A 56,371-nucleotide genomic window follows, 5' to 3' on the forward strand; every position below is an offset into this window, starting at 1 on the left:
TGTTCTGGGTATCTCTTACTGGGTTGCGAGGCTGCTCGTCCAGCCCCGCGTCCGCTCTACGGTTCGACCGTGACCTTGATCGCCTCGCCGTTCTTGACGATGGTGAAGGCGTCGAGGACCCGGTCGAGCGGGATGTGCTCGGTGATCAGGTCCTTGACGGGGACCTGTCCGGTGGAGATGTATTCGAGGGCCCGCTTGTTGTGCTCGGGGGCCGAGCCGTTCGCGCCGTGGATGTGCAGCTGGCGGTAGTGCACCAGGTTGCTGTCGCACTTGATGAACGGGTCGGTCTTGGGCAGCCCGCCGAAGAAGGAGATCCGGCCGTTGCGGGCGGCCATCGAGATGGCCTGCTCCTGGGTGATGTTGGCCGCGGTGGCGGTGATGATCACGTCGGCACCGCGCCCGCCGGTGAGCTCCATGACGCGTTCGACGACGTCGACCTCGGCGCCGTTGATGGTCTCGTCGGGGTGTACGGCGTCCGCGGACATCTTGAGCCGCTCGGCGTTGACGTCGACCAGGTAGACCGGGCCGGCCTGGTGGACACCGCGCGCGATGCGGATGTGCATGCAGCCGATCGGGCCGGCGCCGAAGACCACGACGGTGTCGCCGGGCTCGATGCCGAGCAGCTCTTGGGCATTGATGGCGCACGCGAAGGGCTCGGCGGCCGAGGCCTCGTCGTAGCCGACGTTGTCGGGGATCCGGTTGAGCCCGTCGACCTTGAGCACCTGCTTCGGCACGATCATGTACTCGGCGAACCCGCCGTCGTACTGGTAGCCGACCGAGGTCTGGTTCTGGCAGACCGCCATCCAGCCCTTCTTGCACTCGTAGCAGTCACCGCAGGGTACGGCGGCGATCACCTGCGCGCGGTCGCCGACCTGCCAGTCGCCGCCGTAGGTCGCGTTGACGTCCGAGCCCACCTCGACGACCTCGCCCGCGATCTCGTGGCCGATGGTGCGCGGCGGGCTGAGGTTCTGGTGGCCGTTGTAGAAGATCTTGACGTCGGTGCCGCAGGTCGAGCAGTTCTTGACCTTGAGCTTGATCTCGTCGGGTCCGCAGTCGGGTTCGGGGACGTCTTCGACCCGGACGTCTTCGGGGGCGTAGAAGCGGAGTGCCTTCATGGCGCTGACGCTACCGCTCAGCTCACCAGAAAAGCCACACAAACGGGCAGAAATTTATGCCCGAATGCTTGGCAATGTGCCCGAATACGTGCAAGATGAGCCACATCGAGACGTGACAGGCGTCACGCCCGTGGGAAAGAGAGGAACTCCCGATGGCATCAACTGCCACCGCGCCGTCCCGGGGAGGGGCGCGCGTACACGTGCAGAGGTTCGGCACGTTCTTGTCCAACATGGTGCTGCCGAACATCGGCGCCTTCATCGCCTGGGGTCTCATCACCGCACTGTTCATCCAGGCCGGCTGGATCACCCTGATCGGCGAGAAGCTGTTCGACAAGAAGCCTGGCCTCGATCCGGGCCAGTACGACTACGGCTTCGTCTCGCAGCTCGGCGGCTGGGACGGTGTCCACGGCGGAATCGTCGGCCCGATGATCACCTACCTGCTGCCGGTCCTGATCGGCTACACCGGTGGCCGGATGATGTACAACGACAACATCCGCGGTGGCGTCGTCGGCGCCATCGCGACCATGGGCGCGGTCGCGGGCGCGAGCGTGCCGATGTTCCTCGGCGCGATGATCATGGGCCCCCTGGGCGGCTGGTCGATGAAGAAGATCGACGCCATCTGGGACGGCAAGATCAAGCCCGGCTTCGAGATGCTGGTCAACAACTTCTCAGCGGGCATCTGGGGCATGATCCTGGCGATCGTCGGCTTCTTCGTCGCCGGACAGTTCGTGGAGAAGTTCAGCGAGGGGGCCGGCAACGTCGTCGACTTCCTCGTCGACAAGAACCTGCTGCCGCTGGCCTCGGTGTTCGTCGAGCCCGCCAAGGTGCTGTTCCTCAACAACGCCATCAACCACGGCGTCTTCACCCCGCTCGGCACCACCGAGGCGGTGGAGAAGGGCAAGTCGATCCTGTTCCTCATCGAGGCCAACCCCGGCCCCGGTGTCGGCCTGCTGCTGGCCTTCGCGCTGTTCGGCAAGGGTCTGGCCAAGGCGTCGGCTCCCGGCGCGATGCTGATCCAGTTCGTCGGCGGCATCCACGAGATCTACTTCCCCTTCGTGCTGATGAAGCCCGTCACTCTGGTCGCCGTGATCTGCGGCGGCGCCACCGGCGTGGCCACCAACATGGTCTTCGACTCCGGCCTTCGCGCTCCGGCGGCGCCGGGATCGATCATCGCGGTGTGGTTGCAGGCGCCGGCGAGCAGCTTCGTCGGAGTCACTTTGTCGGTGATCCTGTCGGCGACCGTGTCCTTCCTGATCGCCTCGGTGATCCTCAAGGCCGACCGCAGCGAAGCCGTCGACGACCTCGCCCACGCCACGGCCCAGATGGAGGCCAACAAGGGCAAGGCGTCCTCGGTCTCCGGTGCCCTGCTCGGCGGCGGCACCGCGGTCGCCACCAAGGAGATCCGCAACATCGTGTTCGCGTGCGACGCGGGCATGGGTTCCTCCGCGATGGGCGCCTCGGTTCTCCGCAAGAAGATCCAGGACGCGGGCCATGGCGAGGTGACGGTCGTCAACAAAGCCATCTCCAACCTCAGAGACGATGTGGACCTGGTGGTCACCCATCAGGACCTGACCGACCGCGCCAAGCAGAAGGCTCCCTCGGCGATCCACGTGTCGGTGGACAACTTCATGGCGAGTCCGAAGTACGACGAGGTCGTCGAGTTGGTGAACCAGTCGAACTCCGTGGGAGCAAACGCCCCAAAAGCTGAGGCCCCGCTAGGGGCCCTGGTGGATGGGGAGCCTGACGTTCTCTCGCCGAGCTCGATCGTCCTCGGGGGCACCGCGCGAGACCGCGACTCCGCCATCGAGGAGGCCGGACGCCTCTTGGTGGAGGCCGGCTCAGTCGACCCGTCCTACGTGGCTGCGATGCACGAGCGGGAGAAGTCCGTGTCGACCTTCATGGGCAACGGCCTGGCCATCCCTCACGGCACCAACGAGGCCAAGGGCGCCATCCGGCGTACGGGCATCTCGTTCGTGAGGTATGACGAGCCGGTCGACTGGAACGGCAAGCCGGCGGAGTTCGTGCTCGGCATCGCCGGAGCCGGCAACGACCACCTGGCGCTGTTGTCCAAGATCGCGGAGGTCTTCACCGACAAGGACCGCGTCGCCCAGCTCCGGGCGGCCCGGTCGGCAGACGAGGTGCTGGAGGTGCTGGAGGGCGTCAGGGCCTGAAGCCGACTTCCGGCAAACCCCGAACGGGGCCGCGCACCTACCCCCCAGGTGCGCGGCCCCTCTGGTCGTTGAGCCTCAGCCGGCGAGCAGCCGGGTGACCGTCTGCCACGCCGGGCTCGTCGGGTCGATCACCGACGAGTGGTCGCCCGGGACCTCGTGCAGCGAGACCGGTGCGCCGACGGCCTCGGCGGCCGCGACGTAGGCGGTGGTCTGCTCGCGGGGCACGACCTGGTCCTCGCGCGGGTGCACGCAGGCGACCGCGCACTGCGCGGGCACGAGTCGGGTGGGGTCGCCCTGGTCGTAGTGGTCGGGGACTTCTGCTGGCCGGCCACCCATCAAGGCGTCGACGTTGCCGCTGCCCAGGCGCAGCCGCGAGGCCTCGGTGAGGTCGAGGACGCCGGCCAGCGAGACGCACCGCGTGACGGTCACGGCCGAGGGGCCGCCCGGCGTGGTGTCACGACGCGACGCGGCCCATACCGCCAGCTGGCCTCCTGCGGAGTGGCCGACCAGGCGTACGTCGGACGCGTCGATGGTGTCGAAGGTGTTGAGGTGGTCGATCCCAACGGCCACGTCCTCGAAGGTCGCCGGCCAGCCGCCGCCGGCGCCCAGTCGGCGGTACTCGAGGTTCCAGACGGCATAGCCGGCGGCCTGAAGAGCGCGGCACATCGGTCGCATCGCGTCTGCGCCGAACCCGGCAGCCCAGTAGCCGCCGTGGAGGACGACCACGGTGGCGGTCGGGATGCCGGCGGGCAGGAACAGGTCGCCGTACTGGGACGGGTCGGCGCCGTAGGCCGACCTGCCCTCGCTCGCCTCGCGGACCGCCGCCGAGCTGCTGCAGCCGGTGAGGGCCATCGCCGAGCCGACGGCCAGGCCGAGCAGGCCGCGACGGCCCAAGCCCGATGGGTGGCCCGACGGGTCGCCTCGACTCACACACGCTCCAGGAGGAACGCGAAGTCGGTGCGGTGCTCGTCGGCTCCTCCAGGGGTCTCGCAGATCACGGGGGCCTCGGCGTCGCGGACGACCGCGGCGAGCAGGTCGGGGTCGATATGACCCGCGCCGAAGTTGGCGTGACGGTCGGCTCCGGAGTCGAACTCGTCACGGCTGTCGTTGGCGTGCACGAGGTCGATGCGACCGGTCACCTTGCGGACGTCCTCGACCACGGTCTCCAGCGAGTTGCCGCCCGCGTGGGCGTGGCAGGTGTCGAGGCAGAACCCGACCATGTCGCTGCCCTCGACCGCCGAGATCGCGTCGAAGACGCGGTCGATGCGCTCGAGCCAGCGGGTCATCGCGTTGTCGCCGCCGGCGGTGTTCTCGATGAGGAGGGGCAGCTTGATGTCGGTCGCCGCGATCGCCTTGCGCCAGTTGTCGATGCCGGTCTCGACGTCCTCGGCCTTGTCGACGTGTCCGCCGTGGACGATCAGGCCCTTGGCGCACAGCGCCGCCGCGGCGTCGACGTGCTGCTGCAGCAGCTTGCGCGAGGGGATCCGGATCCGGTTGTTGGTCGTGGCGACGTTGACGAGGTAGGGGGCGTGCACGTAGAGGTCGATCCCGGCAGCGGCCGCGTCGTCGCGCAGCCCGTCGAGCCCCCCGGCATAGAGGACCTCGGGCCCCTTGTAGCCCTGCGGGTTGCCGAGGAAGAACTGCACCAGGTCGGTCTCCCGCGCCCTCGCCTCGGCCAGCGGGTCTGTCTGCTCGACGTGGGCTCCGATCCGGATCATGCGCTCACGCTATCCCCGGACACCGACGCTCTGGATAGCGTGCTGCTCGTGGGACTGGACGTGAGGGGAAGGTACGCCGGCGGGCGGGGCTACCTGGCCGTCGCGACCTTCGGGTTGCCGGCGGACCTGACGGTCCAGGCGATGCGGCGGGACCTGGAGCGGTATGCGACGGGGACGACCGACATGCCGGAGTACACCGAGACCGTCGAGCGGGGACGGGGCCACGCTGCCGCCTTGCTGGGCGTGGACGTCTCGCGCGTCGCGATCGGCTCGCAGGCGTCGTACTTCGTGGGGTTGGCGGCCGTCGCGGCGCCGACGGGCGCCGAGATCGTCTGCATCGAGGGCGACTTCGGCTCGGTGGTCCGGCCGTTCCTCGCGCGTGGCGACCTGGTGGTCAGGCACGTCCCCTTGGCCGACCTCGCCGACGCCATCGGACCGGACACCTGGATGGTGGCCTACGCGCTCGTGCAGTCGAGCACGGGTCAGGTCTGCGATGCAGCCGCGATCAGCAGCGCCGCGCGGGCTCACCGAGCCCGGGTCCTCGTCGACGTCACCCAGGCGACGGGCTGGCTGCCGACGACGAGCCTCGATGCCGACCTGATCGTCTGCCACACCTACAAGTGGCTGTGCGCGCCGCGGGGCAGCGCGTTCGCGGCGTTCTCCGAGCAGGCCATGAGCGAGCTGTGGCCGGTGGCCGCGGGGTGGTACTCCGCGCCCGACCCGTGGACGTCGGCCTACGGGCCGGCCCTCGACCTGGCCGAGGATGCCAGCCGCTTCGACACCTCGCCCGGCTGGCACGCCTGGGTCGGCGCCGAGGCCGCGCTGCGGTTCGTCCTGTCCCTGGACCCCGGGGCGGTGCACGACCACGACACCGCGCTGGCCGACTCCTTCCGGGCGCGCCTGGGACTCGAGCCCTCCGGCAGCGCGATCGTGTCGTGGGCCGACCCCGACGGGTCGCACCTGGCCGCGCTCTCCTCGGCCGGCGTCGTGGCCGCCGGCCGGGCCGGCCGCGCACGGGTGTCGTTCCACCTCTGGAACGACGAGGAGGACGTCGACCTGGCGGCGCGCGCGATCGGCCGCTGACGGGTCAGCCCCCAGTCGCCCGAAAGTCGATCGATGTCGGTGGGTGGTGACACGATCGAGGGCGATGTCGGCGAACCCTCCCAAGACGACCCTCAAGACCTTCTGGGCGCAACTGCCCCGGGAGGGGCGTTGGCTGCTCTCGACCGTCGCCATCCAGCTGTTCGGCAGGGGCATGACGCTGCCGTTCACGGTGATCTACCTCCACGAGGTGCGCGGCATCGGCCTCGACGTCGCGGGCTCGCTGATGGCGTGGATCTTCTTCGTCGGCGTGCTGCTGACCGGGCCGGGCGGCGTGGCCGTCGACAAGTACGGCGCGCGCCTGGTGACCCTGGTCGCCTGCCTGGTCCACATGGTCGGCGTGGTGATCCTGGGCTTCGCCGAGTCCGTGCCGGTGGCGTTCGTGGCCACCACATTGATGGGCGTCTCGGGCGTGACCTGGCCCGCGTTCAACTCGCTGGTCGCCGCGATCGTGCAGGGGCCGCTGCGCGTGCAGTACTTCGGCGTCAACTTCGCCCTGGTCAACCTCGGCATCGGGCTGGGCGGCGTGGTCAGTGGGTTCTACGTCGACGTGGGCCGACCCGAGACCTTCACCACCATCTACCTCGTCGACGGGCTCTCGCTGCTGATCCCGGTCGTGCTGTTGCTGGGGCCGCTTCGTCACGTCCACGCGCGGGCCGACAAGCCCGACGACGGGGCCGAGGTCCCCACGTCCTACTGGCAGATCGCCCGCCAGCCGGCGATGGCGTGGCTGCTGCTGCTCACCTTCATCGCGATGTTCGTCGGCTACGGCCAGATGGAGGCCGGGTTCCCGGCGTTCGCCCGCGAGGCCTCCGAGGTCAGCACGCGCGTCATCGGCTGGGCCTTCGCTGCCAACACCGCGGTGATCGTGCTGGCGCAGTTCCTGGTGCTGCGGCGCATCGAGGGCCATCGCCGCACCCGCGTGCTGATGGTGATGACGACCGTGTGGATCGCCGCCTGGACGCTGCTCGGGCTCACGGGTCTGGTGCCGGCCACGGTCACCGCGGCCCTCGGCGTGATCCTGTTCCACGTGCTGTTCGGCTTCGGCGAGACGATGCTGCAGCCGACCGTGCCGGCCATCACCAACGACCTGGCGCCCGACCACCTGCGCGGTCGCTACAACGCGCTGTCCTCCGGGTGCTTCCAAGCCGGCGGCATCGCCGGGCCGATCGTCGCCGGGTTCTTGCTGCGCCACGACCAGACGGCGGCCTTCATCGTGCTGCTCGTGGCGGGATGCGCCTCGATGTTCTGGCTCACCTTGGTGCTCGAGCGCCGCATCCCGGCCCATGCGAACGGGGCCACCGGCGTGGAGTCGCCGGCGACCGAGGCCGAGTCGGTGCTCGAGCGACCACATCCGGCGGTCGACACCGCCTGATGGGGGCGCGATCCTCGGATTGGGTCGCCACGCCCGGCCGCTGATAGCCTCTGCGGGTTGCCCGGGTGGTCGTCTGTCCATTGATCTGACCTCCCGGTCCGACACGCAACAGCCCTCCTGCCACGGAGAGACCGTGGTCGCCTGAGTCCAGAGGAGGTGGGTCGCTTTGCGTGCCTATGAAGTGATGGTCATCCTCGACCCCAGTCTCGAAGAGCGCACCGTCGAGCCGTCGCTCGACAAGTACCTCAACGTCGTCCGCAAGGACGGCGGCTCCGTCGAGTCCGTCGACGTGTGGGGCCGGCGCCGCCTGGCCTACGAGATCAACAAGCAGGCCGAAGGCATCTACGCCGTCGTGTCGCTGACCGCCGAGCCCGCCACCGTCAAGGAGCTCGACCGCCAGCTCGGTCTCAACGAGTCGGTGCTGCGCACCAAGGTGCTCCGTCCCGACATCCGCTGACTCCCTGTGGATGCGCCCTACCGCTTGTCGGTGGGCCGCGCCACGATGGGCCCACGCACACGTCTGAACGCTGAACCTCATCTAGGAGACCTGACATGGCAGGCGAGACCGTCATCACCGTCGTCGGAAACCTCGTCGACGACCCCGAGCTGCGCTTCACCCCGTCAGGGGCGGCCGTGGCCAACTTCCGGATCGCCTCGACGCCGCGCACCCTCGACCGGCAGACCAACGAGTGGAAGGACGGCGACGCGCTGTTCTTGTCCTGCTCGGTCTGGCGCCAGGCTGCCGAGAACGTCGCCGAGTCCCTCCAGAAGGGCATGCGGGTCGTCGTGCAGGGCCGCCTCAAGCAGCGCCAGTACGAAACCCGCGAGGGCGAGAAGCGCACCGTCATCGAGCTCGACGTCGAAGAGGTCGGCCCGAGCCTGAAGTACGCCACGGCCAAGGTCAACCGCACCACCCGACAGGGCGGCGGCGGGGGCTACTCCGGCGGTGGCGGCGGCCAGTCCGACGACCCGTGGGCCACCCCGGCTCCTCAGGGCGGCGGCCAGGGCGGCTACTCCGGCCAAGGCGGCCAGCAGGGCGGCCAGCAAGGCGGCGGCCAGGGCGGCGGCCAGGGCGGCGGCCAGCAGGGCGGCGGCCAGTCCGCTCCGGCCAACGATCCGTGGGCGGCTCCCGGCGTCAGCAACGACGAGCCCCCCTTCTGATCGTCCAGCACCACAACTGAACAGCCCACCAACCAACAGCCAGCATTCCGGCCGACCGTCAGGCGCCGGGCTCTACGAAAGGGAGCACCACAATGCCCAAGGCAGTGATGCGCAAGCCGAAGAAGAAGGTTTGCCAGTTCTGCAAGGAGAAGGCGACCGGCGTCGACTACAAGGACGCCACCTTGCTCCGCAAGTTCATCTCCGACCGCGGCAAGATCCGCGCCCGGCGCGTGACCGGCAACTGCGTCCAGCACCAGCGTGACGTGGCCATCGCCGTCAAGAACGCGCGCGAGGTTGCCCTGCTGCCCTACACGTCCACCGGACGCTGAGAGCACGGAGGACCACAGACATGAAGCTCATTTTGATGCAGGAGGTCGACGGCCTCGGCGCTCCCGGCGACGTGGTCGAGGTCAAGGACGGCTACGGCCGCAACTACCTCGTGCCCCGAGGCCTGGCGACCCGTTGGAGCCGCGGCGGCGAGAAGACCGTCGAGTCGATCAAGAAGGCGCGCGCGTCCCGTGCGGTGCGCGACCAGGACCACGCCGAGCAGATCAAGTCCAAGCTGGAGGCCAACCCGGTCCCCGTCCAGGTGCGCGCAGGCTCGGGCGGTCGCCTCTTCGGTGCGGTGACCACCGCCGAGATCGCCGGCGCGCTCGCCGACGTCTCGGGCGAGCAGGTCGACAAGCGCACCATCGTGGTGACCCAGCCGATCAAGACCCTCGGTGCCCACCAGGTCTCGATCAAGCTGCACGACGACGTCTCGGCCAGCGTGTCGCTCAACGTCATCCCTGCCTGATCTGCGCGATCGAGCACACGAACTCGACCCCGACCGGACGTCGTACCGGTCGGGGTCGAGGCATCTTCGGCCAGGTGCCGGTGATCGGGTTGCCGTAGCGGGGATCGATCGTTGCGGTGACCCTGCGTGTGGAGACCCGGTCCGCGTCGCTCCGTCTTCGGCCGGGGCCTGGGGATGCTCACGCCGCGGCGCGGGTGCCGGTCACGAGCCAGGCCTCCCCCCGTGCCCGGGCGAGCAGCACGACCAGGCGCGCTCCCATCAGCACCGCCGAGAAGACGACCCAGACCAGCACCACACCGCCCCCGGCCGTCGCGACGAGCAGGAGGACCGGGGCGTAGACGACCAGCACCGCGAGCCCCGCCCACGCGAGGTAGGTGCCGTCGCCGGCCCCGATCAGCACGCCGTCGAGCACGAACACCACGCCGGCGACGGGTTGCCCAGCAGCGGCCACGAGCAACACGGGCACCAGGAGCTCGTGGACGCGGTCGTCCCCGCTGAAGAGCGGTCCGAGGAGAGGGCTCGTCGCGGCCAGGAGCAATGCTGAGCCGACCCCTCCCAGCGCACCCCACCGGACCATCCGGTTGGTGACTGCCCGCGTGCCCGCGCGATCGCCCGCCCCGAGGTAGCGGCCGGTGATCGCCTGCGCGGCGATCGCGACCGCATCGAGCGCGAAGGCCAGGAAGCTCCAGATCGTGAACGCGATCTGATGGGTGGCCACCGAGACCGACTGGTCGCCGCCGGACCGACTCGCACCGAGCACCACGGCGTAGGTCGTGAGCAACAGCGCGGCCCGCAACGTCAACGTGCGGATCACCAGGGCGATGCTGGCCTGGGCGGCCCGGGTGATGCCGAGCCGGTCGGGCCGCAGCGAGGCGCCCTCGCGACGAGCGCCGCGGACCACGACCCACATCAGCGCGGCGGCGCTGGCGGCCTGCGCCAGCACCGAGCCCAGCGCCGACCCGGCGATGCCCATCCCACCCAGCCCGCCCACGCCGTAGACGAGCACGAGGTTGAGCACGATGTTGAGCGCATTGCCGGCGACGGCCACCACGAGCGGGGTCCGGGTGTCCTGCAGGCCCCGCAGGATCCCGGTCGCCGCCATCATCACCAGCAGCGGCGTCACCCCGACGAACGCGATGCGCAGGTAGGTCGTGGCCGGCGCTGCGACGTCCGGCTGGGCGCCCAGCAGGTCGACGAGTCGCCCGGTGGCGGCGATCCCGACGAGCGTGACGGGTACGCCGATCAGTACCGCGAGCCAGATCCCGTCGATCCCCTGGGCCAGGGCAGCGCGCAGGTCGCCGGCTCCCAGCAACCGGGCGACGCCGGCGGTGGTGCCGTAGGCCAAGAAGACGCACAGCCCGACCAGGGTCTGCAGCACCGCACCGGCGACCCCGAGCCCGGCCAGCGCCGTCGTGCCGAGGTGTCCGACGATGGCCGCGTCGGCCAGCAGGAACAGCGGTTCGGCGACCAGGGCCAAGAAGGCAGGCAACGCCAGTCGCCAGATCTCCCGGTCGAGTTGCCGGTTCTCCCCCTTGGCCAGCTCGGCGGGGTCCTCGGAGGCCACGACGACGCAGCCTAGGTGCTGGCACCCACAATCGCTGGTGGCAACCCCAGGCCCTGTGCACAAGTGGGTGGTTCTCACCCTCCGAACGGAGGAATGTCGACTTGTCGCGAGGCCAATCCCAGATGGCGAATGGGTGAACGACGGTTCAACCGTGGTTTTTCGCATGCACACCCGTCCGATGACGTTTGTGCAGGTCAGCGCGTTGTGGCCGGATCGGCACGGCGTGTCGTGCACAGCCCCGCCAACAGGTGGTGCACAACGTAGCGGCGGGTCTTCCACGGACCCGCCCCGGTTGTCCCCAGCCTTGGGCCCTGCCTGTGGATAACGTCCTTCCGGGCGGGCCCGGTTGCGGCGTACGGTCCTCCGGACAGCGGGTGTCGCGCAGATCCGGGTCGGGTGGGGCCCATCGTCGACGGGGCTCGCCGACAGGGGTCGCGACGGGGTCGCGACGGGGTGTCGGTGGTCCCTTCTAGCGTCACTCCTGTCACACCCGTCCCCTCGGCTGATCGCCGTCCCCCTTGCTCGGAGGCATCGCTTGAGCATCACCCAGCGCGACGGTCAGCCCGACCAGCGCGGACCCTCCGACTTCGAGGACCACTCGGCCGAGTGGGGAGACGGTCCGGCCGCCTACGAGCCCGGCCACCGCCCGACCCGTCCCGGCGAGCGCACCCCGCCGCAGGACAACGCCGCCGAGCAGAGCGTGCTGGGCGCGATGCTGCTGTCCAAGGACGCCATCGCCGACGTCTCCGAGATCGTGCGCGGCATCGACTTCTACCGCCCCGCCCACGAGGTCATCCACGACGCGATCATCGACCTCTACGGCCGGGGGGAGCCGGCCGACCCCGTGACGGTCGCCGCCGAGCTCCAGCGTCGCGGCGAGCTGCTGCGCATCGGCGGCGCCCCCTACCTGCACACCCTCTCGGCCAACGTGCCGATCGCGGCCAACGCCGGCTACTACGCCGAGATCGTCCACGAGAAGGCCATCTTGCGCCGGCTCGTCGACGCCGGCACCAAGATCGTCCAGCTCGGCTACGCCGGCGAGGGCCAGGTCGACGACGTCGTCGATGCCGCGCAGGCCGAGGTCTACAAGGTCACCGACAAGCGCTCGTCGGAGGACTACGCGCCGCTGTCCGACATCATGGACGGCGTCCTCGACGAGATCGAGGCGATCGGCAACCGCGACGCCGGCCTCTACGGAGTGCCGACCGGGTTCGTCGACCTCGACGACCTCACCAACGGCCTGCACCCGGGCCAGATGATCATCGTCGCGGCCCGCCCGGCCGTCGGGAAGTCGACCCTGGCTCTCGACCTGTGCCGGGCGGCCTCGATCCACAACAACATGACCAGCTGCTTCTTCAGCCTGGAGATGACGCGCTCCGAGATCACCATGCGCCTGCTCTCGGCCGAGGCCCGGGTGCCGCTCAACCACATCCGCAACGGCCAGATGAACGACGACGACTGGTCGCGGCTGGCACGCAAGATGGCCGAGGTCTCCTCGGCGCCGATGTTCATCGACGACTCCCCCAACATGACGATGATGGAGATCCGGGCCAAGGCCCGTCGCCTCAAGCAGCGCCACGACCTGCGCCTGATCATCATCGACTACATGCAGCTGATGACGTCCGGCAAGAAGGTCGAGTCCCGCCAGCTGGAGGTCTCGGAGTTCTCCCGCCAGATCAAGCTGCTGGCCAAGGAGCTCGAGGTCCCGATCGTCGCGTTGTCCCAGCTCAACCGTGGTCCTGAGCAGCGCTCGGACAAGCGGCCGATGATGAGCGACCTTCGCGAATCCGGTTCCCTGGAGCAGGATGCGGACATGGTCGTCCTCCTGCACCGCGAGGACATCTACGAGAAGGAGTCGACCCGCCCGGGCGAGGCCGACCTGATCGTGGCCAAGCACCGCAACGGTCCCACCCGCGACATCACGGTGGCCTTCCAGGGTCACTACTCGCGGTTCGTCGACATGGCCCACTGACCTCCTGTCGTGTCAACCACCTAGGGAGCCACCCACCGCAGATCGGGAACCGCTCCCGATGTTGGGGGGTCATCTCCTCCGTACCGTCGTGCTCACCGGGAAGGACCCGGTGCGTGCAGGCGTCGGACACGAGGGCGGGGGTGAGGTGATGGAGATGGCCGTGCTGGCCGGGTCGATGTCGACCGCGATCTTCGTCGGCAGCGCCCTGCCCATGCTCGCCAAGGCTGCGCGCACTCGCGACCTCGACTCCTACAGCCGGGGCCAGCTGGTGCTGGCCAACCTCGGCAACGCGGTGAACTCCGTCTACGTGTTCAGCCTGCCGGTCGGGCCGATCTGGTTCCTGCACCTGTTCAACCTCGCCTGCACGCTGCTGATGCTGGTGTGGCACCTGCGCTACGCCGGCCGCGCGCGTCCCATGTCCCTCGACGAGGAGCTCGAGGAGCTGACTCGGTCCCTGGTGTGAGACTGGCGTCGTGCAGCTCGTCTCGGTGCCGCGTGCCCTGGCAGTCCTGACACTCGTCGGCCTGGGCTTGGGCGTGGGCCTGACCGGCTGCGGCGACGACGGACCGCCCGCCGGGACCGGGCCCGGGCCCCTGACCTCGCGGGCCGTGGCGGCGGTGATGCTCGACCACCTGCCCGACGACACCAGCAGCAGGTCAGCGACGTACGTCGACGAGTACTCGCCGCCGGGCCTGGTCGGCGCCGACTTGAGGTACGCCGCCGGTGAGGGTGACGACGGTGACCTGGTCCGGCTGACCGTCAGCAGGGAGCAGGGGCCGAAGCCGTGTGCCGCCGACGAGGCGCGTTGTGCGGACCTGGGCGATGGTGCGGTGCTGCGCTGGGACGAGCTGGTCGAGGAGGAGGACCCGGGATACGTCGCCGTGCAGGCGCGGTACGACGGCCAGCTCGTGAGCGCGCTCGTGTCCGGACCCGCCATCTCGGCGGACCCGCGCGAGTTGGACCTCGAGCCCTCGGTCGAGACCCTGGTCGAGCTGGTCGGGGACCCTCGCCTGCGGCTGAGCGCCAGCGCCGGGACCCTCGCTGCGGGCCGGGCACTCGCGGACTGGGACGGCGGCGAGGTCGACCCGGCCTCCCTGGAGGAGGTCGCCAACGACGACGTCACGGTGGTCACGAGCTGGATCTGGGGCTACGGCGACGCGTGGCGCTACGTCGGCCCGTCGCCGCTGACGAGCAAGCTCGGCGAGGGCGCCATCGGCGGTCGCATCGAGGTGACTGGTGACCTCGGTCCGCTGGCCAAGGGCGGGATCGTGGACGCCCTGGCCGCACCCCAGCCGCCGGCCTGGCTCGACGGCGACTGCCTCGAGGGCTACCGGTGCGAGACCCGTCAGGGGCTGACGCTCGTCTGGCGCCCCGCGGCAGGCGACGACCCGGGCGATGCCTTCGTGCTGCGGGTCGGGCAGGACGGGGAGACCGTCGGCTTCCACACCGTCGGCAACCGGCTCGGCGAACGTTGGGGTGAGGCGTTCCCCCAGGCCGGTGGTCCCTTCTGGGGGTCCGACCTCGACCACGAGGAGGCCGACCCCCTCGCCATCTCGATGACCACGACCAGGGCGAGGTACGAGCAGGCGATCAGGGCGGCTCGTCTGCACCGGTGAGCCGAAGCGACCGGCACCCACCTGTGCTGACAGGTTCGTGGCAGGTCGGGTCGGCAACCTCGCCGCATGTCCACCGCCGCAGCGCTCGCCGTACCTTTCCCTCTCGCACATGACGCCCGGATCCGGGCGTTGAAGGACGGCGACACGGCGGCGGTGGACGCGGTCTTCCGGCAGCTGTCGGCGACCTCGGCATACCTCCGGTTCGGCACCGGCCTGACCCGCCTGCCGCCGAGGATGCTGCGCTCGCTCGCCCGGGTCGAGCCCGGGGTGCAGGCGGTGTACGTGGCCGAGGTCGGGGGACGGCCGGTCGGTCTGGGGCGCTGGGTGCGCGATCCTCGGGCCGGCCGGCCAGGAGGTTTCGATGCGGATGCCGCGGAGATCGCGCTCGAGGTCGCCGACGCCTGGCAGGGCCACGGCATCGGCCGCCGGCTGGTGGCGGCCGTGGCCGAGGACGCCCGGGTGTCCGGCCTCGCCTCGCTCCTGGCCTACGTCGACCTGGGTAACGCCCAGATGACCGGATGGCTGCGCCGGCTGGGCGCCGCGAACCCGGCGTCCCTGGGTGAGCCGTTCGTGCTGTCCCTCGCCCAGCTGAGCCCCGACGGCTCGGGGCGAGAAGTCGCGGGTGGACGGTCGGCGCCCTGTGGTTGCATGGCCGGATGCTCGTCCGCGTCCTCGGCCCGGTCAGGGTGGGGGACCGGATCGAGACGGCCGTCGCCCCACGAGGCGAGCGCCCCCGTGACGTGCTGGCCGTCCTCGTCGCGCGGCGCGGACGCCCGGTCCCGGCCGAGGTCATCCTCGACCTGGTCTGGGGTGAGGCCGCCCTCGGCCTGACGCCCGCGACCGTCCACACGGTCGTCTCGCGGTTGCGGCGCCAGCTCGGCGAACAGCTCGTGGTCACGACCGACGCCGGCTACCTCGTGCCGTCCGAAGCCGGGATCGACGCCGACCGCTTCGCGGCATCGGTGCGCGAGACCTCACCGGGCGAGGACCCGGCGTCGCGCGCCGCCCGTCTGCGCGAGGCGCTGGGTGAGTGGTGGGGCGACACGGCCTACTCCGGTGTTCCCGACGAGCTGGTCCTGGCCGAGCGCGTCCGGCTCGAGGAACTGCGACGCCGGGCCCGCACCGAGCTGGCCGAGATCCTGGTCGACTCGACGGATTCCGAGGCGGTTGCCGAGGCCCTGACCACGAGCCTGGAGCTGGTCGCCGAGCACCCTCTCGACGAGAGCGCCGCCGTGCTGGCGATGCGGGCAGCCGACCGGCTGCAGCGGCCGGCCGAAGCACTGGAGATCTACGCCGGTCTCCAACGTCGGCTGCGAGACGAGCTGGGCGTCGACCCTGGACCCGCCGCGGCGGGTGCCCACGCACGCCTGCTCGCACGCGAGCCGACGAGCTCCGTCAGCGCTGCGGGTCGTCGGGTTCCGCTCGGCCTGCGTCTGCCCGCGCCCACGTCCCCGGTCGTGGGGCGCGAGAGCCAGACAGCCGAGGTCGTGTCCCTGCTGACCGACGGACACCGGTTGGTGACCATCACCGGCATCGGCGGTGTCGGCAAGTCCCGGCTCCTCGTCGAGGTGGGGGCGGCGTTGACCGAGGCTACCCATCCCGCCGAGGTGACCTACGTGAGCCTCGCGGGCCGCGACGAGCGCGATGCGCAGTCCCTCGCTGCCGGCATCGCGATGAGCTGGGGCCTCCCTGTGCGGTCGCCGGCGAACCGCCAACTGGCTGGTCATGAGGCCGGTCATGAGTCTGGTCATGAGTCTGGTCATGACGCCGGGGACCAGGTGGCCGGGCTGGTGGGCGCCCTGCGGAGCGCGGACACGACCGTCCTGGTCGACGAAGCCGAGTGGGCACTGGCGCCCGTGGCCGAGCTCGCGGCCGCGGTGCTGGCCGGCTGTCCCGGCATCCGCCTGGTGGTCGCCTCGCGGGCGCCGCTCGGGGTGGTGGGCGAGAGGGTGTTCCCCCTGGCTCCGCTGGCCGTTCCGGCTCCGTCGGCCGCAGTGGAGGCGATGCGGTCGGCGCCCGCGGTGCGACTCCTCGTCGCCCGGCTCGCCGACCGGGGGGCAGCTGCGTCAGACCCGGCTGCCCTCTCGTCCACCGAGCTCACGGCCCTCGCCGAGGTCGCCCGCCGCCTCGATGGGCTGCCCCTGGCTCTCGAGCTGGTCGCCGCCCACGCCACCACCGCGACGCTCCCTGACCTGCCCGACCTCGCCGACCGACCACTCGAGCTCCACTCCCGCGAGGTCGGCCGCGACCCCCGCCAGCAGTCGCTGCGCTCGACCCTGGCCTGGAGCGTCGGCCGACTACGGCCGCAGACTCGTGAGGCGCTCGCGGCGCTCGCGGTCTTCGCCGACCCGTTCACTCCCGTTGCCGCCCGGGCGGTGTGTGGACTCGACGTCGCCTCCACCTCCGCTGCCCTGGCGGAGCTGGCGGCCCACCACGTGGTGGCTCTCGACCGGGCTGGCGACGGGCTGCGCTTCCGACTGCTGCACACGGTCCGCGACTACGCGCTGGAGCTGCTCGTCACGACGGGCAGGCTGGAGCGGGTCCGGCACCGTCACGCCCGCTGGTTCGCCGCCGTCTGGCGCGACTCCCCGCTCACCGACGAGCTGGTGGAGCATGTGGGCCGCACCCACCACGACCACCTCGTGGCGCTGGAGCACCTGCTGGCCCAGCGCGATGCCGACGCGGCAGCCGACGTGTGTCTGGCCCTCGGCCGGCGCTGGCTGTTCGTCGAGGCGCACGGTCCGGGCCTGCGGTGGACGGCCGAGGTCCTGGCCACCCCCGCACTGTGTGCCCAGCAGTGGGCTCGGTTGCGCATCCTGCGTGCGGCTCTCGCTCAGCAGATCGACTGGTCGCCTGACGAGCACACCCTCATCGCGGCCGCCCTCCACGACGACCCCGACTGGACCTGCCAGCTGCGGTTGATGTCGGCCATCGCGTCCTACGACGGCGGCGAGATCGCTGCTGCCCGGACGCATCTGGACGAGGGCCTCGACGTGGCTCGGGCTCGAGCGCCCCACCACGTGGCAGAGCTCGTGGCCACGCGTGCTGTCGTCGACGCAGCCGAGGGGCTGGCCGAGCAAGCCCTGGCCGGGGCGCGCGAGGCGCAGGCACGCACCAGTGTCGACAGCGCTCAACGGGCCTCGGCCGTCGAGCTGCTCACGGTGCTGCCCAAGGTCGGCGTCGCCCTTCTCGACGCGGGTCGTCCCCAGGAGGCCTACGACGTCCTCGACGCGGCAGCGCGTCAAGCAGCCGAGCGGTTCGGGATCGCCGCGACCGCGACCGTTGCGGTCAACGCCGGCTGGGCGGCGCTCGCGACCGGCCGCCCCGATCTGGCCAGCGGCTGGTTCGCGCGAGCGCTGGTCGGACCGCAGGCGTTCGTGGCTCCTGCCGCCATCGGGGAGGCGGCCTCGGGCGCGGGCGCCGCCTTGGCCGGGACCCGGCATCCCGCCGCGGCCGAGCTGCTCGGTATCGGCCAGTGGCTGCTCAACGCCAGCGGCAGCGTGCTCGCACCGTCGCTGGCGCGCCACGTGGCGGCTGCCGTCGAGATCGCCGGATCCACGCCACCACCCCCCTCGTGGAGCGCGGAACTCGCGTTCGCCCGCGTCGTCCAGCTCGTCGGTAAAGACCGATCCGAGGTCCGCCCCCAGACGGCTCGCGCGCAGTAAGGTCACCGCGTGGACTTCAGTGAGGCGAACTTCGACCCGGTGCTGGTCTCGATCGCCTGCGTGTTCGCCGTGTGTGCGATCTACCTGTTGTTCTTGCGCAACTCGGTGATGTGGGGCTTCTTGTGCATCCTGGCCCTCGTGGCGGTCGGCATCATCATGCTCTATCCCGAGTACCGCTTCGTTCCGCAGTAGCCACCGCCCGCGCCGACAGCTCGGCCAACACCGACATGGCGTCGTCGCGTCGCTCCTCCGGCACGAACAGGTGGTCGTGGAAGTACCCCGCCACCACGTTGGCGCTGATGCCGGCCCGGGTGAGTGCGGCCGCCACCGCAGCGGTCAGCCCGACGGCGTCGAGCGCCGAGTGCACCTGCAGCGTGATCCACGAGGCCACGAAGCCATAGGGGAGTCCCAACGACTCCGCCCGCTCGCGCGGCAGCACCAAGGTGCGCCCCTCGGGCTCGGCGACCGTGACGATCGCGTCCTCGGCACCGTCATGGTCACCACTGCGCTCGTCGAGCACGAACACGTAGCTGCCGCCGTTGAGCACCGGCGACATCGACGCCAGGAGCACCCCCAGGTCGGACTCGCCCGTCGCGTCGTGGTCCACGGCGTCAGCGTAGGGAAGTGGCAACGCGTATGGGCGCCTACGCTCGCGCCATGCCCACCGACCCGCGGGGACTGCGCGCGGACGCGCCGCTGCTCGATGCCTGGCTGAGGTTCCAGGAGTCGGCACCCACGCCGTTCACCATCCCGGGTCACAAGCAGCGCCACGACCTGGTCGGCGACGTCGTGGCCGGCGACGTACCCCTCTACGCCGGCCTCGACACCATGAAGCTCGCACACGGAGTGCTGGCCGATGCCGAGTCGCGAGCGGCCCGCTTGTGGGGGGCGGAGTTCTGCCGGTTCTCGACAGGGGGCTCGACCCATGCCAACCAGGCGGTGGCCCTGGCACTCGGCGCTCCGGGCGACGGTGGCCACGTCGTGGTCAGCCGCACCCTGCATCGCTCGATGCTGCTCGGGCTCGTGCTCGCCGGTCTCACCCCGGTGTGGGTGCGCCCCGAGGTCGACGAGGCGACGGGGCTTCCGCTGGGAGTCGCACCGGCCGCTGTCTCGGCTGCGTTGATGAGCCATCCCCAGGCCCGCGGCGTGCTGGTCGGCGAGCCGTCGTACGTCGGCACGGTCGGCGACGTCGCCGGGCTCGCGTGGGCTGCCCACGAGCACGACGTGCCCCTCGTCGTCGACGCGGCGTGGGCGGCGCACTTCGGCTTCCACCCGGACCTGCCCCGGCACGCCCTGCAAGAGGGTGCCGACGTGATGGTCCTCAGCGCCCACAAGACGTTGCCCGCCTGGAGCCAGGCCGCACTCGTCCTCGCCCGCACCGCCCGGGTCGACCTCGCGCGGCTCGATGCCGGCGTCGAGGCCACGGCCACCACCAGCCCGGCCGGCGCGATCCTGGCCAGCATCGACGCGTCGCGGGCACTGCTCCAACGCGACGGTGAGGCACTGCTCGGTGCGGCCCTGACAGCCACTCGTGCCGCCCGCGATCGGCTTGCGGGGGTGGACGGCGTGACCATGCTCGAGGGCGGCGACCCGCTCAAGCTGACGCTGGTCCTGGCCGGCACCGGCGCCGACGGCATCGCCGTGGAGCAGGACCTGCTGGCAGCGGGCATCGCGGTCGAGGCGGCCGAGCGTGACCTGCTCGTCGCCGTGGTGACCCTGTCCGACAGCGAGACCAGTCTGGCAGCGCTCACCGACACCCTCGTCGCCTCGATCGAGCGACACCGGGGTGAGCCACGCAAGGTCGCCGGCAGTGGGGTCTACGGACTCGAGCCAGTGGTGGCGATGTCGCCGCGCGAGGCGTACTTCGCCGGGGCCGAGTCGGTGCCCATCGACCGGGCTGCGGGCCGGATCAGCGCCGAGCTCGTCGCGCCGTACCCTCCCGGCATCCCCGTCCTCGCGCCGGGCGAAGAGGTCACCGGCGCGGCTCTCGACGTACTGGACCAGGCGCGAGCCGCCGGTGTGCGCGTGGCCTACGCCGCGGACCCGACGCTGCGGACGCTGCGCGTCGTCAGGTGACTGGTCAGGTGACTGGTCAGGGGAGCCGGTAGACCGAGACGTGCGAAGGCGAGTCGGCGGTGAACGGCGTGCCGACCCAGTCGGCATCGCGCGACTCCAGCTCGAACCCGGCCAGCTGGGCCATCAGGTCCAGCTCGGCCGGCCAGATGTAGCGGTGCGGCGAGCGTCCGAGGCGCGCCTCGCGGCCACCCGACGCGTCGAACCTGAAGTGGTGGGAGACCACGTGCTGGCGCAGGGTGTCGTAGGTGTCGAGAAGGATGTAGCCCTCCTCCACGATCCCGACGGTGGCCGGCAGACCGGGCGGCAGCCGGCGCAGCTCGGGCACCCACAGCTCGATCACGAACCCCCCGCCGGGGCCGAGGTGACGAGCGGCGTTGCGGAAGCACTCGACCTGCAGCTGTTGGGTGAGCAGGTTGGAGATGGTGTTGAAGACCAGGTAGACGAGCGTGAAGTCGCCGTCGGCTCGCGTGGTGGTCATGTCGCCGAGGTGGACCGGGAGCGTGGCCTCGTCGACCTTCTCGCGAAGACGGGCCACCATGGGTGCGGACAGCTCGATGCCGACGACCGGGACGCCACGCTCGGCCAGTGGGATGGCGACGCGGCCGGTGCCGATCGCCAGTTCCAGCGCACGCCCACCGCCCGCGAGCGTGGCCAGTCGGTCGACGGTCGGGCCCAGCACTTCGGGAGCGAACATGCCCTCGCCGGGGGTGTCGTAGGACGTGGCCGCCTCGACGTCCCAGATCTCCTCCTGTCCGAGGTGGGTCATCCCAGCTCTTGGAACAGCGTGAGGTGCACCTCGCCGGGCGCGTCGAAGCGGGCGTTGAGCGAGTTCCACGGAGTCAGGGTCGGCGGCGCGATCGGTACGGCGCCGCCCTCGGTCGCCTGCCGGCTCACCGTCGCGCAGTCCTCGACCTCCAGCGCGACGCGGAAGTGCCCGGCTACGCGACGGCCGACCTCGACCTCGTCGATCATCTCGACCTGCGCGGTGTTGGCGATCTCGATCGTGGCCCGGCCGGCGTCGAGGATGTTGACCTGGGCGCCGCCGTCGCCGGAGTACGCCTCCTGCTCGGGCATCCCGAGCACGTCGCGGAAGAACCGCAGCGCCCCCTCGTAGTCCTCGGCGTGCACGACCAGTCTCAGCTGCTTGACGGTTCCGCTCATGGCGCTATCCAACCGCGATGAGTTCGGTCCGCGTCAAAGGTCTTTTCGGGGTATGACGGTGCCCATGGACGTGTGGATGGACGAGATCGTGTTCGGTGAGTCGCCGCGCTGGCACGGGGGTCGACTGTGGTTCTCCGACTGGGGGGCCGGGCGGGTCTGGTCGGTCGCCCAGGGCGCCGAGCCCGTTCTCGAGGCGGAGGTCGAGTCGCTGATGTGCATCGACTTCCTGCCGGACGGGCGACTGCTGGTCGTCTCGCCCGGAGCAGGCCTGCTGCGTCGGGAGCCCGACGGCTCCCTGGTCCCTCACGCCGACCTGTCCGCGATCACCGCCACTGGATGGAACGACATCGTCTGCGACGCGCACGGCCGCGCCTACGTCAACAGCATCGGGTTCGACTTCCCCGGCGGTGAGTTCCGTCCTGGGCTGGTGGCCCTGGTGGACGCCGACGGCTCGGTGCGGACCGTCGCCGAGGGGCTGGCCTTTCCCAACGGCATGGCGATCGCACCGGACGGCTCCACGCTCGTCGTGGCCGAGTCCTACGCGGAGAAGCTCACGGCATACCCGATCGCTGACGACGGGTCGCTCGGCTCGCCGTACAGCTGGGCAGCGACGCCCGGCGACCACCCCGACGGCATCTGCTTCGATGCGAGCGGTGCGCTCTGGTACGCCGACGTCGGCAACCAGCACTGCGTCCGCGTCCGCGAGGGCGGCGAGGTCCTCGACGTCGTCGACTCGGACCGCGGGGCGTTCGCGTGCGCGCTGACTCGTGACGGCCAGGGACTCGACCGGCCGCTGCTGCTCGTGGTCGGGCAGGAATGGGGTCCCGACACGTGGGGCGGCGGGAGGCGGACCGGACAGCTCGTCGCCCACGTTGCCCCCGAGCACGGCGACGGGTGGCCCTAGTCGGCAGGGGTTGCCAGCCAGATCTCTGGGTTGTCGTGCCAGGCATTGGCCGGCAACCCACAGATTCACCGGCCGGCCGGGGAATCCATCCGAAGCACCTCCACGCCCAACCACCCCGCGAGGTCCTCGATCTCGGCGTCGACGGCGTGGGTCATCGCGGGGGTGAACGGCTCGTCCTCGTGGACGGCGTCGACGCGGAGCACGCCCTCCTCGCGCTCGGCGGTCGCGTCGAGCTTCCCGACGAGCCGGTCGCCGTAGAGGATCGGCAGCGCGTAGTAGCCCCAGACCCGCTGCTCTCGGGGCTTGTACATCTCCAGCAGGTAGTCGAAGCCGAAGACCGCGTCGAGGCGCTTGCGGTCCATCACCAGCCGGTCGAAGGGTGACAGCACAGCGGTGCGCCCCTCGAACTCCTCGAGGCCCTCCAGCAACGACGGATCGACCCGCCACGTGCCGCGCACGCCCTCGATGACGGCGGGCTCGCCGGCCTCGCGAACGTACGTCGGCTCGGCACGGTCCGCAGGTCCGGTCGGGCGGGCGATACCCAGTGCCCGCAGCCGGCGGCGGTCGCGCTCGGCCAACGCCTCGTCGGGATCGGGCAGCGGCGCGTGGCCGTAGACCCGCTCGGCCAGGTCCCACAGCTTCTCGCGACCGGTGGACGACACGACCGCGACCTCATCGCGCTGCAGCATGAACCAGAGCATCTGCTGGACGTTCTTGTTGTTGGTCCAGCCGCTGGAGCCCCAGGTGCGCTGGCAGGTGTCCGGCAGCCGTGTCGCCGGCAGCGGACCCTCGGCACGCAGCGTGGAGAGGATGTCTTGGCGGCACTCCTCGTTGGCCGCGAACCAGTCGGCGACCTCGTGCACCCAGGGTTTGAGAGTGCCGCGGCCCGGCCAGTACGGCGCCTCCGCGCGGTGCAGCGGAAGGTCCTCGACCGGCCGGTAGAAGCCCAGGTAGTGCACCAGGCGCTGGTCCTCGACGGCCGTCTCCAGCTCGCCGGGGTCGTAGGCCGATCCCAGCCGCGACCAGCACAGTAGGTCGTAGCTGGTGGCGATCGGTGCCGTCGGCTCGGTCGGCAGCAGGGTCAGGTGCCGGACCAGGTCCATCAGGTCCGTCGGACGCTCGGCCGTCAACAGCTGGGCGCGCAGCGCGATGCGGCGCGCGTCCTGCTGGGACAGCTGGTGGGTCACGGGTTGAGGAGGCGCTCCATGCGGGCGGCCTCCTCGTCGAACGCGGACCGCCGAACCCGCTGGCCGCACGAGGCGAGCAGCCTGGCGAAGTCGGCGCCGGCTCGGTCGACCCGGTCGTCGAGGGGCGGCTGGTCCGTGGCGACGCCGAAGTCCTCGGTCGCCGCGTAGACACCTGTCGGCGAGACCACCGCACGTAGGTAGGAGAACAGCGGCCGCAGGGCGTGCTCGAGGACCAGTGAGTGCCGCTCGGTGCCGCCGGTCGCCCCGATCAGCACCGGCATGTCGGTCAGCGACTCCTCGGGAAGCACGTCGAAGAACGACTTGAACAGCCCGCCGTAGCTGGCGTTGAACGCCGGCGTCACCGCGATCAGCCCGTCGGCGGAGGCCACGGTCTCGAAGGCCTCCTCGAGCTGGGTGTTGGCGAAGCCGGTGGTCATCGCGTCTGCGATCGACCGGGCCAACGGGCGCAGCTCGACGACGTGCGTGGTGACCGAGAGCCCTTGTGCGGACAGGTGTTTGGTCGCCGCTGCCGCCAGGCGCTCGGCCAGCAGCCGGGTCGAGGAGGGCTCGCGCAGCCCTCCGCTGACGACGGTCAGGTCAGTCATCGCTGCTCTCCTTCGCGGCCAGGAGCGACTCGTGGGTCGGTGCGTTAGGGACGTCGGCGGGGCGGTCCTTCTCCATCTCCACGCGCAGTGTCGCGACGACCTCGCCGAGCAGGTCCAGCTGCTCGAGGACGGTCTTCAGCGGCAGCCCCGCGTGGTCGACCAGGAACAGCTGGCGCTGGTAGTCGCCGACGTAGTCGCGGAAGGCGAGCGTCTTCTCGACGACCTGCTGCGGCGACCCGACCGTCAGCGGCGTCTGGTCGGTGAACTCCTCCAGCGAAGGCCCGTGGCCATAGACCGGCGCCACGTCGAAGTACGGGCGGAACTCCTTGACCGCGTCCTGGCTGTTGCGACGCATGAACACCTGGCCGCCGAGACCGACGATGGCCTGAGCCGCCGTGCCGTGACCGTAGTGCTCGTAGCGGCGACGGTAGAACTGCACCATCCGCTCGGTGTGGGACGCCGGCCAGAAGATGTGGTTGGCGAAGAAGCCGTCGCCGTGGAACGCCGCCAGCTCGGCGATCTCAGGAGTGCGGATCGAGCCGTGCCAGACGAAGGGGGGTACGCCGTCCAGAGGACGCGGCGCGAGGGTGAAGCCGTGCAGCGGGGTGCGGAACTGACCCTCCCAGTCGACGACCTCCTCGCGCCAGAGTCGTCGCAGGAGGTCGTACTTCTCCACGGTCAGCGGCACCGCCTGGCGGATGTCCTCGCCGAACCACGGGTAGACCGGGCCGGTGTTGCCACGCCCCAGCATCAGGTCCACCCGGCCGCCGGAGAGGTGCTGGAGGACGGAGAAGTCCTCGGCGATCTTGACCGGGTCGTTGGTGGTGATCAGCGTGGTGGAGGTCGAGAAGACCAGCCGGTTGGTGCGCGCGGCGAGATAGCCGAGCAGGGTCGTCGGCGAGGAGCAGACGAACGGCGGGTTGTGGTGCTCGCCGGTCGCGAAGACATCGAGCCCCACCTCCTCGGCCTTCTCGGCCATCGCGACCGTGGCCTGGATGCGCTCGGCCTCGGTCGGCGTACGGCCGTTGACGGGGTCGGGGGTCACATCACCGACGGTGAAGATCCCGAACTGCATCGCGCTCACCGCAACATCCTCTCAGGCAGAACCTGACACCGATTTCGGGCCTGATCCGGATTCTTCTGGCCTTTCGTGACCGGAGGGCCGCATCGTGGTACGCGCGCCGACGACGGGTCGGCATTCTGCTCGATGCGTTCCGTGGGGGGACACATGTTGCTTCTGTCAGGTGCGCGCTTTCGCGCACTCCACCGTGGGTGGGCGGTGGCCGTAGCCGCCGCGCTCGCCGGGGCTGGCGCCGTCGTCGTGGCGCCGGCGACCGCTGCGCCGACCCTGCCGGCCAACTGTTCGCAGGAGACGGTCGGGGGGACGGTCACCTGCACGTTCGGCTACACCGGCGGTGCGCAGACCTTCACCGTGCCGGCGGGGGTCACCGAGGTGACCCTGACCGCCTGGGGCGGGCACGGGTCCACGGGCGGCGACGATGTGACGCCAGGCGGAAGAGGGGCGAAGGTCGACGCCACCTTCTTGGTGGACCCCGGTAGCGACCTGGTGGTGACGGTCGCACAAGACGCGAACTGGGTCGCTCACACGCTTGGTGCCTTCGGCTTCGGCCGTGGTGGCCTCACCAGCGAAGGAAGGACCAGTGGTGGCGGCGCTTCGGCTGTCACCAGCGGCGAGCGCGTCCTCCTCGTAGCTGGCGGTGGCGGTGGGGGTGGTTGGACCCGGAGTTGCGGCGCAGGCGGTGCCGGAGGGGACGCGGGGCATGACGGGCAGCCGGGCCTGTACACCGGCACGTGTGCCGAACAGACGCAGACCAGCCAAGGAGCCGGCGGCGTCGCCGGGGCGCAACCGACTGCCTCGGGCGGCAATGGCCTGCAGACTCTGTCAACCGCGACACCCACCGCCGGAGCCGGCGGTGGCGGGTACCACGGCGGATCCAGTGGTAGCCAGGGAGTCGACTCCAGAGCTGGCAGCGGTGGTGGGGGTGGCGGGAGCAGCCACGCGGACGAAGCTGGATCGGGGGTCTCGCTCTCAGGCCTGAGCGAGCGCCCTGCGGGGGCGAACGGACTGGTGACGATCTCCTACCTCCCGGGCCCCGTCAGCGACATCGCCCTGTCCCCTGCATCGGGCTCCGTGCCGGCAGGAAAGCCGCAGTCCTACACCGTCGCCAGCCTCAGCGCGGACGGCGCGAGCCTCGGCGACGTCACCGCGCAGGCAACCTTCTCGATCGGGCCCGACGGCTCGTGCGCCGGTGCGGTGTGCACGCCAGCCGCCGCCGGTGCCCACACCGTGACCGCGACCTACGGCTCGTTGACGGCGACGGCCTCGCTGGACGTGACCCCGCCGCAGGGCCCGGTCACCGACATCGAGCTGTCGCCCGCCAGTGCCACCGTGGCGATCGGCGCTCCGCAGAGTTACTCGGTGACCGGCTTCAACGCCGACGGTGCGAGCCTGGGCGACGTCACCTCGGCCACCACCTTCACCATCAGCCCCGACGGCTCGTGCCTGGCGGCCGTCTGCACGCCGGCCAGTGCGGGAGCGCACACCGTGACCGCCACGCACGTCGACGGTGTCACCGAGACCGCCTCGTTGACCGTGACCGGGCCGACCTATGCCTACTCCGGCCTGCTCGCCCCGATCGACGCGCGTCCGGTCGTCAACAAGGCCAAGGCGGGCTCGAGCGTGCCGGTGAGGTTCAGCCTGGGCGCCGACTACGGGCTCGACGTGCTGGTGGGTGGCGGCATCACCTCGGTCAAGGTGGACTGTGCGAGCGGCGCGCCGTCCGACGAGATCGAGCAGACCGTGGCGTCGACCAACAAGCAGGGCCTGACCTACGACGCGGGCTCCGGCATCTACTCGTGGATCTGGTCGACCGACAAGAAGTGGTCCGGTACCTGCCGCGACCTGACCATCCACCTGGCCGACGGATCGACCCAGACGGTCAGCTTCTCCTTCAAGTAGGAGCCGCCCAGGTTCCGCCGTCAGTGACGATCCGGTCGTCTCCAGCAGCTGGAGACAGCCATTGCGTCACTGACGGCGGGCCAGGCCAGCCAGACCACGTCACCGCCCTTGCCGCGATCCGGTCCGAGGGGCACCCGGACCTGGCTACGCTGCCGCGGGTGATCCGCACGCCGCCGATGATCCCAGGCCCCACGGGCCGGTTCGCGGTGCGCCAGGACCTGACGGCCATCGACGTGCGCGAGCTCGCGGCGCCCGAGGGCGACGGGCCCGCCTCTCGCGGTCTCTTCGGACGCGGCTCCCGCAAGGCTTCGGCCGCGCCGGGCGAGCGTCGCTACGGGCTCGGCTACCAGGTCTGGGAGACCGACGCGCAGACGGGCGAGCAACGGTTCGTACGCCGGGTGGTCGCCGCCTGGCTGGCCGTCGAGGAGATGCCTGACAGCTTGCAGTTCCACCAGGAGTTCGCGCCGGAGGAGGCGTCGCGCGTGCGGCGCCAGATGTGGGACATGATCGCCGCGGCGATGGCTGTCGGCGGCGGTAACCCCGAAGCCGGCCGGCCCCCGCTGGCCGCGTACCCACCGGGAGTACAGCAGGACGCCACGTTGGTGCGTGGTGTCGCGGAGAACCTCGAGCAGCTGGCTGACCGTTGGTGCGCCTTCGCCGCGTGGCAACCTGACGGTGAGGCGTTCTGGGTGCGCACCAACGGCTTGCACAGCTGCGTCGGTCTCGACGGGTCCGCGTCGCCGCGGCTCTACCTCGAGCGCAAGAGCCGCACCCGCGACTCCTGGCTGCCGGTCGCCGACCACTCCCAGCGTTTCGAGGGCCTCCCGGATCGCAAGGCCAAGGTGACCTTCGACGACGGGACCGCCATCCTCGACGGCGCGCCCCGCCCCGACCTGATGCACCCGTACGCCGTCCCGCTGGGCGAGGACGGTTGGGTGCCGTCGTCTGCACCCGCTGCCGCAGCGATCGCGGCGACGCTGCCGGACCACGTCGTCGTCGTCGGCGTCGATGAGTGGACACCGCACCACGTCGTGGCAGCGATCGAGGACCTGACCCGCGAGCTGACCCCAGGCCTGGTGTCCCGGGCCGTCGACCGCCAGGTCGTCTTGCGGTTCGAGGTCGCCGGCGTCGAGCTGAGCGAGGACGAGTTCTTCGGCCGCGTGGGACGCGAGGTCCCCGAGGCGGCCGACGCGATCCGCAAGCTCGTGGAGCAGGCAGCCGCCGTCCTCGAGGACACGTTCGTGTACTCCGACCCGGAGGAGGGCATCGGCCTGCTGTCGCAGGCGGTCTGGGCGCTCGGCGTCCTGGACCCGGCACCCTGGGCGACCCTGACGGCGTACGGCCGGGTGGTCGACGCCGAGCACGAGTCCACGTTCGCGGGCCAGACCGTGCCGGCGGTGCTGGCCGCCCGTGGCTGGGACGACGAGGCGATCGACTTCGTGTTCTGGGTGATGGTGCGCAACTACTTCAACACCCTGACCGACCTCAAGGTCGTCTGGAACGGCTGGGGACTGCGCGGCGCCGTCGTGGACCGCGACCCGGTCGAGCTGGCCCGGCGCGTCGTGGGCCGGCATCGTGACGACATCGCCTCCCGTCGCTACGAGCTGGCCCGGCGGCCCGGCGGCCTGGAGCAGCTGGCCGGGGATCTGCCCTACCCCTACGAACCGTGGGTCGAGGCGTTCTTGCGCGAGGTCAGCGACCAGCTCGCCGGCTCCTGAGGCGACGCCTCTACTGTGAGCGCGTGAACGACGGCCTGCAGCTCGCGCTGTCGGTGCTGTCGGTCGCGGTTGCCCTGGTCGCACTTGCCTACGTCGTCCTCGACCGCCGCGCCGACCGGGTCCTGCTGGGTGTCGTCGCGTTGCTGTGGCTCGGCACGATCGTCCAGCTCGTCTACGGCCTCGCGCGGCTGCCGAGCGCCGACGACGACGTGCACGGCGTGGTGTTCGTGCTGTACCTGCTGGGCCTGGCCGCCGTACCTCCCGCAGCTGCGTGGTGGGCCCGCGGCGAGCCGAGCCGGGCCGGGGCCGGCGTGGTCGTGGTCGCCGGCCTGCTCGTCCCCTTCCTCCTGCTGCGCCTGAGCACGCTGTGGAGCGGCGGTGCCTGAGTCCGCGCCGCGCCGCTCCTCGTGGGGACGGGTGCTGATCTTCGTCTACGCCATCTTCGCGATCGCGGCCACCGGAAGGTCGAGCTACCAGCTGGCGACACAGGCGAGCGATGCGCCCTTCCCCTACGCCCTCTCGGCCGTGGCCGCGATCGTCTACATCGGCGCCACCCTGGGCCTGGCCCGCGAGGGTGAGGGCTGGCGCCGGGTCGCGTGGGCGGCGTGCGGGACCGAGCTGGTCGGCGTGCTCGTCGTCGGCACCTTGAGCGTCGCGGACCAGGAGCTGTTCCCCGACGACACCGTCTGGTCGGCGTACGGCGCGGGGTACGGCTACCTGCCGCTGCTGCTGCCCTTCGCCGGGCTGGCCTGGTTGTGGCGCACGCGCATCACGCGTGCATGACCACCTGCCAGGGCCGCACCTCGACGGTGAAGAAGCCCGTGGCGACGCTGAGGTCGTCCTGCCTGGCCAGCCTGGTGGCCTCCTCGAGCCGGTCTGCTCCGGGCAGCCGCAGGATCGTCATGCCCTCGCCCGGACGGTCGGTCATGGGGCCCGCGGCGACGAGGTAGCCCGCGTCGGTCATCCGGCGCAGGAACGCCAGGTGGTCGCCGAAGCGCTCGTCGCCGAGCACGGACCCACCGGCCGCGGGATCGGCTGGTCGGTGCAGCAAGGCGACCCAGGTCTCGCCCGCGCCCTCGCTCACGCGGCCGCGACCCGCTCGGCGTAGGCACCGAGGACCAGGGGCCAGCCGTGGCCGTAGTCGTCGCGCGCCTGCGCAGCCAGCTCGCCGAAGACCTCCCAGCCGGAGTGCTCCAGGGTCACCAGCGTCTTGCCGTCCTCGTCGGCGAAGCTCACCGCGACCTGGCTCACCCGCTCGCCGGTGTCGCCCGGATGCCACGTGAAGGCCAGCGACCGGCCGGGCTCCCAGGTGGTGACCGTGCCCCAGACCGCGTCCTCGGCGCCGGCCTTGGACTCCACGATGCGGCCACCCACCTCGAGCCGGTCGAACCCGACACTCGACTCGGCGCCGTACACGCTGTGCTCGCCCAGCGGCCACCATCGGCCGATCTGCTCGGTGAACACCGCGAAGGCGAGCGCGGGGTCGGCGTCGACGAGGATCTCGCGGCGCAGGGAAGGCACGGCAGTGTCTGTCATCGGTTCTCTCCTCTTCTCTTGACCTCGTCGACCACGGCGTCGGCGAAGCCGGTCAGGGCGGTGTCCCACATGCCGACCAGCCACTGCTGGGCCACGACCAGGCCCTCGGGCGCCAACGCGTAGAGGTTGCGGGTGCCGCGCGACTCGTGGTGCACCAGGCCCGCCCCCTCCAGCACCCGCAGGTGCTTGCTGACGGCCGGCCGCCCGACCGTCAGCTGCTCGGCCAGCTTGCCGACCGGGGTGGGACCGGTGCGGAGGCGGGCGATGATCTGGCGGCGTACGGGCTCGCCCAGGGCGTCGAAGACGTCGTCGGGTGTCGCGGTACGCCGGGCTGCTGAATGGTTGCTCATGGGTAACGGTTACTCTAGAGCAACCATTGGGCGATCGGCAAGGGCCTGCTGAACAGCCTGCCGCCCACCGCTTTCTTTACTGTTTCAGGTGACTTTCTCGTAACCTCAGGGTCACTGCCCCGACATCCGCAGCGGGCAGGCTGGCAGCACCAACCAGCAGACGACACGATCACGGGGGTGGCGAGATGAAGGAGAAGGAGTCCTTCGACCTGAGGCTGCAGGAGGTCAAGGACGCGCGGCTGCGCCAGGAGGCACGCCACGCCAGCGCCCTGCTCGAGCTGCTCGGCAAGCGTCCCGAGCTGCGTGAGGTCATCCCGCTGGCCGACCTCGTGGGCGAGCGCACCCTGTGGTGTGCCTGAGCCCGTCGTCCTGCCCGTCGTAGCCTGACCCGATGACGCGATCCCTTCTCGGGGCCCTGTGCGCTGCCCTGCTCGGCGCCCTGCTCTCGACGGTGGCCACGCCCGCTCCTGCCCAGGCCGGACCCGCCTACGAGTACGCCCGGCAGGCCGTCAAGGCGACCAATGCCGCACGCGAGGCCAACGGCCGCAAGCCGCTGAGGGTCAGCGACTGCCTGCGCGACTTCGCGCGCAAGCAGGCCGTGGCGATGGCGCGGGAGAGCCGGATGTACCACCAGGACCTCGGGCCGGTCATGGAGAAGTGCCACCTGGTCCTCGTCGGCGAGAACGTCGCCTACGGCTACCCGACCGGCCGCTCGGTGGTCAACCAGGGCTGGCTGAAGTCCGAGGGTCACCGCGCCAACATCTTGAACCGCGGCTTCCGGCTGGTCGCCGTCGCCGCCCGGCGTGACAGCCACGGCACGTGGTACGCCGCCCAGGTCTTCGGCCGCCGCTAGCACCCTGCTCGGTCGAGCCCGGCGAGACCGCTCGCTGCGAGCGCACGGCTCCTCGCCTAGGGTCCACGCCATGAGGTACGTCGTCTACGGCGCCGGCGCTGTGGGCGGCGTGATCGCCGCCCGGCTGGCTCTCGGCGGCCACGACGTGCAGGTCGTGGCCCGTGGCGCCCACCTCGAGGCGATCCAGCGCCGCGGCCTGCGGCTGGTCACCGCGCACGACGAGGCCGTCGTCGAGCTCCGTGCCGCCGACACCGTGGCCGACCTCGACGTCGGCTCCGACACCGCCGTGCTGGTCTCGGTCAAGAGCCACCAGACCGCGGCGATCATGCACGACGTACTCCGAGGCACGCCCCCGGACGTGACGCTGGTCAGCGCCCAGAACGGCGTGGCCAACGAGGCCACCATGCTGCGTGGCCGCCACCACGTGCTCGGGATGGTCGTGATGCTGCCCTCGAGCCACCTCGAGCCCGGCGTGGTGATCCAGGGCAGCAGCGCCAAGCCTGGACTGCTCGACCTGGGGTGCTTCCCGTCGGGTACCGACGATCGCGCCGAAGCGGTCGCGGACGGGCTGCGGGCAGGCGGGTTCGAGTCGGTCGTGCGGCCCGACATCATGGCGTGGAAGTACCGCAAGCTGATGCTGAACCTGGGCAACGCAGCGCAGGCCGCCTGCGCTCCGGGAGCCGACAAGGACGAGCTCGACGAGCTGGTGCGGAGCGAAGGCGAGGCCGTGCTGGCCGCAGCCGACATCGCGATGGTCTCGGAGGCCACCGACGCACGACGCCGCGCCGACCACCTCGACACCTCGCTGATGCGGGCGCGCGGTGGCGGCTCGACCTGGCAGAGTCTGCGACGCGGCACGGGGGACGTCGAGGTCGACTACCTCAACGGCGAGATCTCTCTGCTCGGTCGGCTGCACGGCGTCCCCACGCCGGCCAACGACCTCCTCCGCGACACCGTGTGGCGGCTCGCGGCCGAGCGCGCCGAGCCTGGCAGCGTCGCCGCGGCCGACCTACTGAAGGAGCTGCAGACATGAGCGACATCTCGCCCGTCATCTCGCCCGTCGATCCCGACCGGCTCGACGCCGTACTCGACCTGATCGCCGGTGAGCAGGCGGAGCTGAGTCGCGGCACGACCATGCTCGGTGACGAGCGAGACGGGATCTCCGCGGAGCTGGCCGACCTCCACCCTGACTGGCGCGCGACGGTACGGGCCGCCTGGGAGGGCGGCCGGCCGGTCGGTGCCTGCCTCGTGGAGTGGGACGAGGAGAGTGCACGAGCCTGGGTCTTCGGGCCCTGGGTCGCCGGTGGCGACGACGCGTGGGCGCGCTGGGCCCGGCCGCTGCTGGAGGCCGCCTCGGCCCAGCTGCCCGCGGACATCGACCGCGTGGAGCTGGGCGGCGACGTCTCCAACGTACGGATGGCCTCGCTGGCCGGTGAGCTCGGCTGGACCACGAGCGAGGTGAGCCACGTGTTCGCCGCCGACTCCGCTGCGGCTGGCGCCTGGCCCGAGGCCGCGGTCGCGATCCGCGAGGCGACGGCGGCCGATCGTGAGGCGATCCGTCCGCTGCACGACCGGGAGTTCCCCGCGACGTACGCCTCCGTCGACCGCCTGCTGCCCGACCAGCCCGACGGGAAGTTCCGCGTGCTGGTGGCCGAGGACGGCGCGAGGTTCCTCGGGTACGCCGCCGGAAGGGTCCAGCCCGACGGCGAGGGGTACCTCGACTACCTGGCCGTCTCCGACGCCGCCCGTGGCCACGGCGCCGGCCGCGACCTCCTGGTCACCATCGGCCGCTGGCTGGTCGATACCTCCCCGAAGCACGACGTCAACCTCACCGTTCAAGACCACCGCACCCCCGCCCGCCGCCTCTACGAGTCCCTCGGCTTCACCCGCCAGCTCTCGATGGTGGGGTACTCCAGACCGCCGAAGACGGGGTAGTCCCGTGCAGTTGACGGGTGAATCGAGTGTTCTGACCCGTCAACTGCACGGGAGTACGGCCAGGGCGGAGAACGAGTTCAGGCGGCGTAAGTCTCGGCGTCCTCGGCCGGTACGGCGTGGGGGTCGGCGCCGCCCATCGGCTGGGGGCGGAGGAAGACGCCACCGACGACGGCGGCCAGGGCGGCCATCACGGCACCCGCGGCGAAGGCCAGCTGGTAGCCGCCGGTCAGCGCCTCGGGCACCGAGGAACCGGACTCGACCAGTGACCCGGTGCGCGAGGAGGACAGCGCGACCAGCACGGCCAGTCCGAGCGCGCCGCCCATCATGAACGACGTGTTGACCACGCCCGAGGCCAGGCCGGCCTCGTGGGGCTCGACGTCGCCCATGGCCGCCAGCAGCACCGGGTTGAAGGCGATGCCGGCGCCGATGCCGAGCAGAACCATGCCGGGCAGGACGTTGACGACGTAGGTGCCGTCGACCGGCGCGAAGGCGAAGGTGGCCAGCGCGGCCGCGGCCAGGCCGAGACCGACGACCAGTGGCGGGCGGATGCCGTACGTCATGACCAGCTTGTCGGAGACGCGCAGCGACATCACAGCCATCACCACGCACGACGGCAGGTAGGCCAGGCCGACCTCGAGGGCGTCGTAGCCGAGGACGCCTTGCATGTAGAGGGCGGTCAGGAAGAAGCAGGCGAACATCGCGGCTGCCCACAGCGCCCCCACGCCCTGCGAGATGCTCATGTTGCGGAGCTTGAACAGGCGCAGCGGGACCAGCGGGTTCGCGCAACGGGCCTCGCGGATCACGAAGGCGGCCAGCAGCACGACCGCGGCGGCCAGGATCGCGAGGGTCTTGGTAGAGGTCCAGCCGGCGTCGTTGCCGCCGACCACGCCGTACACCGCCAGCATCAGCGCGATGGTCACCAACGTGGCGCCGGGTACGTCGAGCTGGCCGCCGGTCGTCTCGGGGCGCTGGTCTGCCACGACGCGCGTGACCAGGACCCACACCGCGATGCCGATGGGCACGTTGACCAGGAAGATCCAGTGCCAGGTCAGCAACCCGGTCAACACCCCGCCCAGCAGCACGCCCACAGCGCCGCCGCCGGACATCACGAAGCCGAACACGCCCATCGCCTTGGCGCGCTCACCGGGGTCGGAGAACAGCCCCATGATCAGCGCCAGCGCCACCGCCGAGACGGCCGCGCCGCCGAGCCCCTGCACCGCTCGCCCGACCACGAGGAACGTCGCGGTCGGGGCGAAGGCGCACGCGACCGAAGCCACGGTGAAGGACGCCACGCCACCGAGGAGGACGCGACGGTTGCCGTAGAGGTCGCCCAACCGCCCGCTCAGCAGCAAGAACCCGCCGAAGGTCAGCATGTAGGCGTTCACCACCCACGCCAGCGCCTCGGCGGAGAAGCCCAGATCGCTTTGGATGGAGGGCAGGGCGACGTTCACGATGTTGGTGTCGAGCACGATCATCAGGTCGCCCAGGCACAACGCGTAGAGCGCCAGCCAGCGGGTCTGCTTGTCGTTCATCTTCGGACTCCTGGGTCGGACTGGAAGGTGTGCTTGCCTTCACCACGAACGGGACGAGGGGATTGCGACACCGGGGTCGGAGATTTCCTCGTACGTCGCGTCAGACCGGCCCGAGACCGCTTACTCATCGGCGGATTCAGGTCTCGGCTACTGGGCGGCCGAGATGTTGACCGTCCAGTCGATGCCGAACTTGTGCCTCGAGCTGGGCGTGCATGACGCCGTCGGCCGCTGCCCCGGTGAGACGTAGCAAGATGACCGGATGGACACCACTGCGGCGAGCGCCTCGACGCCCGTCCTCCGCATCGGCGGCGACGAGCTGACGCCCTCCGACCCGACCCCCGGCATGGCCCGCAGCCTGGCCATGCACGACGCCGGCATGTGGACCGGCGTCGTCGACACCGAACCCGGCGCCGTCTCCGGCTGGCATCACCACGGCGACCACGAGACGACCCTGTACGTCGTCAGCGGTCGCATGCGCATCGAGTCCGGCCCCGGCGGGGAGCTGGTCGTCGAGGGTGGACCCGGCGACTTCCTGCGCGTCCCCGCCGGCGCCGTACATCGCGAGTCCAACCCCGGCGGCGCCGCGTCCCGAGCCGTGGTCGTGCGGTGCGGTACGGGCGATCCCACGGTCAACGTCGACGGCCCGGCGAGCTGAGGCGGGCGGCAGGGAGGGATACCCGGACATCCGGGTATCCCTCCAGTTGTGACCCCAGCGGCAGGGATGCCTGCCAGAGAATCCGGCCGCTGGGGTCACAAGTCCGCGGTCTGCTCGATCGGGGCCGCCTCGACGCGGGCGGCACTCCCGATGAACACCAGCACCATCGAGCCGGCCGCGACGTACCCGCCGCCCTGCAGCGCGAGGACCTGGATGATCCCGAGTGATTCGCCGAGGAAGCCTGCGGTCACGGCTCCCACCGTCAGCGACAGCGCTGTGACCCCGAAGATCAGCGCGAAGATGCGGCCGCGCTGCTCGTCGGTGCTGTGGTCTTGGAGCAGCGTGGTGCGGGCGGCGATGCACACCGCGCCCGGGAAGCCGACCAGCGCCATGCCCAACACGGCCGGCCACGCGGCGACGTACACCACCGGGTAGACGAAGATCGCCAGGTCGATCAGGCCGAAGACCACCGCACCCCAGCCGAACAGCGCCCGTGCCGACCAGCGTCGGCCGGCCGCGGCCGCCACGAACCCGCCGAGGATGCCGCCCACCGCCTGGGCGGAGTTGATGGTGCCGAGCGTGGCCGCGTTGCCCTCGAGGATGTCCTTGACGTACGGCGTGAACAAGGTGCCCATGATCCCCTCGCCGACCGCGGTGATCAGGCTGAAGGCCAGCAGCACCTTGAGTACTCGCGAACGGCGCACGGTGGCTGCGCCTTCGGCCCACTCGAGGACGACCCGGCGTACGGCCCCCACCGGGCCGGCCTCCTCCGACCCGGCCTCCTCCGACCCGGCCTCCTCCGACCCGGCCCGGTCGACCGGCTCGCGGGCCAGCTCGCGGGCCGGCCTGGTCGGGGTACGGATCAGCTGGACCAGCAAGGCGGCCAGCAGGAAGGTCGCGACGTCGGCGACCACGACCGCACCCAGTCCGCCGGCGGCAGCTACGACGCCGCCCGTCGCGCCGCCGACCAGGCGAGCTACCTGGCCGACCTGTCCGTTGAGGGCGTTGGCGGTCAACCGGCCCTCGCCGGTGACGATGAGCGGCAGCATGGCCGAGTCGGCAGTGGCCACGAACACGTCGAGCACGGCGTTGGCCGCGAGTACGGCGTACACGATCCAGACGTCGTCCGCGCCGTGGACGAGCAGCAGCGGCGTGATACCGGCGGCCATCAGCAGGTTCCCGACCACCATGGTCCGCGCCCGCGACCAGCGGTCGACGAAGACGCCCGCGACCAGCCCGGTGAGCACCTGGGGCACGAACGCCGCCACCAGCGCCCCCGCGGAAGCGACCGTCGAGCCGGTGACGTCGTAGACCGTGTAGACCAGCCCGACCGAGAGCATCCAGTCGCCGGTCATGGTGACCAGTCCTGCCGCCAGCAGCAGCCGCAGGTCCCTGTTGGAGCTCAGCAGCCCCCGCACGGTCGGCTCTCCAACTCCCACGTCTCGTGAAGTCACGGGCGACACCATAATGACATCACCACGACATCGCAATGCCGTCGTGTACGACGTCAACGTGACGCGTGGATAGTCCCCGACGATCGGAACCCTCGAACCTGGGTTTCGGGGTTCCGATCGCCGGGGACTATCCCAGGCCGCGCGTCACACAGGCGCCGGACCCGGGGGTAGGTTGCCCCACCCCCGCTGGGCTAGGTTGGCCCCATGTCTGGGAGGGAGGGCGGGCCAATCCGGGTGGCCCTGATGAACGACTACGAGATCGTCGTGGTCGGACTGCAGACGATGCTTGCTCCCTACGCCGACCGCGTGCGCGTGGTCGAGCTCGACAGCCTGCTTCCGGTGCACAGCAACGTCGACGTGCTGCTGTTCGACGCCTTCGGCCGGGAGCGGGTGACCGGCCCGGTCGAGCAGACGATCAACGAGACCGACGCCAAGGTCGTCATCTACACCTGGCACCTCGAGCCCGAGCTGGTCAAGCACGCGCTGGCCAAGGGGGCGGTCGGCTGCGTGTCCAAGACGCTCGACCCCCTCGACCTGGTGGGCGCGATCGAGAAGGTGAGCGCCGGCTCCATCGTGGTCAGCGACACCGACCCGGCCGAGGCGATGGCCGCCGAGATCGAGCACGGCGGCTGGCCAGGACGCGAGCACGGGCTGAGCGCCCGCGAGTCCGAGGTGCTGGCCCTCATCGCGCAGGGCCTGTCCAACCAGGAGATCGCCGACCGCGCGTTCTTGTCCATCAACTCCGTGAAGACCTACATCCGGTCGGCCTACCGCAAGATCGGCGTCGAGCGCCGCACCCAGGCAGTCCTGTGGGCAACCCGCAACGGCTTCGTGCCGTCGAGGTCCCGGGTGATCCTCGGCGACCCGTGACGCTGGTGAGCCAGATGGCGCCAGCGACTGGCGTCACCGGGAGGTCGAGCTCTGGGCCGGCGCGTCACGCCGTGGCAGGTTGCGCACCGACCGCGAGGACAAGGTGAGCAGGCAGATCGCGAAGTACGCGATGCCCGAGCTCACCAGCACGTCCCGGTGCCCGAATGCCGACGCCAACGGACCGAACGCGAGCTGCCCGACGGGGATCGCCACGAACGAGCCGAGGGCGTCGTAGGAGTAGGCGCGCGAGAGCATCTGCTCGTCGATGTTCTCCTGCATGGCCAGGTTCCAGCCGATCGAGAACACCTCGGTGCCCGCCCCGGCCACGAACATGGCGATGATCATCAACACCAGCTCCGGACGCACGCCGAGCATCAGGATCGGCAGACCGAGCGTGGCGATGCCGAGCATGCCGAGCAGCAGGGGTCGCTGCAGCGGGACGCGCAGCATCACGATCGTCATCGCGATCAGGCCGGCCGACTCCGCCGACAGCACCAGTCCCCAGCCCTGCTCGCCGAACGTGTCGAGCGCGATGGTCGGACCCAGGATGAAGATCGCTCCCGAGTGGATGGCATTGAGGAAGCAGAAGGCGACCACGACGACCCACAACCACGTGGTCTGCCAGAAGTAGCCCCAGCCCTCGCGGAGCTCGGCGATCGCGCTCGGGCTGTCCTCGGTGCGCGGTGGGCGCGGCGGGATCCTCACCGGCAGCAGGAGGAGCGCTGCGACGAACCACGTCAGCGCATCGGCCATCAGTGCCCAGCCGGCTCCGACGGTGACGACCAGGAGGGCGCCGATCGAGGGGCCCAGGACGTTGAGGCTGCCTCGCAGCAGCGAGTTGAGGGCGTTGGCCTGCTGGAGCTGCTCGCGCGGAACCAGCTGGGGGAAGATGCTCGCCATCGCCGGGAAGGAGACCGCCGAGGCCACGCCCTGGAACGCGGTGAGCACGATGAGGACCCAGATCTCGGCGGCCCGGGTGATCACAAGCAGCGCGATCACTGCCTGCAGCGATCCGGAGACGACGTTGGAGATCTGGAGCACAGCGGTGCGTGGGAAGCGATCGGCGATGACGCCGCCGCCCAGCAGGAAGATCACCACGGGGATGGTGTGAGCGGCCAGCACCTGGCCGAGCGCCGCAGGAGAGTCGCTGATCTCGAGGACGGCGAACGCGAGCGCGATGTTGGCCATCACGCCGCCGAACATGTTCACGAACCGGGATGCGAAGAACCAGCGGAAGTTGGTCTCGCGCAGTGGGGCGACCGAGTCCGTCCACTTCACGCTGGTCACCCGACCATGCGCGCACGACGATGGTCAATGGTGGTCAATGGTGGTCGAGAGGGTCTAGGCCTCGGTCGCGAGTCCGTGCTCGTAGGCCCAGGCCGTGGCAGCGGCCCTGCCGCGCACGCCGAGCTTGCGGTAGATCGCGACCGAGTGGTGCATGACGGTCTTGGCCGACATGCCGAGCTGGTCGGCGATCTCCCTGTTGGTCCGGCCGGTGGCCAGCGCCGCCAGGACCTCACCCTCCCGCGGGGTCAGGCCGGCGCTTGCCTCGGTCGGCCTGCTGGGCTGGAGCGGCCCGGGCGGCCGATGCCCGGCCAGGCGTCGGGCCACCTCCTGCGCCCAGCGGTTGACCCGGTCCATCCCCATCGTGGCCATCTCCGCTGCCAGCTGCTGCCGTAGCTCGTCGGGCACCGAGGAGTCGAGGTATGCCACGTCGCGCTCGTAGCGAGGCACCGCGGGCTGGGTGATCGAGTAGGGCACGAACAACTCCAGCTGCCGCGTGTACTCGCGCATCCTGGCGGCGTCCTCCTCCTCGCCGAGGGCCAGAGCGGCCGAGAGCAGGAGGGCGACGGCCGCCAGCGTCACCATCGGCTCGGTGCGCTGACGGTTGGCGCCGACCATGAGCAGCTTCCACAGCCAGCGGGCCGCCGCCCGCGCATCGCCACCGGCCAGGCTCTCGTGAGCCAGCGAGGCCAGCACGGTCATGCCGGTGAAGGGCTGGTCGAGGTGCTGGCACTGCGCGAGCAGCTCCTCGAGTGTGGGCAGCGGCGGGTCGAGTGCCGGGCGCAGCTCTTCGGGCAGGGTCAGCAGCAGGTGAGCGCCGGCTACCTGTGCGAAGGCGTCGTCGTGCTCGCGACCCCGGGTGACCGACGACGTCGCCAGCCGGGCGGCGGTCTCGGGATCGCCGGCGCTCCAGGCAGCCATGCTGACGAAGCACTCGAAGCGCGCCAGGGCGGGCTGGTCGTCGAGCCGTCGCGCCAGCTCCAGTCCCTCGTGGGCGGCCGACACCGCGGCAGCGAGGTCCAAGGTGATGCGCAGCAGCATGATCGTGCGTTCCAGGGCTTCCAGGAGCGCCGGCCCGTCGCCGGACTGGCGGGCCAGGGTCGTCGCCTCGGCGAGCCGCTGCGCGGTCCAGAGCCCGAGCTTCTGCATGTCGTCGGCCGAGCCGCCCGGGTAGCGGCTGGTGGACCACAACAGGGCCCGGGCGCGCAGGCTGTCGGGCACGTGGGCGTCCTTCTCGAGCAGCTCGTCGATGCGCTGCTCCAGCGAGGCCACCGCACCGGGCACCTCCTGCACCTCCGGTGCCAGGGCCACGGCGGCGGCAAGGGCGTCGTCCAGACGCCGCCCGGTGCTCATCTCGTGGTCCAGCGCGGCCACGATGTCGGGCCACTCGAGACGGACGACCTCGAGGCCCGCCCTGGCCCGGTCGGTGAAGTACCGCGTGTGCCGGTCCCGCGCGGCGGCCCGGGCATCGGGGTCGATCCGGCTCTGGGAGAAGCCGCGAACGAGCTGGGGGATGACGAACCTGGGCTCGCCGGTGCCGGCAGGGTCCAGCTCGACCAGGTGGGCGTCGACGAGCTCGAGCAGGACGTCGGCCGGGTCGGTGGACGGTGAGCCCAGGTCGACGACCGCACCCACGGCGTCCAGTAGGAACGCCCCTTCGAAGACCGACAGCTGGAGCAGCGCCGTGCGCGCCGGCTTGGACAGCAGGTCGAAGGTCCAGTCCAGGGCCGGGTTCAGGGCCCAGTCCGTGCCCGTTTCCGCGCCGAGCCCGCGCGCCATGGCCTGGAGTGGTACGGCGGCCAGTCGCGCGGCAGCCAGCTCCATCACTCCCGGCAGCCCACCGGCGTGCCGGCAGAGCATGGCGGCGCTCTTCCGCTGGACCGGGTCGACCAGCTGCAGGACGACACCGCGGTCCTGCGCCATCCGGGCGAGCAGGGCCAAGGTGAGGTGCTCTGGCGGGGCGTCGTCGTCGGGCAGGGGGAGTGGCGCGAGCCGGAAGACGCGCTCGCCGGCCAGTCCCGTGGGGCGGGCGGCGGTGCAGAGCACGACCGCGTCGGGGTAGCCGTCCAGCAGTTCCTGAACGACCCCCGAGAGACCCTCCACCCGGTCGACGTCCTCCAGCACCAGGAGCACCTGCGCGCCGTCGAACGCCTCCCACATCGCCTCCGGCAGCGAGGTGCTCAGGCCCTCACCAGGCAGCTGGGCCAGGATCGCGTCGGCGGCCGACAACGGCTCGTCGGCACCGGCGAGCGAAGCCGTGAGGACCGGCGTACCTGCCCTCGCCAGACGGCTTGCGGCGGCGGCGGCCAGTGCGGAGCGGCCCACACCCGGGAGCCCGGTCACCGTGACGAGGGCGCACGACCCCAACGCCTCATGCAGCGTGTCGAGCTCGGCCTCCCGGCCGACCAGCCCGACCCCGCCGATGGCCGACCCCACCTCCGGCATGCCGCTCCTCCCCCTCCTGGGGGACATGGTGGCAAACCGCCGCCGCCCGCGCGAGGTGGTCCGGACCGGGCCCGGACCGGGCCCGGTCGAGCCGGCTCATGCGCCTAATGGACCGAGATCGCACCTCCTGGCCGGACGGGCAGCGCTGCGAACGACAGGGACGGGAGGCTGGGCGCTCCGGCCGGTGCCGTCACCCGTAGGGCGAAGGTGTCACCATTCGCCCCGCCGTCGGCGACGTTGACGACGTAGGCGTAGTTGCCGATCCCGTTCACGACCGCCTTGCCGGTCAGCGCCGCGGGCAGCGGCGAGCCGGTGCCGACGACCAACGTCTGGAAGGCCGTCCCCTTGACCTGCGTGACCACGTCACCGGACGGGCTCCGCTCGAGGAAGGCCACCTTCCCCTTGGCCGTCTTGCCGCTCGCGGCCGCGGAGAAGGCGAACTCGCCGGAGTTGCCGTTGGCCAGGAGGACGGACCCCGCGCCGTTCGCGCCACGCGCCCTGGGGTCGTAGACGCTGAGCAGCGAGGCATCAGACCCGGTGAAGTGGCCCGAGACCGCCAAGGTGACGTCGTAGACGTCGATCTTGGTGCCCGTAGGGACCGTGCAGCTGATGTCGACGAACCCCGGGGCCGTGGGCGTGGCCGCCACGCGCTTGGTGATGGACGGCGTGCATGTCACCGTGCCGCCACCGCCGACGGGGGTGAGCCTGAGGCTGACGCTGGCCGCGACGATCCGGCCGATGTCGCCGAAGGACCCGTCGTTGCTGTCCGTGACGCGCCCGGTGAACGTGATGGCCGGCGCCGTGCCCTTGTCCGTGGCGACGGCGTGGGGGTTGTTGGGAGTCAGCCGCACGACCGCCGTCTCAGGCTGGACGTCGATGACGAAGGCGGTGCCCGCGCACGCCTCGTCGGGGTCGCAGACCCGGACCTGGACGGAGTACGACGCGGGCGTCGCGGTCGGCCTGCCCGAGATCTTGCCGGTGCCGTCGATCGTCAGTCCTTCCGGTAGTCCCTCGGCGCTGAAGACGAGTCGGTCGGGGGTCTCCGCGTCGGACGCGGTGAGGACGACGGGCGTGATGGGGTCGGAGTACGTCGCCGTCACCCGGTCGACCGGCTCGACGGTGGGCGCGTCGTTGACCCCCGTGACCGTGATCGACGCCGTGGCCACTGCCGAGGTGAGCTGGCCGTCGGAGGCCCGGTAGGTGAAGGAGTCCGGGCCGGAGTGGTCGGCTGCCGGGACGTAGCGCAGGGCGCCCGAGGCCGTGACCTCGGCGGTGCCGTGCGAGGGCTGGTCGACGATGACCAGCGTCAGGTCGTCCCCGTCGACGTCGTCGGTCTCCGGCGTGAAGACCAGGGGCGTGTCCTCGGCGGTCTCCTCCGACGCATCCTGCGCCGTTGGCCGGTCGTTGACGGGCAGCACCGTGATGAGCGCTGTCCTGACCACGAGCTGCCCGCCGCTCTTGACGGCGTAGTCGAACTCGTCGGAGCCGTGGTAGTCGGCGTCGGGCACGTAGGTCCACGGAGCCTCGGTGCCCTGCAGCGTCCCGTGTGCGGGAGCGGTGAGCAGCTCGAACGTCACCGGGTCACCCTCGGGATCCGTCGCCGAGGGGTCGACGACCACCGACTCGTCCTCGTCCGTCTCCACCTCGGTGTCCGCCGCGTCGGCGGGGTCGTCCACCGGGTCGACGGTGACGGACACCGTGGCCGGCTCGGAGGAGAGCTCCGCGTCGTGCGCGGTGTAGGTGAACGAGTCGTTCCCGAAGAAGTCGGCGCCGGGCGTGTAGACCAGGCCCTCGTCGGTGACCTCGACCGAGCCGTGCCCTGGCTGGGTGACGGTGAAGGTGAGGTCGTCGCCGTTGGCGTCGTGCCCGAGCGGCGTGACGGTGACCGGGGTGTCCTCGTCGGTGGTCGCCGACCTGTCGGCTGCGGTGGGTGCCACGTTGCCGGCCGGCTCGACGTCGAGCGTCCGGACGATCTGGCCGGTGCCGCCGTCGTCGTCGGTCACCTTCACCGTGACCTCGAAGCGACCCGGACCGTCGTAGGTGTGCTCGCCGTCGATCCACGGCCACAGGCAGTCCAGCGCCAGGCAGTCGGTCGGTGCCGAGCCGTCTCCCCAGTCGATCGACGAGACGAAGGTGTCGTCGCCGGGGTCGTAGAGCGCCGCCTGCAACGCGTAGGGCTCGCCCGCCCGCGCGGTACCGGTCGCTGCGCCACCATCGGTGAACCTCACCGTCGGCGCGACGTTGGCGACGTCGGCGGAGGTCCTCGCCGTCACCACCCGACCGTCGTCGTCGGTCACCGTGACGGTGATCTGCGGGCGTGACGGTCCGTCTGCGTAGAAGTGGTCGAAGTGGAAGAAGCCACCGGTGCACGGGCAGATCAGGAGGGGAAGCCCGTCGGGCTTGTTGCCGTCGAGAACCAGGCACTGGCCCGGCTCGTCCGGGTCGCACCTCGCGAACGAGGAGTAGGTGTCGCCCCACTCCACGCGGATGAAGAACGGACCTGGTATGGACACCCAGCCGTTGAGCTCGACGGGCTTGTCGTCGTCCTGCCCCTCGACCGAGTCCCGGCGGTCACCGGAAGTCGGCAGCACCACGCCGCCCCCTGGATCCTCCTCGTTGGCCAGCCAGAGCCGGATGGTGCCAGGTGTCACACCGACCGGCGTGGTCGCCGACGCCGTGTCGGCGCCGTCGCTTGCGGTGACCTTCGGGTGGAAGACGTTGTCGACCCCCTGGGGGTCGTCGACGTAGCGGTGCGTGAGCTCGAACGACCTGGTGCCCAAGGGCAAGGAGTCCCACTCGTTCGGGTCCAGGCAGCTGCAGGTGGAGATCTGCTCGGTCGTGGTGGTGCCGTCACCCCAGTCGACCGTCAGGGTGATGTCGTCGTGGCCGACGTCGCTGACGGTGCCGGTGAGGGTCGTGGTGTCGCCGGCGGTGATGGTGGCCGGGCTGGCCGGGTCGAGCGTGACCGAGGGGGCGGCGTTCCCCACCTTGAACGCGATCGTCTCGGTGGTGCTCAGCCCCGTCGCGTCGGTGACCGTCACCCTGGCGTGCTGCACTCCGTCGTTCGGGTAGGTGAGCGTCACCTCCGGGGTGGTGGCCGTCCGCCTGGGCGTGGAGCACTGCTCCTCCTCGCCGAGGAAGTCCACGCACACGTTGAAGGAGCCGACCGGGTCGTCGAAGACCCACAGGTAGCTGAGCGGTCCGCCGTCCTCGTCGGTGGCGTTTGCCTGGAACGTCACGGGAGAGCCCTCGACAGGGTTCACGGTCACCGTCGGGACGACCTTCGGCGCATGGGGCCCCCGCCAGCAAGCCTTCACCTTCTCGCCCAGGGCCATCAGCTCGAAGCACTCCACGACGTTGGTGGTGTCCTTGCCGAACGCGGTCCTGGTGACGAACCCCCGGCCGTGGATGGACACGACCCTCTGGGTGCCGCTCCAGTCGATGTACGTCGTCTGGAGGGTGTACCTGCCCGGGTTGAAGAAGTCCTCGAGAACGAACCAGTTGTCCGACATCGACAGCGCGTCCGAGCCCTGGGGGTTGATGGTGTGGAAGTCGCCGAGCGAGTTCCCCGCCTGGTCGAACAGCTCGAAGTAGGGGTCGGAGGCCTTCAGGACCGGTGGCGTCTGGGCGGCAGCCGCCGCCCGCTCGGCGGCGTAGTCGGGCAGCGTCTGCGACAGCAGCGCGCTGTAGAGCTCGAGCGTCCCGCAGCCGTCGGGGCCGTCCCCGCAGTCGTTCTCCAAGATCCCCGCGAGGCTGATCCCCTGGTTCTGCGCGTCGTACACCGCCTTGCTGAGCTTCTTGGGCAGCGAGAGCGCCTCCGAGATCTGCCAGCTGCGGATCGCGATGACGATGATGCCGACGATGGCCACCGCGACGGTGCCGGCGAAGGCGCTGGCAGCCAGGACCGACGTGCCCAGGGTGGCCGCCGCGCCGCCCATGGAGCTCGCCGTCGTCATGGTCGCCGTCAGGGCGATGCCACTTCCGATCGCGGCGCCGACGGCTGCGGCCACGGCGGGAACGGTGCCGGCGATGACGGCAGCGACGGCTGCGAGGACTCCCGCCGCAGCCGCCCCTGCGAAGAAGGTGATCGCTGCCGTCGTGTCGGCCACCGCCGCGGCGGCGTCGACCGTACCGAAGTCGGCGTTGTTGGCCAGCGCCGCTCCGTAGGCCTGGAACTGCGCGAACGTCGGCGGGCTGTCCCACGAGGTCCCGGCGATCGTCGTGAGCTGTCCGCCACCGCCGAGCGCGCACTGCGGCGTCACGGGCGGGGTGGTGTAGCTGAAGGGCGGAGAGAACGTGCAGGGGTTGGCGTCCCACCGGTGGTACTCGTCGAGTGCCTTGGTCGCCACGTCGATCCGGCGCTGCTTGACCACCGCCTGCAGCGTCGTCAGCCACTGCTGCTCCTGGGTGGTCCGCTGCTCTGACGGCTTGTCGATCGCGTTGAGCAGGAGGGAGAACATCATGGCGCGGATCTCGCCGCGGGCCGAGAGCTTGAGGCGGCGGTCGTTGGGCACGCCGTGCAGCGCGGCCACCAGCGCGGTCGCCTGCGCCTCCAGCGAGTACCACGCGACGGCAGCAGGCTTCTGGACGATGCGGTTCCACGGGTCCAGGCCCGTCACCGTGAGGGGCGCGATGTCACCGCTGACCGATCCGTCCCCGTTGCATACGAACCCGTAGCCGCAGGCCACCGTGCCGGTCGGCTCCTCGGCGACCGCCGGTGGAGCTGTGCTCACCCACGCCAAGAGCGTGGCGACCATGGCCAGGAGGGTCAGCCCGACGAGGTGCCGCGCCGCCCGATGACCGTGTGTCACTACTACGCCGATGTGGATCCCTGGACGACCAGCCATGTGTTGCCCCACTTCCAGTGCGCAGATGGAAGCGGACGCTAGGCGGCGAAGGGGTCATCTCACATCGGGCATCTGCCCGGGGTGGGGGAGGATCGCGGGGTGAATCCTCGGAAGCTGGCCCGGTGGGCGGTCCGTGCCGTGCCGGGGGTCTACGGCGCGGCCCGGTCGGCAGGGCTTGGTCGCCGCGACGCGGCCCGGGTGCTGCAGGCCTCCGCGCTGGCCCTGCTGATCGCGCGCAAGCGCTACCCGCGCCAGTGGCGGGCCGAGAACGCCGTACGGCACTTCACCTGGCAGGCCTGGCTCACCGCGGCCTATGGGCGGGAGGTAGCCGACGCAGTCGGCCGTGCGCACGAACGCCTGTCGACCGACGCGGCTGACACGGCCGTCGACCAGCACAACAACCGCATCGGTCAGGAGTACGGCGCTGCGCGCGCCGAGGACATCAACGCGCACCCGATGCGGCCCGCCGTGTCGGCGTTGGCCGACGAGGCGGGCCGCCTCTGGGAGTCTGGTCAGCTGGGCGTCAGCCGGCCGACCGGGGATCCCACGCCCTGACGGCCTCGGGCGCAGGCACGAAGCTCGGCAGCGCTCGCCCGGACCTGGTGGTGTTGCGCAGGCAACCGGTCATCAGGCCCACGTGGCGCAGCCCGGTCAGGTCGCCCGCCTGATAGACCCCGGCTCCGAGGTTCTCGGCGGAGGGGTACATCTGCTGCTGGGCCTCGTCGGTGTGCCCGAGGCCCACGACGTGGCCGAGCTCATGGACGATGATCGACCCACGAGCGTTGGGCCCCACGAAGCCGGGCGGTGCGGCGAAGGTGTTGTCGAGCACCAGTCCCGAACGGGTGATCGCGTAGGCCCGCTTGCCGTTGCCGGTGCGCGCGTAGTGGGTCTGGATCTGGCCGCCGCGGCCGATGACGTCGCCGGACAGGTCCCAGCCGGTCTGGTCGGGAGAGGCCCAGGCGACGACCAGGTTGGTGTTCTTGGGCCACCTGCGGTTGGAGCCCGGGATCGCTGAGGTCGTGCCGACGTACTTGAACCGGATCCCGGTCGTCTTCTTCAGCTGGTCCATGGCGGTGCGGACCTCGGCCTCGACGCCGGCGGGTGCGTACTGGGTGTTGATCCGCCAGCGCACGGGCGCGCACGGGTTGAACTGCACCCGGTAGCCGGGTGCGATCCGGGCCCACTTGCCGGCCGTGCCGGCCGGCGCGTACTCGGGGTTGACCACGAAGCCGTGGCCCTTGCCGGTCTTGCCGGCGGCGCGCCGGGTGGGCTGGACGACGACCCGGAGCTGGAGCAGCTTGTGGTACCAGTTCGTCTTGGCGACCAGGTGGTAGCGGCCCCTGTTGTTCGTCTTGTCGCGGTCGACCTGCTTCCACCCCGAGGGCAGCTTCATCTGCAGGACCACGACGCGCTGGGCGCGCTGCCTGCTCTTGATCTTGCCGTTGACGTAGGCCTGGGTGCCGTACGTCGCCGGGGACGCCGGCCAGCTGGTGGCGCCGAACTTCGTCGAGACGCGGCCGGCGGCCTCGGCCGTCGGCACGCTCGCCGTGCCGGCCACGAGGGCCAAGAAGGTGATCGCCGCGGCTGCCGCGGCTGGTCGCTGGTGGGTCGAGGGCACGCTTGCTCTTCTCTCTTCGGGTGTGTGGTCACCTTCGCTGGGTTCAGGGGTGTCCCCGCTCGGGGCCCTTACCCTGCACCACGGATCACCAAACGTTGGGTAGAAAAGTCGTCACGGCGCTGTCGGATCGCCCGGGCGTCGTTCGTGGCAGGGGTGAGCGCACGCTCTGGTGCGCACCGTCGAGTCGGAGGAATCAGAGATGACCCAGTACATGCTGTCGGTGCACCACGTCGAGGGCGAGCCCCTGCCCGAGGGCGAGGACATGCAGCGGATGTTCCGCCAGGTCGACGCGTTCAACCAGAAGGCCATGGACGCCGGCATCTGGGTCTTCGGCGGCGGTCTGGAGGACATGTCCGCCACGACGACGGTGGACGGCACCGGCGCCGAGCCGATCATCACCGACGGCCCGTTCGCGGAGTCGAAGGAGTGGATGGGCGGGTTCTGGGTCCTCGAGGCGCCCGACCTCGACGCCGCTCTCAAGCTCGCCGTCGAGGCCTCCGCAGCGTGCGAGGGCCGGGTACAGGTCCGGCCGTTCCAGGCCGTGTAGGGACTCCGCGCCCTTGTCCGAGCCGTCCGAGATCGAGCGGATCTTCCGCGAGGAGTACGGCCGCGTGGTCGCCTCGCTGATCCGCCGGTTCGGCGACATCGATCTCGCCGAGGACGCCGCATCCGAAGCCCTGCTCGCCGCCGTCGAGCGGTGGCCGGTCGACGGCGTACCTCCCAACCCCGGTGGCTGGCTGACCACGACGGCCGCCCGCCGGGGCATCGACAAGCTGCGCCGCGAGTCGCATCGCGACGCCAAGCAGCAGCAGGCCGCCATGATCGTTGACCCCACACCGCACGAGCCCACCGGCCTGGTCGAGGACGACCGCCTCCGGTTGATCTTCGTCTGTTGCCACCCGGCGCTGGCGCCCGAGGCTCGCGTCGCGTTGACCCTCCGGTTGCTCGGCGGCCTCACGGTGCCCGAGATCGCGGCCGCCTTCTTCGTCTCCGAGGCCACCATGGGCCAGCGGATCACCCGAGCGAAGAAGAAGATCGCGGCCGCCAAGATCCCCTACCGCGTGCCGTCGGCACAGGACCTGCCCTCGCGACTGGCCGGTGTGCTGGCGGTGCTCTACCTGGTCTTCAACGAGGGCTACCTGGCGACGTCCGGGCCCACCCCGGTGCGCGTCGACCTGACGTCGGAGGCGATCCGGCTCTGCCGGGTGCTGCGCTCCCTGTTGCCGACCGAGCCCGAGGTGGCCGGCCTGCTGGCGCTGATGCTGCTCACCGACGCTCGACGCACCGCGAGGTTCGCCGACGGCGTGCTCGTGCCGCTCATGGACCAGGACCGCGCCGCCTGGGACGGATCGGAGATCGCCGAGGGCCTCTCGCTGGTGCGTGAGTGCCTGGCCGTCAACCGCCCGGGGGTCTACCAGATCCAGGCCGCCGTCAACGCCGTGCACTCGACCGCGCGCACCGGGGCCGACACCGACTGGTCGCAGATCGCTGCGCTGTACGCCCAGCTGTTCTCGATCTCGCCGACACCCGTGGTCGCCCTCAACCGGGCCGTGGCCGTCTCCGAGCTCGACGGTCCCGCCGTCGGCCTCGCCGAGGTCGACCGCCTCCACCTCCCGACGTACCACGCCTGGCACGCCACCCGGGCCGAGCTCCTCCGTCGCCTCGGCAGGTACGACGAGTCCCGCTCCGCCTACGACTCCGCCCTCGCCCTCATCGACAACGACGCCGAACGCGCGTACCTCACCCGCCGCCGCGACGAGCTGTGAGGGATTACCCGGCGGGCCGGTGAATCTCTGGGTTGCCCGCCAATGCATACCGTGCCAACCCAAGGATTACCCGGTCAGCCGGGGAATTTCTGAGGTCTTGCTTGAATGTCACCGACAGTCACTCGTACGATCGCGATATATCGTGAACGGTCGGCGAGTGGTCGTCGTACGGCGACCCCGAGATCGAGGACTGAAGGAGCAGGAAGCATGGGACACGGAGACTTCGGCAGGCAGCGGAGCCGGCACGGCGAGGAGCGCTGGGGGCAGCACCGCAGCGGGTGGGCCGGCCAGTGGAGCGGCGGGCCGTGGGGTGGCTGGGGCGGCCCGTTCGACGGGGGTGGGCGGCGCGGCCGCCAGGGACCTCCGCCGTGGGTGGCGGAGCTGTTCGGGCTCGCCCAGGGCCAGCAGCAGCGGGGCCCGAAGGTGCGCCGCGGCGACGTGCGCGCGGCGATCCTCGACATGCTGCGCGAGGAGCCGATGAACGGCTACCAGCTGATCAGCCAGATCGCCGAGCGCAGCGGCGGCGCCTGGAAGCCGAGCCCCGGCTCGGTCTACCCGACCATCCAGCAGCTCGAGGACGAGGGCCTGGTCGAGGCCGATGACGAGCGCGGTCGCCGTACCCTCCGGCTCACCGACGAGGGACGGGCCTACGTCGAGTCCCACCCCGACGAGCTCGCCGGCGTCTGGGAGCCGTTCGGCCGGCAGGCGCGGCGCTTCGAGAGCGGCGACGACGGACCGGGCAACGAGTACGCCGCCTTGAAGCCGGAGATCGGCCAGGTGATGGCCGCGGTGTGGCAGATCGTGACCACCGGCACCGACAGCCAGCGGCGCGAGGCGATCAACATGCTCGTCGAGACCCGGCGCAAGCTCTACGGGATCCTTGCCCAGGACGAGGACTCGCGGGTGGGCCACGACGAGATCGACGACGAGTACCCGGGGGCCGACGGGAGCGAGCGATGAGCCAGTCAGGCGGACGCGAGCTGCGCATCGGTGACGCCGAGCGCACGGCCGCAGCCGACGAGCTCGCGGAGCACTACGCACAAGGGCGCCTCTCGACCGAGGAGCACCATGAGCGGCTCGACCGGATCTGGGCCGCACGCACGCCCTCCGACCTGTCGTCGGTCTTCAGCGACCTCCCGGGCAGCGCCTACCGGTTGCCGCCGGCGTACGCCGCCGCCGAGCGTCCCGGGGTCGGATCCGACCGTCCTCGCATCCAGCGACCGTTCCCGGCTCCGCCCTTCGGACGTCCTCCGCTCGGTCGACCGCCGTTCTCCGGCCGCGGACGTGGCCTCGCGCGGCGTCTCGGCGTCCTGCCGGTCGCGCTACGGATCGCCCTCCTCGTCCTGCTCGCCATCGTGGTCGTCGCCCACCTGCCGCTGATCCTGCTGGCGCTGGTGATGTGGTGGGTGGTCAGCCACAGGTTCCGGCACGGGTACGGCTACCGCGGGCGCTGGTAGGCACCATCGCCATCGCGGTGCTCAGAGCTCGATGCCCCGGTTGACCCAGGTGTCGACGACGACCATGCCGACCTTCTCGTAGAGGCTGAGCGCGCCGGTGCGGGAGTCGGTGGAGAGGCCGGATCGGGGCGCGCCGTGCTGGCGGGCCTGCTCGAAGGCGTCGACGAGCAGCGCCTGGGCGAGGCCCTGGCCGCGCTGGTCCTTGCGGACGGCGAGCCGCTCGACGTACCCCTCCATCACCTGACCGCTCTCGTCGTCGGCCATCACCACGATCGCGGTGCCGACGATCTCGCCCGAGGGATCGGTGACGACCCGCAGCATCCACGGCTCGTGCCCCGGCCGCCGGACGGTGACGGCGAGGAAGTCGTCGAGGGGTTCGCGCTCACGCACCGACCACTCGAGGAACGCGTCCTCGACGACGTCGTGCACAGCCTGGTAGTCGTCGGGTGTGGCTTCGCGCAGGGCGTAGCCGGTGGGCAGGTCGCGGTGAGGTACGGCGGTGCCCTCGGGCACCTGCAGCACCCAGCTGGTCCAGCGCTGCTCGTAGCCGAGCTTCTCCAGCAGCCGCTCGCCGTCGGAGCCCTGCGGCTGCGGGCCGCCGATCGAGGTGTAGCCCTGCCGACGAGCGGCGTCCTCGGCCCAGTGGGCCAGGGCGGTGCCGATGCCCCGACGGCGGTACTCCGGCAGCACCGACGCTTCGGCCCGCCCGTCGTGGATGAGCTCGGCGAACGCGACCATCCGGTCCCCGTCATACACGCCCATGGTCATGGTGTCGAAGGCGAACGACGACCGCCCCCAGTCGGCCTCGAAGTCGGCCCGCTCCACGTCGACCCGGCCGATGTCGTGCTGTTGCTGGGCGGCCGCGACGGCGAACACGGCGTCGAGGTCGGCTGCGGAGTACGGGCGCGCGGTCAGGCCCTCGGGAAGATCCATGCGCGCATTGAAGCCGCCCACGGGTCCGGGCTGCACCTGAAATAGCGAGAGCCCGCCCGGAGCTACCGGGCGGGCTGTCGCGTCAGGCGGCGATGATCAGCGGATCGGGGATCAGGCCTCGACAGGTGCGCTCTGGATGGCGGAGATGTCGAAGTCGAGCTTGATCCGCTCGGAGACGAGCACGCCGCCGGTCTCGAGGGCGGCGTTCCAGGTCAGGCCCCAGTCCTTGCGGTTGATGGTGGCCGCGCCCTCGAAGCCGACGCGCAGGTTGCCGAAGGGGTCACGCGCCGAGCCGGTCGACTCGAACGGGATCGTGACGGACCTGGTGACGTCCTTGATGGTCAGGTCGCCGGTGATCTCCCAGACACCGTCGACCAGCTCGACCTGGGTCGAGGCGAAGGTGATCTCGGGGTAGGTCTCGGCGTCGAAGAAGTCGGCCGAACGCAGGTGGCCGTCGCGGTCGGGGGTGCCGGTGCTGATGCTCTCGGTCTTGATGGTCACCTTGACCGAGGAGGCCGAGGGGTTCTGCGAGTCGACGTGGGCGGTGCCCGCGAACTCGGTGAACGCGCCGCGGACCGTCGTCACCATCGCGTGGCGGGCGCTGAAGCCCAGGCGGGTGTGGGTCACGTCGAGCGTGTAGTCGCCGGTGAGGTCCTCGACGACAGTGGTGGGGGCCTCGAACTCGGTCTCGGTGCTCTTGCGGCTGAAAATGCTCATCTGGTTGCTCATCTCCTGTGGGGTTGTCCAACTTTCAACTACTATAAGCGGACCGAGGTCCACTTTCTTCCCGATGGTGGCGACATCTCGCTGTGGCCTGGGTCACAGGTCGACGGGTGGTCACTGCTCGTTCCGGGCCTGGGGGTCGCTCCTGATAGACAGGTGGCCATGCGAGTACGGCGGCTCCTTGCCCTGGTCTGCGCCGTCGCGGTCGCGCTCACCGGAGCCGCGTGCACGGGCGACTCGAGCGAGCCGCCCCCGAGTGGCGACACGACATCAGCCGACGCAGCGGCCCAGACGCTGGCTGATGCGCTGGTCTCGGGCGACTTCGCCCAGGTCGGTTTCAGCGACCAGGACCAGGCGGCGATCACCGAGCAGTACGCCGCGACCGTCAAGGGCATGGAGGGGCTGGCACCGAGCGTGACGGTCGCCGAGGTGGGCGACCCCCAGGGCGACCCGGCGAGCGCGACGGCGACCTACGACTGGACCTGGCCCATCGGGCCCGACGGCTGGCAATACTCCACCCAGGCCGACTTCGTCGAGTCCGACGGCGAGTGGCTCCTCGACTGGGATCCGGCCACGGTCGAGCCGTCCCTGGGCGAGTCCGTCACCCTCGACCTGGTCTCGTTGCGGCCCAAGCGCGGCGACATCCTGGGCGCCGGCGGACTCGCGCTGGTCACCAACCGGCCGGTGGTGCGCATCGGGATCGACCGCTCGAAGGTCGGTCCTGCCAAGGCCGTCGCGTCGGCCCGCGACCTCGCCCGGCTCGTCGGCGTCGACGCGGGGGCCTACGCCAAGCGCGTCGAGGCCTCCGGTCCGCTCGCGTTCGTGGAGGCGATCGTCTACCGCCAAGACGAGGTGCCGCGTGGGGTGCTCTCGGGCGTGCGGCGGATCAAGGGCGGGGCGGTCATCGCTGGCGAGCTGCCGCTGGCGCCGACCAAGGGCTTCGCGGGGGCGATCCTCGGCTCGGTCGGCGAGGTGACCGCCGAGATGATCGAGGACAACCCCGCCTTCAAGGTGGGCGACATCGCCGGGCTCTCGGGTCTGCAAGCCCGCTACGACGAGCAGCTGCGCGGCACCCCGGGCCAGGAGGTCAACGCGGTGGGCTCGGACGGCAAGACCCGTGAGCTGTTCCGCGTCGACGCGATCGACGGCAAGCCGCTGAGGCTGACCATGGACGAGCGCCTCCAGGTCGCCGCCGAGCAGGCCCTGGCCTCCGTCGGTCCGGCCTCGGCCCTCGTCGCGATCAAGCCGTCGACGGGGGCGATCCTGGCTGCGGCCAACGGGCCGGGCAGCGGCGGCCTCAACATCGCGACCTACGGCCAGTACGCACCCGGGTCGACCTTCAAGTCCGTGTCGTCGCTCGCGCTGCTGCGCGCCGGGGTCTCACCCAACACCGTCGTCCCGTGCACGACCTCGGTCGTGGTCAACGGCAAGCGCTTCGAGAACTACGACGACTACCCCTCATCGGGGCTGGGCAACATCGCGTTGCGCACGGCGCTTGCCAACTCCTGCAACACCGCCTTCATCTCCCAGCGCGGCAGGCTCTCGCAGGACGGACTGGTCGACGCCGCCGCCTCGCTCGGCATGGGCGTGGACCACGACCTCGGCTTCCCGGCGTACTTCGGCAACGTCGTGCCGCCAGCCGGCGAGACCGAGAAGGCCGCCGACATGATCGGCCAGGGCAAGATCCTCGCCTCGCCGATGGTGATGGCAACCGTGATCGCCTCGATCCAGGCCGGCCGCCTCGTGGTTCCCTCGCTGGTCACCTCGGTCACCTCGCCCGCTCCCGAGGGGGTCTCCGGCCCCGGTCCGGCCGAGGCCGAGGCGCTGCGCTCGATGTTGCGCGGAGTCGTCACCGGCGGCAGTGGGTCGATCCTGGCCGACGTACCCGGACCGCCCGTCATCGCCAAGACCGGCACCGCCGAATACGTCAAGGGCGGTCGCCTCCGCACCCACGCCTGGATGATCGCCGCCCAGGGCGACCTCGCCGTCGCCGTGTTCGTCGAGGACGGCACGTCGGGCTCCGGCACGGCCGGGCCGGTGCTCGAGCAGTTCCTGCGCGCGGCAATGTGACAGGTGCCCGCCCGCGCGCGCCCTCAGTGGTGGTCGCGGGGCTCGATCTGGCGGGCGACCTCCTCGGGCATCGGCTCGTAGTGGGCGAACGTGCGCGTGAACGAGCCGGCACCGTGGGTCGCGGACCGCAGGTCGACGGCGTACCTGACCAGCTCGGTCTGGGGGACCTCGGCCTTGATGACGGTGCGGTCCTCGCCGACCTTGTCGGTGCCGAGGAGCCGGCCGCGACGCGATGAAAGGTCGCTCATGATCGTGCCGACCAGGTCGTCGGGCACGATCACCGAGACCGTGTCGAGCGGCTCGAGCATCGTCACCGTCGTCGCGGCGCCGGCCTCGCGCAGCGCGAGCCCTCCGGCCATCTGGAAGGCCATGTCGGAGGAGTCGACCGAGTGCGCCTTGCCGTCGGTGAGCGTGACGCGGAGGTCGACGACCGGGTAGCCGTTGCGCACCCCGCGCTCCATCTGGGCGCGGACGCCCTTCTCGACCGAGGGGATGAAGTTGCGGGGTACGGCGCCCCCGACGACCTTGTCGACGAACTCGAACCCGCCGCCCTCGGGGAGCGGCTCGACGGTGATGTCGCACACGGCGTACTGGCCGTGGCCGCCGGACTGCTTGACGTGACGGCCGTGTCCCTTGCCCGGGCCCGAGAAGGTCTCGCGCAGCGACACCACGAACGGCACCTGCTCGACGTTGACCGAGTACCGCTCGGCGAGACGCTCGATCATCACCTCGGCGTGGGCCTCGCCCATCGACCAGATCACCAGCTGATGGGTCTCGGCGTTGTTCTCGATGCGGACGCTGGGGTCCTCGGCAGCCAGCCTGCCGAGCGCCTGCGAGAGCTTGTCCTCGTCGGCCTTGCTGGCGGCCTGGATCGCGACCGGCAGCAGCGGCTCGGGCATCGACCAGGGCCGCAGCACGCGCGGGTCGTCGGTCGACGAGAGGGTGTCGCCGGTCTCGGCCCTCGACAGCCGACCGATCGCGCAGAGGTCGCCGGCGACGACGGCCTCGGCCGGCACCAAGGTGCGGCCGAAGACGTAGGACAGCGCCCCGATCTTCTCGTCCTCGTCGTGGTCCTCGTGTCCCTGCTCGGCGCCGAAGAACGAGCTGAAGTGACCCGAGACGTGCACGGCCTGGTCGGAGGTCAGCGTGCCGGAGAAC

At 70.9% G+C, this 56,371-nt stretch carries 53 protein-coding genes (1 of these 53 running past the window's edge); 31 read left to right on the plus strand and 22 right to left on the minus strand.

Annotated features, from left to right (window positions below):
• Positions 1-56 precede the first annotated feature (56 nt).
• The gene (locus tag ISU10_RS07640) at positions 57-1,115 is read right to left on the minus strand and encodes a zinc-dependent dehydrogenase (RefSeq protein ID WP_194695784.1); all 1,059 of its coding nucleotides are present in this window, start codon (positions 1,113-1,115) and stop codon (positions 57-59) included.
• A 152-nt stretch (positions 1,116-1,267) separates the two neighbouring features.
• Between ISU10_RS07640 and ISU10_RS07645 the strand changes: the two genes are divergently transcribed.
• Entirely contained in the window at positions 1,268-3,286 is a 2,019-nt protein-coding gene (locus tag ISU10_RS07645) for a PTS mannitol transporter subunit IICBA (RefSeq protein ID WP_194695785.1), read from the plus strand.
• A 75-nt stretch (positions 3,287-3,361) separates the two neighbouring features.
• Here ISU10_RS07645 and ISU10_RS07650 read toward each other — a convergent pair whose 3' ends face one another.
• Positions 3,362-4,180, minus strand: a complete 819-nt coding sequence (locus ISU10_RS07650; protein ID WP_228500065.1) for an alpha/beta hydrolase family protein — start codon at positions 4,178-4,180, stop codon at positions 3,362-3,364.
• Between the two features lie 32 nt (positions 4,181-4,212).
• Positions 4,213-5,004 carry a deoxyribonuclease IV gene (locus ISU10_RS07655; RefSeq protein ID WP_194695786.1) on the minus strand — a complete coding sequence of 264 codons (792 nt, stop codon included), beginning with the start codon at positions 5,002-5,004 and terminating at the stop codon, positions 4,213-4,215.
• 48 nt (positions 5,005-5,052) lie between these two features.
• Between ISU10_RS07655 and ISU10_RS07660 the strand changes: the two genes are divergently transcribed.
• The 6 genes from ISU10_RS07660 (at position 5,053) to rplI (ending at position 9,437) form a co-directional block, all read left to right on the plus strand.
• Positions 5,053-6,087, plus strand: coding sequence for an aminotransferase class V-fold PLP-dependent enzyme (locus tag ISU10_RS07660; protein WP_370864943.1), 1,035 nt, complete (start codon positions 5,053-5,055; stop codon positions 6,085-6,087).
• Between the two features lie 64 nt (positions 6,088-6,151).
• Positions 6,152-7,480, plus strand: a complete 1,329-nt coding sequence (locus tag ISU10_RS07665; protein WP_194695787.1) for an MFS transporter — start codon at positions 6,152-6,154, stop codon at positions 7,478-7,480.
• 166 nt (positions 7,481-7,646) lie between these two features.
• On the plus strand, positions 7,647-7,937 hold the full coding sequence (rpsF, locus tag ISU10_RS07670) for a 30S ribosomal protein S6 (protein WP_194695788.1): 291 nt from the start codon (positions 7,647-7,649) through the stop codon (positions 7,935-7,937).
• 95 nt (positions 7,938-8,032) lie between these two features.
• On the plus strand, positions 8,033-8,641 hold the full coding sequence (locus tag ISU10_RS07675; protein WP_194695789.1) for a single-stranded DNA-binding protein: 609 nt from the start codon (positions 8,033-8,035) through the stop codon (positions 8,639-8,641).
• A 92-nt stretch (positions 8,642-8,733) separates the two neighbouring features.
• Positions 8,734-8,970 (plus strand): 30S ribosomal protein S18, encoded by a 237-nt coding sequence (gene rpsR, locus ISU10_RS07680; RefSeq protein WP_194695790.1) that lies wholly within the window; start codon positions 8,734-8,736, stop codon positions 8,968-8,970.
• Between the two features lie 20 nt (positions 8,971-8,990).
• Complete coding sequence (gene rplI, locus ISU10_RS07685; protein ID WP_194695791.1) at positions 8,991-9,437, plus strand: 50S ribosomal protein L9; 447 nt, start codon at positions 8,991-8,993, stop codon at positions 9,435-9,437.
• A 178-nt stretch (positions 9,438-9,615) separates the two neighbouring features.
• Here rplI and ISU10_RS07690 read toward each other — a convergent pair whose 3' ends face one another.
• The gene (locus ISU10_RS07690; protein WP_370864944.1) at positions 9,616-11,001 is read right to left on the minus strand and encodes an MATE family efflux transporter; all 1,386 of its coding nucleotides are present in this window, start codon (positions 10,999-11,001) and stop codon (positions 9,616-9,618) included.
• A 535-nt stretch (positions 11,002-11,536) separates the two neighbouring features.
• Here ISU10_RS07690 and dnaB point away from each other — a divergent pair.
• From dnaB to ISU10_RS07715, 6 genes are all read left to right on the plus strand, one after another.
• Positions 11,537-12,973 (plus strand): replicative DNA helicase, encoded by a 1,437-nt coding sequence (gene dnaB, locus ISU10_RS07695; protein ID WP_194695793.1) that lies wholly within the window; start codon positions 11,537-11,539, stop codon positions 12,971-12,973.
• A gap of 109 nt (positions 12,974-13,082) precedes the next feature.
• A complete protein-coding gene (locus tag ISU10_RS07700) occupies positions 13,083-13,436 on the plus strand; it encodes a hypothetical protein (protein ID WP_370864946.1) in 354 nt (117 codons plus the stop codon).
• Positions 13,437-13,446: 10 nt separating this feature from the next.
• Positions 13,447-14,589: a hypothetical protein gene (locus ISU10_RS07705; protein WP_194695794.1), complete on the plus strand. Its 1,143-nt coding sequence runs from the start codon at positions 13,447-13,449 to the stop codon at positions 14,587-14,589.
• 66 nt (positions 14,590-14,655) lie between these two features.
• Positions 14,656-15,420, plus strand: a complete 765-nt coding sequence (locus tag ISU10_RS22960; RefSeq protein WP_228500068.1) for a GNAT family N-acetyltransferase — start codon at positions 14,656-14,658, stop codon at positions 15,418-15,420.
• Positions 15,330-18,254: an AfsR/SARP family transcriptional regulator gene (locus ISU10_RS07710; protein ID WP_370864975.1), complete on the plus strand. Its 2,925-nt coding sequence runs from the start codon at positions 15,330-15,332 to the stop codon at positions 18,252-18,254. Before ISU10_RS22960 ends, ISU10_RS07710 begins: the two co-directional genes overlap by 91 nt.
• 9 nt (positions 18,255-18,263) lie before the next feature.
• The gene (locus ISU10_RS07715) at positions 18,264-18,446 is read left to right on the plus strand and encodes a hypothetical protein (protein WP_194695796.1); all 183 of its coding nucleotides are present in this window, start codon (positions 18,264-18,266) and stop codon (positions 18,444-18,446) included.
• Here ISU10_RS07715 and ISU10_RS07720 read toward each other — a convergent pair.
• Entirely contained in the window at positions 18,409-18,861 is a 453-nt protein-coding gene (locus ISU10_RS07720) for an ACT domain-containing protein (RefSeq protein ID WP_370864949.1), read from the minus strand. The genes ISU10_RS07715 and ISU10_RS07720 overlap by 38 nt on opposite strands.
• 50 nt (positions 18,862-18,911) lie before the next feature.
• On the opposite strand from ISU10_RS07720, the gene ISU10_RS07725 reads away from it, so the two are divergent.
• Positions 18,912-20,330 carry an aminotransferase class I/II-fold pyridoxal phosphate-dependent enzyme gene (locus tag ISU10_RS07725; RefSeq protein ID WP_194695797.1) on the plus strand — a complete coding sequence of 473 codons (1,419 nt, stop codon included), beginning with the start codon at positions 18,912-18,914 and terminating at the stop codon, positions 20,328-20,330.
• Between the two features lie 16 nt (positions 20,331-20,346).
• On the opposite strand, the gene ISU10_RS07730 is transcribed toward ISU10_RS07725, so the two are convergent.
• Complete coding sequence (locus tag ISU10_RS07730) at positions 20,347-21,096, minus strand: class I SAM-dependent DNA methyltransferase (RefSeq protein WP_194695798.1); 750 nt, start codon at positions 21,094-21,096, stop codon at positions 20,347-20,349.
• Positions 21,093-21,491, minus strand: a complete 399-nt coding sequence (locus ISU10_RS07735) for a VOC family protein (RefSeq protein WP_194695799.1) — start codon at positions 21,489-21,491, stop codon at positions 21,093-21,095. Before ISU10_RS07735 ends, ISU10_RS07730 begins: the two co-directional genes overlap by 4 nt.
• Before the next feature lie 52 nt (positions 21,492-21,543).
• On the opposite strand from ISU10_RS07735, the gene ISU10_RS07740 reads away from it, so the two are divergent.
• The gene (locus ISU10_RS07740) at positions 21,544-22,395 is read left to right on the plus strand and encodes an SMP-30/gluconolactonase/LRE family protein (protein ID WP_228500074.1); all 852 of its coding nucleotides are present in this window, start codon (positions 21,544-21,546) and stop codon (positions 22,393-22,395) included.
• A 65-nt stretch (positions 22,396-22,460) separates the two neighbouring features.
• Here the strand turns inward: ISU10_RS07740 and ISU10_RS07745 are convergent, their stop codons facing one another.
• From ISU10_RS07745 to ISU10_RS07755, 3 genes are read right to left on the minus strand one after another with little or no spacing between them, the layout of a single operon-like run.
• On the minus strand, positions 22,461-23,582 hold the full coding sequence (locus ISU10_RS07745; protein WP_370864952.1) for a DNA glycosylase AlkZ-like family protein: 1,122 nt from the start codon (positions 23,580-23,582) through the stop codon (positions 22,461-22,463).
• Entirely contained in the window at positions 23,579-24,187 is a 609-nt protein-coding gene (locus ISU10_RS07750) for a CE1759 family FMN reductase (RefSeq protein WP_194695801.1), read from the minus strand. Before ISU10_RS07750 ends, ISU10_RS07745 begins: the two co-directional genes overlap by 4 nt.
• Positions 24,180-25,262, minus strand: coding sequence for an LLM class flavin-dependent oxidoreductase (locus ISU10_RS07755; RefSeq protein ID WP_194695885.1), 1,083 nt, complete (start codon positions 25,260-25,262; stop codon positions 24,180-24,182). The genes ISU10_RS07750 and ISU10_RS07755 overlap by 8 nt, the downstream gene beginning before the upstream one ends.
• Before the next feature lie 153 nt (positions 25,263-25,415).
• On the opposite strand from ISU10_RS07755, the gene ISU10_RS07760 reads away from it, so the two are divergent.
• The 4 genes from ISU10_RS07760 (at position 25,416) to ISU10_RS07775 (ending at position 29,668) form a co-directional block, all read left to right on the plus strand.
• Positions 25,416-27,167 carry a PxKF domain-containing protein gene (locus ISU10_RS07760; protein WP_194695802.1) on the plus strand — a complete coding sequence of 584 codons (1,752 nt, stop codon included), beginning with the start codon at positions 25,416-25,418 and terminating at the stop codon, positions 27,165-27,167.
• Positions 27,168-27,325: 158 nt separating this feature from the next.
• Positions 27,326-28,885: a hypothetical protein gene (locus ISU10_RS07765; RefSeq protein WP_194695803.1), complete on the plus strand. Its 1,560-nt coding sequence runs from the start codon at positions 27,326-27,328 to the stop codon at positions 28,883-28,885.
• A gap of 23 nt (positions 28,886-28,908) precedes the next feature.
• Positions 28,909-29,271, plus strand: a complete 363-nt coding sequence (locus ISU10_RS07770; protein WP_194695804.1) for a hypothetical protein — start codon at positions 28,909-28,911, stop codon at positions 29,269-29,271.
• A complete protein-coding gene (locus tag ISU10_RS07775; RefSeq protein ID WP_194695805.1) occupies positions 29,264-29,668 on the plus strand; it encodes a hypothetical protein in 405 nt (134 codons plus the stop codon). The genes ISU10_RS07770 and ISU10_RS07775 overlap by 8 nt, the downstream gene beginning before the upstream one ends.
• On the opposite strand, the gene ISU10_RS07780 is transcribed toward ISU10_RS07775, so the two are convergent.
• From ISU10_RS07780 to ISU10_RS07790, 3 genes are read right to left on the minus strand one after another with little or no spacing between them, the layout of a single operon-like run.
• On the minus strand, positions 29,655-29,969 hold the full coding sequence (locus ISU10_RS07780) for a YciI family protein (RefSeq protein ID WP_194695806.1): 315 nt from the start codon (positions 29,967-29,969) through the stop codon (positions 29,655-29,657). The genes ISU10_RS07775 and ISU10_RS07780 overlap by 14 nt on opposite strands.
• The gene (locus ISU10_RS07785; protein ID WP_194695807.1) at positions 29,966-30,421 is read right to left on the minus strand and encodes an SRPBCC domain-containing protein; all 456 of its coding nucleotides are present in this window, start codon (positions 30,419-30,421) and stop codon (positions 29,966-29,968) included. The genes ISU10_RS07780 and ISU10_RS07785 overlap by 4 nt, the downstream gene beginning before the upstream one ends.
• Positions 30,418-30,771, minus strand: a complete 354-nt coding sequence (locus ISU10_RS07790; RefSeq protein WP_194695808.1) for an ArsR/SmtB family transcription factor — start codon at positions 30,769-30,771, stop codon at positions 30,418-30,420. The genes ISU10_RS07785 and ISU10_RS07790 overlap by 4 nt, the downstream gene beginning before the upstream one ends.
• A gap of 185 nt (positions 30,772-30,956) precedes the next feature.
• On the opposite strand from ISU10_RS07790, the gene ISU10_RS07795 reads away from it, so the two are divergent.
• The 4 genes from ISU10_RS07795 (at position 30,957) to ISU10_RS07810 (ending at position 33,559) form a co-directional block, all read left to right on the plus strand.
• Positions 30,957-31,130, plus strand: a complete 174-nt coding sequence (locus ISU10_RS07795) for a hypothetical protein (RefSeq protein WP_194695809.1) — start codon at positions 30,957-30,959, stop codon at positions 31,128-31,130.
• 32 nt (positions 31,131-31,162) lie between these two features.
• On the plus strand, positions 31,163-31,624 hold the full coding sequence (locus ISU10_RS07800) for a CAP domain-containing protein (RefSeq protein WP_194695810.1): 462 nt from the start codon (positions 31,163-31,165) through the stop codon (positions 31,622-31,624).
• 70 nt (positions 31,625-31,694) lie between these two features.
• Positions 31,695-32,657 (plus strand): ketopantoate reductase family protein, encoded by a 963-nt coding sequence (locus ISU10_RS07805; RefSeq protein WP_194695811.1) that lies wholly within the window; start codon positions 31,695-31,697, stop codon positions 32,655-32,657.
• Positions 32,654-33,559, plus strand: coding sequence for a GNAT family N-acetyltransferase (locus ISU10_RS07810; protein ID WP_194695812.1), 906 nt, complete (start codon positions 32,654-32,656; stop codon positions 33,557-33,559). The genes ISU10_RS07805 and ISU10_RS07810 overlap by 4 nt, the downstream gene beginning before the upstream one ends.
• Positions 33,560-33,636: 77 nt before the next feature.
• Here ISU10_RS07810 and ISU10_RS07815 read toward each other — a convergent pair whose 3' ends face one another.
• Entirely contained in the window at positions 33,637-35,091 is a 1,455-nt protein-coding gene (locus ISU10_RS07815) for an MFS transporter (protein WP_194695813.1), read from the minus strand.
• A 259-nt stretch (positions 35,092-35,350) separates the two neighbouring features.
• Between ISU10_RS07815 and ISU10_RS07820 the strand changes: the two genes are divergently transcribed.
• Positions 35,351-35,746 (plus strand): cupin domain-containing protein, encoded by a 396-nt coding sequence (locus ISU10_RS07820; protein ID WP_194695814.1) that lies wholly within the window; start codon positions 35,351-35,353, stop codon positions 35,744-35,746.
• A 95-nt stretch (positions 35,747-35,841) separates the two neighbouring features.
• Here ISU10_RS07820 and ISU10_RS07825 read toward each other — a convergent pair whose 3' ends face one another.
• On the minus strand, positions 35,842-37,200 hold the full coding sequence (locus ISU10_RS07825) for an MFS transporter (protein ID WP_194695815.1): 1,359 nt from the start codon (positions 37,198-37,200) through the stop codon (positions 35,842-35,844).
• A gap of 204 nt (positions 37,201-37,404) precedes the next feature.
• Here ISU10_RS07825 and ISU10_RS07830 point away from each other — a divergent pair, with 204 nt between their 5' ends.
• Positions 37,405-38,070 (plus strand): response regulator transcription factor, encoded by a 666-nt coding sequence (locus tag ISU10_RS07830; protein ID WP_228500079.1) that lies wholly within the window; start codon positions 37,405-37,407, stop codon positions 38,068-38,070.
• Positions 38,071-38,103: 33 nt separating this feature from the next.
• Here ISU10_RS07830 and ISU10_RS07835 read toward each other — a convergent pair whose 3' ends face one another.
• The 3 genes from ISU10_RS07835 to ISU10_RS07845 all read right to left on the minus strand — a co-directional run bounded on the left by ISU10_RS07835 (position 38,104) and on the right by ISU10_RS07845 (position 46,556).
• On the minus strand, positions 38,104-39,348 hold the full coding sequence (locus ISU10_RS07835) for an MFS transporter (RefSeq protein ID WP_194695816.1): 1,245 nt from the start codon (positions 39,346-39,348) through the stop codon (positions 38,104-38,106).
• A 63-nt stretch (positions 39,349-39,411) separates the two neighbouring features.
• The gene (locus tag ISU10_RS07840) at positions 39,412-41,799 is read right to left on the minus strand and encodes a LuxR C-terminal-related transcriptional regulator (protein ID WP_194695817.1); all 2,388 of its coding nucleotides are present in this window, start codon (positions 41,797-41,799) and stop codon (positions 39,412-39,414) included.
• 104 nt (positions 41,800-41,903) lie between these two features.
• Positions 41,904-46,556 carry an Ig-like domain-containing protein gene (locus ISU10_RS07845; protein WP_194695818.1) on the minus strand — a complete coding sequence of 1,551 codons (4,653 nt, stop codon included), beginning with the start codon at positions 46,554-46,556 and terminating at the stop codon, positions 41,904-41,906.
• A 189-nt stretch (positions 46,557-46,745) separates the two neighbouring features.
• On the opposite strand from ISU10_RS07845, the gene ISU10_RS07850 reads away from it, so the two are divergent.
• Positions 46,746-47,201, plus strand: a complete 456-nt coding sequence (locus tag ISU10_RS07850) for a DUF6973 domain-containing protein (protein WP_194695819.1) — start codon at positions 46,746-46,748, stop codon at positions 47,199-47,201.
• Here ISU10_RS07850 and ISU10_RS07855 read toward each other — a convergent pair.
• A complete protein-coding gene (locus tag ISU10_RS07855) occupies positions 47,170-48,264 on the minus strand; it encodes a zinc metalloprotease (protein WP_194695820.1) in 1,095 nt (364 codons plus the stop codon). The genes ISU10_RS07850 and ISU10_RS07855 overlap by 32 nt on opposite strands.
• A gap of 199 nt (positions 48,265-48,463) precedes the next feature.
• Between ISU10_RS07855 and ISU10_RS07860 the strand changes: the two genes are divergently transcribed.
• The 4 genes from ISU10_RS07860 to ISU10_RS07875 all read left to right on the plus strand — a co-directional run bounded on the left by ISU10_RS07860 (position 48,464) and on the right by ISU10_RS07875 (position 51,487).
• A complete protein-coding gene (locus ISU10_RS07860) occupies positions 48,464-48,811 on the plus strand; it encodes a YciI family protein (RefSeq protein WP_194695821.1) in 348 nt (115 codons plus the stop codon).
• A 13-nt stretch (positions 48,812-48,824) separates the two neighbouring features.
• A complete protein-coding gene (locus ISU10_RS07865; protein ID WP_194695822.1) occupies positions 48,825-50,030 on the plus strand; it encodes an RNA polymerase sigma factor in 1,206 nt (401 codons plus the stop codon).
• A gap of 207 nt (positions 50,031-50,237) precedes the next feature.
• Complete coding sequence (locus ISU10_RS07870; protein WP_194695823.1) at positions 50,238-50,990, plus strand: PadR family transcriptional regulator; 753 nt, start codon at positions 50,238-50,240, stop codon at positions 50,988-50,990.
• Positions 50,987-51,487 (plus strand): DUF1707 SHOCT-like domain-containing protein, encoded by a 501-nt coding sequence (locus ISU10_RS07875; RefSeq protein ID WP_194695824.1) that lies wholly within the window; start codon positions 50,987-50,989, stop codon positions 51,485-51,487. The genes ISU10_RS07870 and ISU10_RS07875 overlap by 4 nt, the downstream gene beginning before the upstream one ends.
• 21 nt (positions 51,488-51,508) lie before the next feature.
• On the opposite strand, the gene ISU10_RS07880 is transcribed toward ISU10_RS07875, so the two are convergent.
• Both ISU10_RS07880 and ISU10_RS07885 read right to left on the minus strand, forming a co-directional pair.
• Positions 51,509-52,420, minus strand: a complete 912-nt coding sequence (locus ISU10_RS07880) for a GNAT family N-acetyltransferase (RefSeq protein ID WP_194695825.1) — start codon at positions 52,418-52,420, stop codon at positions 51,509-51,511.
• Between the two features lie 111 nt (positions 52,421-52,531).
• On the minus strand, positions 52,532-53,137 hold the full coding sequence (locus tag ISU10_RS07885) for a YceI family protein (protein WP_194695826.1): 606 nt from the start codon (positions 53,135-53,137) through the stop codon (positions 52,532-52,534).
• A 168-nt stretch (positions 53,138-53,305) separates the two neighbouring features.
• On the opposite strand from ISU10_RS07885, the gene ISU10_RS07890 reads away from it, so the two are divergent.
• The gene (locus ISU10_RS07890) at positions 53,306-55,213 is read left to right on the plus strand and encodes a penicillin-binding transpeptidase domain-containing protein (RefSeq protein WP_194695827.1); all 1,908 of its coding nucleotides are present in this window, start codon (positions 53,306-53,308) and stop codon (positions 55,211-55,213) included.
• A 23-nt stretch (positions 55,214-55,236) separates the two neighbouring features.
• On the opposite strand, the gene ISU10_RS07895 is transcribed toward ISU10_RS07890, so the two are convergent.
• Positions 55,237-56,371, minus strand: partial view of an elongation factor G-like protein EF-G2 gene (locus ISU10_RS07895; RefSeq protein ID WP_194695828.1) — the 3' portion only. It continues 971 nt past the right edge of the window; only the last 1,135 of its 2,106 coding nucleotides appear in the window; its start codon lies off the right edge, out of view — the gene reads right to left on this strand; the stop codon is at positions 55,237-55,239.

Origin of the sequence: Nocardioides agariphilus (assembly GCF_015352445.1) — a bacterium.
Classification (GTDB): Bacteria; Actinomycetota; Actinomycetes; order Propionibacteriales; family Nocardioidaceae; genus Nocardioides; species Nocardioides agariphilus.

Bases quoted from the DNA above. Each gene is read 5' to 3' on its own strand.
- ISU10_RS07640 (WP_194695784.1), bottom strand. From the start codon at position 1,115: ATGAAGGCACTCCGCTTCTACGCCCCCGAAGACGTCCGGGTCGAAGAC.
- ISU10_RS07645 (WP_194695785.1), top strand. From the start codon at position 1,268: ATGGCATCAACTGCCACCGCGCCGTCCCGGGGAGGGGCGCGCGTACAC.
- ISU10_RS07655 (WP_194695786.1), bottom strand. From the start codon at position 5,004: ATGATCCGGATCGGAGCCCACGTCGAGCAGACAGACCCGCTGGCCGAG.
- ISU10_RS07665 (WP_194695787.1), top strand. From the start codon at position 6,152: ATGTCGGCGAACCCTCCCAAGACGACCCTCAAGACCTTCTGGGCGCAA.
- ISU10_RS07675 (WP_194695789.1), top strand. From the start codon at position 8,033: ATGGCAGGCGAGACCGTCATCACCGTCGTCGGAAACCTCGTCGACGAC.
- rpsR (WP_194695790.1), top strand. From the start codon at position 8,734: ATGCCCAAGGCAGTGATGCGCAAGCCGAAGAAGAAGGTTTGCCAGTTC.
- rplI (WP_194695791.1), top strand. From the start codon at position 8,991: ATGAAGCTCATTTTGATGCAGGAGGTCGACGGCCTCGGCGCTCCCGGC.
- ISU10_RS22960 (WP_228500068.1), top strand. From the start codon at position 14,656: ATGTCCACCGCCGCAGCGCTCGCCGTACCTTTCCCTCTCGCACATGAC.
- ISU10_RS07725 (WP_194695797.1), top strand. From the start codon at position 18,912: ATGCCCACCGACCCGCGGGGACTGCGCGCGGACGCGCCGCTGCTCGAT.
- ISU10_RS07730 (WP_194695798.1), bottom strand. From the start codon at position 21,096: ATGACCCACCTCGGACAGGAGGAGATCTGGGACGTCGAGGCGGCCACG.
- ISU10_RS07735 (WP_194695799.1), bottom strand. From the start codon at position 21,491: ATGAGCGGAACCGTCAAGCAGCTGAGACTGGTCGTGCACGCCGAGGAC.
- ISU10_RS07740 (WP_228500074.1), top strand. From the start codon at position 21,544: ATGACGGTGCCCATGGACGTGTGGATGGACGAGATCGTGTTCGGTGAG.
- ISU10_RS07750 (WP_194695801.1), bottom strand. From the start codon at position 24,187: ATGACTGACCTGACCGTCGTCAGCGGAGGGCTGCGCGAGCCCTCCTCG.
- ISU10_RS07755 (WP_194695885.1), bottom strand. From the start codon at position 25,262: ATGCAGTTCGGGATCTTCACCGTCGGTGATGTGACCCCCGACCCCGTC.
- ISU10_RS07760 (WP_194695802.1), top strand. From the start codon at position 25,416: ATGTTGCTTCTGTCAGGTGCGCGCTTTCGCGCACTCCACCGTGGGTGG.
- ISU10_RS07785 (WP_194695807.1), bottom strand. From the start codon at position 30,421: ATGACAGACACTGCCGTGCCTTCCCTGCGCCGCGAGATCCTCGTCGAC.
- ISU10_RS07790 (WP_194695808.1), bottom strand. From the start codon at position 30,771: ATGAGCAACCATTCAGCAGCCCGGCGTACCGCGACACCCGACGACGTC.
- ISU10_RS07795 (WP_194695809.1), top strand. From the start codon at position 30,957: ATGAAGGAGAAGGAGTCCTTCGACCTGAGGCTGCAGGAGGTCAAGGAC.
- ISU10_RS07800 (WP_194695810.1), top strand. From the start codon at position 31,163: ATGACGCGATCCCTTCTCGGGGCCCTGTGCGCTGCCCTGCTCGGCGCC.
- ISU10_RS07805 (WP_194695811.1), top strand. From the start codon at position 31,695: ATGAGGTACGTCGTCTACGGCGCCGGCGCTGTGGGCGGCGTGATCGCC.
- ISU10_RS07810 (WP_194695812.1), top strand. From the start codon at position 32,654: ATGAGCGACATCTCGCCCGTCATCTCGCCCGTCGATCCCGACCGGCTC.
- ISU10_RS07815 (WP_194695813.1), bottom strand. From the start codon at position 35,091: ATGAACGACAAGCAGACCCGCTGGCTGGCGCTCTACGCGTTGTGCCTG.
- ISU10_RS07820 (WP_194695814.1), top strand. From the start codon at position 35,351: ATGGACACCACTGCGGCGAGCGCCTCGACGCCCGTCCTCCGCATCGGC.
- ISU10_RS07830 (WP_228500079.1), top strand. From the start codon at position 37,405: ATGTCTGGGAGGGAGGGCGGGCCAATCCGGGTGGCCCTGATGAACGAC.
- ISU10_RS07840 (WP_194695817.1), bottom strand. From the start codon at position 41,799: ATGCCGGAGGTGGGGTCGGCCATCGGCGGGGTCGGGCTGGTCGGCCGG.
- ISU10_RS07845 (WP_194695818.1), bottom strand. From the start codon at position 46,556: ATGGTCGCCACGCTCTTGGCGTGGGTGAGCACAGCTCCACCGGCGGTC.
- ISU10_RS07860 (WP_194695821.1), top strand. From the start codon at position 48,464: ATGACCCAGTACATGCTGTCGGTGCACCACGTCGAGGGCGAGCCCCTG.
- ISU10_RS07870 (WP_194695823.1), top strand. From the start codon at position 50,238: ATGGGACACGGAGACTTCGGCAGGCAGCGGAGCCGGCACGGCGAGGAG.
- ISU10_RS07875 (WP_194695824.1), top strand. From the start codon at position 50,987: ATGAGCCAGTCAGGCGGACGCGAGCTGCGCATCGGTGACGCCGAGCGC.
- ISU10_RS07880 (WP_194695825.1), bottom strand. From the start codon at position 52,420: ATGGATCTTCCCGAGGGCCTGACCGCGCGCCCGTACTCCGCAGCCGAC.
- ISU10_RS07885 (WP_194695826.1), bottom strand. From the start codon at position 53,137: ATGAGCATTTTCAGCCGCAAGAGCACCGAGACCGAGTTCGAGGCCCCC.
- ISU10_RS07890 (WP_194695827.1), top strand. From the start codon at position 53,306: ATGCGAGTACGGCGGCTCCTTGCCCTGGTCTGCGCCGTCGCGGTCGCG.